Source organism: Blautia sp. HCP3S3_H10_2 (assembly GCF_052122375.1).
Lineage (GTDB): Bacteria > Bacillota > Clostridia > Lachnospirales > Lachnospiraceae > Blautia_A.
The window spans coordinates 1-57,671 of sequence record NZ_JBQKCL010000010.1 but is presented as its reverse complement, the minus strand read 5'-3'; the positions used below and the strand labels follow the sequence as shown (position 1 = coordinate 57,671).

51 protein-coding genes and 4 pseudogenes (1 of these 55 running past the window's edge) are annotated in these 57,671 nt (G+C 38.2%); 47 read left to right on the top strand and 8 right to left on the bottom strand.

The features are described from left to right. From ACTQWB_RS12135 to ACTQWB_RS12115, 5 genes are all read left to right on the top strand, one after another. Positions 1-314, top strand: partial view of a TniQ family protein gene (locus ACTQWB_RS12135; RefSeq protein ID WP_441501908.1) — the final stretch only. 1,096 nt of this gene lie to the left of the window's left edge; 314 of the gene's 1,410 nt are visible here — the last part of the coding sequence; its start codon lies off the left edge, out of view; its stop codon occupies positions 312-314. Between the two features lie 32 nt (positions 315-346). Then, positions 347-670: a hypothetical protein gene (locus ACTQWB_RS12130; protein WP_441501907.1), complete on the top strand. Its 324-nt coding sequence runs from the start codon at positions 347-349 to the stop codon at positions 668-670. A gap of 66 nt (positions 671-736) precedes the next feature. Continuing rightward, entirely contained in the window at positions 737-907 is a 171-nt protein-coding gene (locus ACTQWB_RS12125) for a hypothetical protein (RefSeq protein ID WP_441501906.1), read from the top strand. Positions 908-1,443: 536 nt separating this feature from the next. Next, positions 1,444-2,367 (top strand): response regulator, encoded by a 924-nt coding sequence (locus ACTQWB_RS12120; RefSeq protein WP_441501905.1) that lies wholly within the window; start codon positions 1,444-1,446, stop codon positions 2,365-2,367. A 225-nt stretch (positions 2,368-2,592) separates the two neighbouring features. Further along, complete coding sequence (locus ACTQWB_RS12115) at positions 2,593-3,489, top strand: helix-turn-helix domain-containing protein (RefSeq protein WP_441501904.1); 897 nt, start codon at positions 2,593-2,595, stop codon at positions 3,487-3,489. Between the two features lie 71 nt (positions 3,490-3,560). Here ACTQWB_RS12115 and ACTQWB_RS12110 read toward each other — a convergent pair whose 3' ends face one another. Beyond that, positions 3,561-4,424, bottom strand: a complete 864-nt coding sequence (locus tag ACTQWB_RS12110; protein WP_441501903.1) for a helix-turn-helix domain-containing protein — start codon at positions 4,422-4,424, stop codon at positions 3,561-3,563. Between the two features lie 202 nt (positions 4,425-4,626). Between ACTQWB_RS12110 and ACTQWB_RS12105 the strand changes: the two genes are divergently transcribed. The 7 genes from ACTQWB_RS12105 (at position 4,627) to ACTQWB_RS12075 (ending at position 15,184) form a co-directional block, all read left to right on the top strand. Beyond that, positions 4,627-7,665 (top strand): glycoside hydrolase family 2 TIM barrel-domain containing protein, encoded by a 3,039-nt coding sequence (locus ACTQWB_RS12105; protein WP_441501902.1) that lies wholly within the window; start codon positions 4,627-4,629, stop codon positions 7,663-7,665. A gap of 171 nt (positions 7,666-7,836) precedes the next feature. Continuing rightward, the gene (locus ACTQWB_RS12100; protein WP_441501901.1) at positions 7,837-9,234 is read left to right on the top strand and encodes an MFS transporter; all 1,398 of its coding nucleotides are present in this window, start codon (positions 7,837-7,839) and stop codon (positions 9,232-9,234) included. Between the two features lie 127 nt (positions 9,235-9,361). Further along, positions 9,362-10,618 carry a galactokinase gene (locus tag ACTQWB_RS12095; RefSeq protein WP_441501964.1) on the top strand — a complete coding sequence of 419 codons (1,257 nt, stop codon included), beginning with the start codon at positions 9,362-9,364 and terminating at the stop codon, positions 10,616-10,618. Between the two features lie 31 nt (positions 10,619-10,649). After that, positions 10,650-11,642, top strand: a complete 993-nt coding sequence (galE, locus tag ACTQWB_RS12090) for a UDP-glucose 4-epimerase GalE (RefSeq protein WP_441501900.1) — start codon at positions 10,650-10,652, stop codon at positions 11,640-11,642. A gap of 20 nt (positions 11,643-11,662) precedes the next feature. After that, positions 11,663-13,153: a UDP-glucose--hexose-1-phosphate uridylyltransferase gene (gene galT / locus ACTQWB_RS12085; RefSeq protein WP_441501899.1), complete on the top strand. Its 1,491-nt coding sequence runs from the start codon at positions 11,663-11,665 to the stop codon at positions 13,151-13,153. Positions 13,154-13,415: 262 nt separating this feature from the next. Continuing rightward, the gene (locus tag ACTQWB_RS12080) at positions 13,416-14,216 is read left to right on the top strand and encodes an AraC family transcriptional regulator (protein WP_441501898.1); all 801 of its coding nucleotides are present in this window, start codon (positions 13,416-13,418) and stop codon (positions 14,214-14,216) included. Positions 14,217-14,371: 155 nt separating this feature from the next. After that, complete coding sequence (locus ACTQWB_RS12075; protein ID WP_441501897.1) at positions 14,372-15,184, top strand: HAD-IIA family hydrolase; 813 nt, start codon at positions 14,372-14,374, stop codon at positions 15,182-15,184. 47 nt (positions 15,185-15,231) lie between these two features. On the opposite strand, the gene ACTQWB_RS12070 is transcribed toward ACTQWB_RS12075, so the two are convergent. Both ACTQWB_RS12070 and ACTQWB_RS12065 read right to left on the bottom strand, forming a co-directional pair. Continuing rightward, positions 15,232-16,584, bottom strand: a complete 1,353-nt coding sequence (locus ACTQWB_RS12070; protein WP_441501896.1) for a relaxase/mobilization nuclease domain-containing protein — start codon at positions 16,582-16,584, stop codon at positions 15,232-15,234. Continuing rightward, positions 16,551-16,874, bottom strand: coding sequence for a MobC family plasmid mobilization relaxosome protein (locus tag ACTQWB_RS12065; RefSeq protein WP_177296849.1), 324 nt, complete (start codon positions 16,872-16,874; stop codon positions 16,551-16,553). Before ACTQWB_RS12065 ends, ACTQWB_RS12070 begins: the two co-directional genes overlap by 34 nt. A 336-nt stretch (positions 16,875-17,210) precedes the next feature. On the opposite strand from ACTQWB_RS12065, the gene ACTQWB_RS12060 reads away from it, so the two are divergent. From ACTQWB_RS12060 to ACTQWB_RS12015, 10 genes and pseudogenes are all read left to right on the top strand, one after another. Beyond that, complete coding sequence (locus ACTQWB_RS12060; RefSeq protein WP_441501895.1) at positions 17,211-18,488, top strand: SIR2 family protein; 1,278 nt, start codon at positions 17,211-17,213, stop codon at positions 18,486-18,488. A gap of 113 nt (positions 18,489-18,601) precedes the next feature. Beyond that, positions 18,602-18,880: a hypothetical protein gene (locus ACTQWB_RS12055; RefSeq protein ID WP_441501894.1), complete on the top strand. Its 279-nt coding sequence runs from the start codon at positions 18,602-18,604 to the stop codon at positions 18,878-18,880. 50 nt (positions 18,881-18,930) lie between these two features. Continuing rightward, positions 18,931-19,746, top strand: coding sequence for a PD-(D/E)XK nuclease family transposase (locus ACTQWB_RS12050; RefSeq protein WP_441501893.1), 816 nt, complete (start codon positions 18,931-18,933; stop codon positions 19,744-19,746). Between the two features lie 316 nt (positions 19,747-20,062). After that, positions 20,063-20,992 carry a HEPN domain-containing protein gene (locus tag ACTQWB_RS12045; RefSeq protein ID WP_441501892.1) on the top strand — a complete coding sequence of 310 codons (930 nt, stop codon included), beginning with the start codon at positions 20,063-20,065 and terminating at the stop codon, positions 20,990-20,992. Positions 20,993-22,205: 1,213 nt separating this feature from the next. Further along, positions 22,206-22,710 (top strand): annotated as a pseudogene (tnpA, locus tag ACTQWB_RS12040) (IS200/IS605 family transposase). 236 nt (positions 22,711-22,946) lie between these two features. After that, positions 22,947-23,873 carry a nucleoside 2-deoxyribosyltransferase gene (locus ACTQWB_RS12035; protein WP_441501891.1) on the top strand — a complete coding sequence of 309 codons (927 nt, stop codon included), beginning with the start codon at positions 22,947-22,949 and terminating at the stop codon, positions 23,871-23,873. 61 nt (positions 23,874-23,934) lie between these two features. Continuing rightward, positions 23,935-24,804 carry a KilA-N domain-containing protein gene (locus ACTQWB_RS12030; protein ID WP_441501890.1) on the top strand — a complete coding sequence of 290 codons (870 nt, stop codon included), beginning with the start codon at positions 23,935-23,937 and terminating at the stop codon, positions 24,802-24,804. 149 nt (positions 24,805-24,953) lie between these two features. Continuing rightward, positions 24,954-25,694, top strand: coding sequence for a hypothetical protein (locus ACTQWB_RS12025; protein WP_441501889.1), 741 nt, complete (start codon positions 24,954-24,956; stop codon positions 25,692-25,694). Continuing rightward, the gene (locus tag ACTQWB_RS12020) at positions 25,694-26,671 is read left to right on the top strand and encodes a hypothetical protein (protein ID WP_441501888.1); all 978 of its coding nucleotides are present in this window, start codon (positions 25,694-25,696) and stop codon (positions 26,669-26,671) included. The genes ACTQWB_RS12025 and ACTQWB_RS12020 overlap by 1 nt, the downstream gene beginning before the upstream one ends. 287 nt (positions 26,672-26,958) lie before the next feature. Then, positions 26,959-28,203, top strand: coding sequence for an IS256 family transposase (locus ACTQWB_RS12015; RefSeq protein WP_441501887.1), 1,245 nt, complete (start codon positions 26,959-26,961; stop codon positions 28,201-28,203). Between the two features lie 180 nt (positions 28,204-28,383). Here the strand turns inward: ACTQWB_RS12015 and ACTQWB_RS12010 are convergent, their stop codons facing one another. Continuing rightward, positions 28,384-28,716 (bottom strand): helix-turn-helix domain-containing protein, encoded by a 333-nt coding sequence (locus tag ACTQWB_RS12010; protein ID WP_441501886.1) that lies wholly within the window; start codon positions 28,714-28,716, stop codon positions 28,384-28,386. 363 nt (positions 28,717-29,079) lie between these two features. Here ACTQWB_RS12010 and ACTQWB_RS12005 point away from each other — a divergent pair. After that, positions 29,080-29,160: pseudogene (locus ACTQWB_RS12005) on the top strand (DUF6783 domain-containing protein); the annotation flags it as partial. Here ACTQWB_RS12005 and ACTQWB_RS12000 read toward each other — a convergent pair. After that, positions 29,140-29,205, bottom strand: a complete 66-nt coding sequence (locus ACTQWB_RS12000) for a hypothetical protein (protein ID WP_441501963.1) — start codon at positions 29,203-29,205, stop codon at positions 29,140-29,142. The pseudogene ACTQWB_RS12005 and the gene ACTQWB_RS12000 sit on opposite strands and share 21 nt — an antisense overlap. Positions 29,206-29,446: 241 nt before the next feature. Between ACTQWB_RS12000 and ACTQWB_RS11995 the strand changes: the two genes are divergently transcribed. After that, a complete protein-coding gene (locus ACTQWB_RS11995) occupies positions 29,447-30,415 on the top strand; it encodes a DUF3878 family protein (protein WP_441501885.1) in 969 nt (322 codons plus the stop codon). 33 nt (positions 30,416-30,448) lie between these two features. Here ACTQWB_RS11995 and ACTQWB_RS11990 read toward each other — a convergent pair. Beyond that, a pseudogene (locus ACTQWB_RS11990) lies at positions 30,449-30,643 on the bottom strand (DUF6783 domain-containing protein). Here ACTQWB_RS11990 and ACTQWB_RS11985 point away from each other — a divergent pair. The 8 genes and pseudogenes from ACTQWB_RS11985 to ACTQWB_RS11950 all read left to right on the top strand — a co-directional run. After that, positions 30,584-30,760: pseudogene (locus tag ACTQWB_RS11985) on the top strand (DUF6783 domain-containing protein); the annotation flags it as partial. The pseudogenes ACTQWB_RS11990 and ACTQWB_RS11985 sit on opposite strands and share 60 nt — an antisense overlap. Beyond that, positions 30,739-32,259: a C69 family dipeptidase gene (locus tag ACTQWB_RS11980; protein ID WP_441501884.1), complete on the top strand. Its 1,521-nt coding sequence runs from the start codon at positions 30,739-30,741 to the stop codon at positions 32,257-32,259. The pseudogene ACTQWB_RS11985 and the gene ACTQWB_RS11980, both read left to right, overlap by 22 nt. 113 nt (positions 32,260-32,372) lie before the next feature. Then, a complete protein-coding gene (locus ACTQWB_RS11975) occupies positions 32,373-32,729 on the top strand; it encodes an Hpt domain-containing protein (RefSeq protein WP_441501883.1) in 357 nt (118 codons plus the stop codon). A gap of 43 nt (positions 32,730-32,772) precedes the next feature. After that, positions 32,773-33,471, top strand: a complete 699-nt coding sequence (locus tag ACTQWB_RS11970) for an AzlC family ABC transporter permease (protein ID WP_441501882.1) — start codon at positions 32,773-32,775, stop codon at positions 33,469-33,471. A 2-nt stretch (positions 33,472-33,473) separates the two neighbouring features. Beyond that, on the top strand, positions 33,474-33,797 hold the full coding sequence (locus ACTQWB_RS11965; RefSeq protein ID WP_441501962.1) for a branched-chain amino acid transporter permease: 324 nt from the start codon (positions 33,474-33,476) through the stop codon (positions 33,795-33,797). A gap of 559 nt (positions 33,798-34,356) precedes the next feature. Next, the gene (locus ACTQWB_RS11960; RefSeq protein WP_441501881.1) at positions 34,357-35,535 is read left to right on the top strand and encodes a trans-sulfuration enzyme family protein; all 1,179 of its coding nucleotides are present in this window, start codon (positions 34,357-34,359) and stop codon (positions 35,533-35,535) included. Then, complete coding sequence (locus ACTQWB_RS11955; protein ID WP_441501880.1) at positions 35,516-36,691, top strand: MalY/PatB family protein; 1,176 nt, start codon at positions 35,516-35,518, stop codon at positions 36,689-36,691. Before ACTQWB_RS11960 ends, ACTQWB_RS11955 begins: the two co-directional genes overlap by 20 nt. Positions 36,692-36,714: 23 nt before the next feature. Next, positions 36,715-37,323 (top strand): DUF4317 family protein, encoded by a 609-nt coding sequence (locus ACTQWB_RS11950; RefSeq protein ID WP_441501961.1) that lies wholly within the window; start codon positions 36,715-36,717, stop codon positions 37,321-37,323. A 191-nt stretch (positions 37,324-37,514) separates the two neighbouring features. Here ACTQWB_RS11950 and ACTQWB_RS11945 read toward each other — a convergent pair whose 3' ends face one another. Further along, positions 37,515-37,961 carry an HD domain-containing protein gene (locus ACTQWB_RS11945; protein ID WP_441501879.1) on the bottom strand — a complete coding sequence of 149 codons (447 nt, stop codon included), beginning with the start codon at positions 37,959-37,961 and terminating at the stop codon, positions 37,515-37,517. Between the two features lie 3 nt (positions 37,962-37,964). Beyond that, positions 37,965-38,729 (bottom strand): hypothetical protein, encoded by a 765-nt coding sequence (locus ACTQWB_RS11940; protein WP_441501878.1) that lies wholly within the window; start codon positions 38,727-38,729, stop codon positions 37,965-37,967. A gap of 505 nt (positions 38,730-39,234) precedes the next feature. Between ACTQWB_RS11940 and ACTQWB_RS11935 the strand changes: the two genes are divergently transcribed. The 15 genes from ACTQWB_RS11935 (at position 39,235) to ACTQWB_RS11865 (ending at position 57,605) form a co-directional block, all read left to right on the top strand. Further along, positions 39,235-40,404: a glycosyltransferase family protein gene (locus ACTQWB_RS11935; RefSeq protein WP_441501877.1), complete on the top strand. Its 1,170-nt coding sequence runs from the start codon at positions 39,235-39,237 to the stop codon at positions 40,402-40,404. After that, positions 40,392-41,120 (top strand): glycosyltransferase family 2 protein, encoded by a 729-nt coding sequence (locus tag ACTQWB_RS11930; RefSeq protein ID WP_441501876.1) that lies wholly within the window; start codon positions 40,392-40,394, stop codon positions 41,118-41,120. Before ACTQWB_RS11935 ends, ACTQWB_RS11930 begins: the two co-directional genes overlap by 13 nt. Continuing rightward, on the top strand, positions 41,117-41,551 hold the full coding sequence (locus ACTQWB_RS11925) for a DUF2304 domain-containing protein (protein ID WP_441501875.1): 435 nt from the start codon (positions 41,117-41,119) through the stop codon (positions 41,549-41,551). Before ACTQWB_RS11930 ends, ACTQWB_RS11925 begins: the two co-directional genes overlap by 4 nt. Positions 41,552-41,605: 54 nt before the next feature. After that, complete coding sequence (locus tag ACTQWB_RS11920) at positions 41,606-42,436, top strand: glycosyltransferase family A protein (RefSeq protein ID WP_441501874.1); 831 nt, start codon at positions 41,606-41,608, stop codon at positions 42,434-42,436. Between the two features lie 121 nt (positions 42,437-42,557). Then, positions 42,558-43,535 carry a glycosyltransferase family 8 protein gene (locus ACTQWB_RS11915; protein WP_441501873.1) on the top strand — a complete coding sequence of 326 codons (978 nt, stop codon included), beginning with the start codon at positions 42,558-42,560 and terminating at the stop codon, positions 43,533-43,535. A gap of 45 nt (positions 43,536-43,580) precedes the next feature. Then, positions 43,581-44,534 carry a glycosyltransferase family 2 protein gene (locus ACTQWB_RS11910; protein WP_441501872.1) on the top strand — a complete coding sequence of 318 codons (954 nt, stop codon included), beginning with the start codon at positions 43,581-43,583 and terminating at the stop codon, positions 44,532-44,534. A gap of 168 nt (positions 44,535-44,702) precedes the next feature. Further along, positions 44,703-46,067 (top strand): glycosyltransferase, encoded by a 1,365-nt coding sequence (locus tag ACTQWB_RS11905; RefSeq protein ID WP_441501871.1) that lies wholly within the window; start codon positions 44,703-44,705, stop codon positions 46,065-46,067. After that, positions 46,060-48,720, top strand: coding sequence for a glycosyltransferase (locus tag ACTQWB_RS11900; protein WP_441501870.1), 2,661 nt, complete (start codon positions 46,060-46,062; stop codon positions 48,718-48,720). The genes ACTQWB_RS11905 and ACTQWB_RS11900 overlap by 8 nt, the downstream gene beginning before the upstream one ends. A 24-nt stretch (positions 48,721-48,744) precedes the next feature. Further along, entirely contained in the window at positions 48,745-49,521 is a 777-nt protein-coding gene (locus ACTQWB_RS11895; protein ID WP_441501869.1) for an ABC transporter permease, read from the top strand. A gap of 1 nt (position 49,522) precedes the next feature. Further along, entirely contained in the window at positions 49,523-50,773 is a 1,251-nt protein-coding gene (locus ACTQWB_RS11890; RefSeq protein WP_441501868.1) for an ABC transporter ATP-binding protein, read from the top strand. 4 nt (positions 50,774-50,777) lie between these two features. After that, positions 50,778-52,532 (top strand): GT99 family glycosyltransferase N-terminal domain-containing protein, encoded by a 1,755-nt coding sequence (locus ACTQWB_RS11885; RefSeq protein WP_441501867.1) that lies wholly within the window; start codon positions 50,778-50,780, stop codon positions 52,530-52,532. 51 nt (positions 52,533-52,583) lie between these two features. Beyond that, entirely contained in the window at positions 52,584-55,250 is a 2,667-nt protein-coding gene (locus ACTQWB_RS11880; protein WP_441514610.1) for an LTA synthase family protein, read from the top strand. A 14-nt stretch (positions 55,251-55,264) separates the two neighbouring features. Continuing rightward, positions 55,265-56,344, top strand: a complete 1,080-nt coding sequence (locus tag ACTQWB_RS11875; protein ID WP_441502887.1) for an acyltransferase family protein — start codon at positions 55,265-55,267, stop codon at positions 56,342-56,344. Between the two features lie 15 nt (positions 56,345-56,359). Continuing rightward, positions 56,360-57,031 (top strand): acylneuraminate cytidylyltransferase family protein, encoded by a 672-nt coding sequence (locus ACTQWB_RS11870; RefSeq protein ID WP_441502888.1) that lies wholly within the window; start codon positions 56,360-56,362, stop codon positions 57,029-57,031. Beyond that, positions 57,024-57,605, top strand: coding sequence for a hypothetical protein (locus ACTQWB_RS11865; RefSeq protein WP_441502889.1), 582 nt, complete (start codon positions 57,024-57,026; stop codon positions 57,603-57,605). Before ACTQWB_RS11870 ends, ACTQWB_RS11865 begins: the two co-directional genes overlap by 8 nt. Positions 57,606-57,671 lie beyond the last annotated feature (66 nt).

Genomic DNA, 57,671 nt, shown 5'->3' with positions numbered 1-57,671 from the left:
GAGACGGAATCAAGAGGCCGGTACGGATAACGATTTCCTCTGTGACAAAGGCGATGAACCTGCCGGATAAACGTTTTGAGAAACTCCCCCGGTGCAGGGAGGAAATCCAGCGTCATGGAGAAACACAAAAGGAATACTGGGCGCGGGAAGTTGTGTGGGCGTTTCAAAAGTTGGTCAGGGAAGGTCAGCCTGTGAACTGGAGAGGGATTAGAAGACTGACAAATATGAGAAACGTGGATTTTCAGGGGTGTAAGCCTTTTCTGAATCAGTATACAGATAGTGAAACGGCAGACAGAATTCGGGGACTGTTGTAAGCAGGAGCGCAGGGGTTACGGAGGTGCAGGATATGAAGAGAAACCAAATAATAAGAATAAGGGATTTTATCAATCATGACTTGATTCCATGTATGAACATGATGCTTCCGGTTCTGTATCTGACAATCATGTTGTCGGATAAGAACCATCGTGATATTGTGGGGATTTTCTTTACTATGGTTGGAACCGTGTTTCTGTATCATGTGTCATGTCTTTTAGGGGAAATCCTTAAGTGTATAGTCTCTCTTGTGGCAAGGGCGATTCTGATTGTATTGGAAATCATAGAGCGGATTCATATAGGGACAGGACGGAACAAAAATACGGAATATCAAAAAGGGAATCAGTATAAGGAGTAGGGGTGTCAAGATGGCAAGAACTGGAATCAGAATAAATGCCATGGCGGTCAGGCAGAATCGGATGATTTGAGAAGAGCAAGAAAGATATTTGGTATGTATGGGGTGGTGTATAAAGAAGTGCTTCGGGCAAGAAGAAAGGAACTGATGAAACAATATCATCCGGATTCAGGAGGGGATTTGGAGAAAACAAAGGAGATAAACGAGGCTTTTGATATCCTCTGGAAGATAGCAGTATGAGTATCTTACAATCCTACAAAACGGGTCTGTAAGGTGAAAGGGAGAAATAAGGAGGATTTATTGTTGAAAATAAACAATTATCAATGCTTATTGTTATAAAATATAGATAGAATATATAGATATAATAGAGTACTTACAACTTACAGAAAATAAAGTGTATTTTTCATATAATCATGACGATATATCTATGCATCCCGTTGGGATAATTTTTTTCTTAATATATGTAAAATTACAAAGTGTAATTTCTGTAAGTTGTAAGTTTGGGAATCAGGATTCCATGAAGAGAGGAACAGATTAGGGCGTATGGCGGCGAGAATCATTGTTTGCCTCTTCCAGTGTTTTTTGGAACCGTTCCAGTAACTGTCCGGTTCTGCCAGCCATATAGAGCGTATGTCCGAGTGAATAATCAACCTTATGAATTGCGGATTTGAATTTCTGCGGCTGAAAATGCCCAGTCTTGTTTTTTATATGCTGTTCTGCCTGCTTTTCATAAATTAGAATCCGGCACAACTACGCTTGAGCATACACCTTTCGACTTGATTACCGTACTGCAGGAAGTAAATGGTGTTGCCAGAATGAATGCGGACTTAAGAGGACTGAAAATTTCTGTGGATCATAGTAAAATCAAGCATCGCAAATTACTTGGAAGCCCACTTCATCTAAAACAGATTCTGCAGAACATTGATGGAAACGCAATCAAGTATAATCGGGTAGGTGGTTCTATCTCTTTTTCAACAGAGGAAGTTGCATGTGAAGATGGAAAGGCAACCTATAAGTTTAGATGTTCAGATACAGGACGTGGTATGAGTAAAAGTTTTCTTTCTCATGTGTTTGAACCGTTTGCACAAGAAGATTCCAGTGCAAGGACCAGTTATATGGGAACAGGACTTGGAATGCCAATTGCCAAACATCTCACAGAAATGATGGGTGGAAACATTGCGGTGGAAAGCGAATTGAATGTTGGTACAACCTTCACAGTTACAATTTCATTTGAACTTGATTCAGACTATAAAGAAGAATACACGCTGGAAGAGGAAAATTTATCGAAAAATCTTTCAGGATTGACAGCACTTTTGGTAGAAGATAATGAGTTGAATATGGAGATTGCTAAGTTTATTCTGGAAAATGCCGGAATCAATGTCATCACTGCAAAAGATGGAAAAGAAGCAGTCGATGTTTTTGCAAAATCAGATGAGCATTACTTTGATGTGATTCTCATGGATATTATGATGCCGGTGATGGATGGACTGACTGCTACAAAAACAATCAGATCACTGGAACGGCAAGAAGCAAAAACAATTCCTATTTTTGCAATGACTGCAAATGCGTTTCTGGATGATAAAAAACAAAGCAAAGAAGCCGGAATGAATGAACACTTATCGAAGCCGTTGGATGAAAAGAAACTGATGAATACGATTTGGAAATATACAATCGGGAAAAATTCCAACAGCAAAGAATAGTGTGTGATTGTTGGTAGAGGTATATTCGTTTTTGGGTAAATAACAATTCTAAGCGGTTGATCTTTATGGTTGACCGCTTTTTCCGTCTTCAAAAAATCAGAAGATTCTATTCCTGCAATTTCTGGTAATTCAATGAAATTCTGTTGAATACAGCATGATTCTACCATTAAGGGGTGTACTTTTGGGGGCAAAATAGATACTATAATCCCAAAAGGGGGAATGGCTATGGATCTTGTGAAAATTGGAAGCTATATTGCAGAAAAACGAAAAAGCCTTGGTATGACTCAAAAACAGCTCGCTGAGAAACTGGGGAAGAGTGACAAGTCAGTTTCTAAGTGGGAACGTGGAATTTGTTTGCCAGATGTATCAGTATATTTAGAACTATGTGAAATATTAGGCATTAGTCTTAATGAATTTTTGGCTGGTGAAGATATCGAGATACCAGATGTTGAAAAAAAATCTGAAGATACCTTAATACAGATAACTAAAGATAGTAATTATAAGCAGTGTTATTTAAAGAGGATTATTGCGGCACTTCTTATTGCAGTGGGAGCATTTGTTATTGCTTTTGGAATTATAGTATGTAAAAAATTGCAGCAACCACAAAATTATATAGAAGCAGTAGATCCAGATAGCGTAGAAATGAAAACCGCAGAATTGTTGTCTGGAATTGATGGAACTATGATGTTTCGATACAATTCAAAAGATACATTTAAAGCATTATACGTTTACTTGTCAGAATATCATTCTGGAAAACGAGTTTCTCATAAACGAGTTTTGGAACTTTCCTATGAAGACGTGAAATCTGCAAAAAATGGATTGATTGTCATAACTCCGGATTTTGATAATTTTACTGCAAAGCTTATTGCGGCAGATGAATATTCAAAATATATGACAGAAACGTCAATCTTGGAAAGTGTTGCAAACAGAGAATATTATGGAAGATCTGCAACATCGATAGAGAACAAAAGCACAATAGAGTACGGAACAGAGCAAGGATTGGCAGCACTGATCTATGGCGAACAAGGAGTGAGTTCGTTGCCGATACAGGACATTACAGGAGAATACATAGATACAGATAATGAATACATGTATTATTATTCGGCTGAGTTTGTAAAATAAGAATAGCAAAAGTGAGAAGAGGATATCACAAATCATTTTTTGATGATTCGGTGGTATCCTCTTTGTGGATTTCAGAATTTGTTTCTTAGCTTTCGGTATTCTCTCGGTGAATATCCTTTCAGCTTGTGGAAAAGTCGACTGAAATACAGCTGATTATCATATCCGACGATTTTGGATATTTCATTGATGGAATAGGTTGTTGTTTCAAGTAACATCTGAGCATTGTTAATCCGGATTCCTACGATAAACTGCATTGGTGTAGAACCAGTGAACTTTTTGAAATTCCGGATAAACCAGCTGACACTCATCCCTCGTGAGGCTGCGTAATCATCTATGTTGATGTTCTGGTTATAATTTTCGCTGAAATAGGTAACTGCAGTATTCATTTCCTGATCCAGGTATTCGTCTTTCAGGATATGTTCTCGTGTCAGTTCTCGGTGGAAAGTGATTAGTAGATGACGAAGCAGAAGAACAAGCATTTCCTCATAATCATCCTGACAGCGTTGGAGTTCGATGATAATACGCTTGAAAACCCGTTCATATTCCATAGATGTGCCGACTTGGAAAACCCGTTCTTTATCCGGGAATCCATACTGACGCAAGATATTTTTAACATTGCTGCCTGTAAAATGAATCCAGTATACTTCTGTCTTATCTTCCCCATAATATTCATATTTCTGAAGTTCTTTCGGCCTGTACAGTACAATATTACCGGCGGGAACAATCGTTTCGCTATCTACATTGTCAAAATGAAAATGCCCACAACCAGCGGTGATATAGATGATCTGATAATCCAGGCGTCCCCTTGGACGGTAGGTTGGTAATTTTGGATGGCTGGAAAGGCGATAAGTGCCACAGCTTCCTACAATCAGTGGGCGACTTTTGTCTTTGAAATCCATATGGGAGTGGTTCAGATAACCAGTATTCATATACATAGGGCAGCACCTCTTTTCCTACTTTTTACCATTGTATCATTTAGTGCATATTTTGTCTAATCCAATTCATAGACATATTTTGCGGATTAGGATAAGCTATGTATAGCAAAACAAAGAAACGTAAACAAAAAAGTAAAGAACAAGACTTGCTGTGGGAGAACAACGTATAAAAAAATGTATATGTATTGAAGGAGAGTTATTTATGATTGTACCGCGTTATTATGAGGATTTAAGCGTACTGCATGAAAACACAATGCCAGCCAGAGCCTATTATATTCCGGCATCCAAAAGGATGGATAATCTGGTGGAGCACAGGGAAGAATCTGATCGTATGCAGTTACTGAATGGAAATTGGAAGTTTCAGTATTTTAACAGTATCTATGATGTTCAGGAATCTTTCTTTGAGAAGGATTATAATACAGAAAACTTTGATGAGATTCGGGTTCCGAGTGTATGGCAGATGGCGGAATATGACACACACCAGTATACAAACATCCGGTATCCGTTCCCATTTGATCCGCCGTATGTACCACAGGATATTCCATGTGGAGCATATGCACATACCTTTGTTTATCACAAAGATGAAAATGCACCAAAAACTTTCTTGAATTTTGAAGGAGTAGACAGTTGCTTTTATGTATGGCTCAATGGTTCTTATGTAGGATACAGCCAGGTTTCCCATATGACCAGTGAGTTTGATATTACCGATCTTCTTCAGGATGGAGAGAATAGCATAGCAGTACTGGTAATGAAGTGGTGTGATGGCTCTTACTTAGAAGATCAGGACAAATTCCGTATGAGTGGAATTTTCCGGGATGTGTACATTTTGAAACGTCCAGAGCAGGCAATCAGCGATTATCATATAAAAACAAAGATTGAGGATATGCTTGCAAAGGTAGAACTTAATGTGAAATTCTACTCTCCGGCAAATGTAAAAATTACGATTGAAGATAAAAATGGAGCAGTTGTCGCAGTAGGAAGCATTGCCGAAGAAGGAACAGCGGTGTTAGAGATTGCAAGTCCGGAGCTTTGGAACACAGAAAATCCATACCTGTATAAACTGATCCTTGAAACAGAAAATGAAGTAATTGTAGATCATATCGCACTCAGAAAGATAGAAATCAAAGATCAGGTTATTTACTTAAATGGACAGAAGATTAAATTCCGTGGTGTCAATCGACATGATTCCGATCCGGTTACTGGATTTACAATTAGTGTGGAACAGATTACAACAGATCTTACACTAATGAAGCAGCATAACTTTAACGCAATCCGTTCCAGTCATTATCCGAACGCACCATTCTTCTATGAAATGTGTGATAAATACGGATTTATGGTGATTGACGAAGCTGACATTGAGGCACATGGACCGTTTATGCTTTATAGAGAGGAAGACACAGATTACAATCGGTTCAAGAGATGGAATGAAAAGATTGCCGATGATCCTGCATGGGAAGCAGCCATCGTTGATCGTGTAAAACTCATGGTGGAACGTGACAAAAACCGTTTTTGCATTGTTATGTGGTCAATGGGAAATGAGAGTGCTTATGGATGCAATTTTGAAAAAGCACTGGCATGGACAAAGAAATTCGATCCAGATCGCATTACACAGTATGAAAGTGCAAGATACCGTAATTATGATGAGACATATGATTACGGCAATCTGGATGTGTACAGCCGTATGTACCCGGCACTTTCCGAGATTCAGGAATATCTGGACAAGGACGGAAGTAAGCCATTCCTTTTGGTAGAGTATTGCCACAGCATGGGAAATGGACCTGGGGATTTTGAAGATTACTTCCAGATGATTCAGGATAACGATAAAATGTGTGGTGGCTTTGTTTGGGAATGGTGTGATCATGCGATTGCTCATGGAACTGCTGAGAATGGAAAGACAATCTATGCTTACGGAGGAGATCATGGCGAAGATATCCATGATGGCAATTTCTGCATGGATGGATTAGTATATCCGGACAGAACTGTACACACAGGACTTTTGGAATATAAGAATGTTTATCGCCCGGCAAGGGTTGTTTCCTATAATAAAGAAAGCGGAGAATTGGTGCTTCATAACTATATGGATTTTGATGATCTGAAGGATTATGTAAAAATCAGCTATGAACTGACACAGGAGGGACTCGTGATCAGTAAAGGAAAACTTGCAGAAGTTTCTGTGGCACCACATAGTGAGGGAAAAACAAGCCTGAATATCAAGGTTCCGGAGAATGGAAAATGTTATTTGAAACTCATTTACCAGCTGAAAAAAGAAATACCATTGTTGGAGAAAGACCACATTCTGGGATTTGATGAAATCGAGGTAAGTCAGAAAGCCGTAAAATGCCAGCTGGCAGAAAAATGGATAGAAAAAACAGCAACGAACTCTGAATTACAGGTGAATGAAAATGATACACAGATTCACATCAAAGGTCGTGAATTTGTTTATACCATAGATCGACGTACTGCACTCTTTACGGAGATGAAATTTGCAGGACGGGAATATCTGAACCATCCGATGGAGTTAAACATTTGGAGAGCTCCAACAGATAACGATATGTACATCAAGTCTGAATGGAAGAAAGCTCACTATGATAAGGCTTACACAAGAGCCTATACGACAGAGGTTGTGCAGGGAAAACATGGTGTGAAGATTACAAGCCATGCTTCCGTTGTGGCAGAGACGGTACAGAAGATTCTTGATGTGACGATTACATGGAAAATAGATGCTGCAGGAAAGATTGATGCAGATATTGAGGCAAAAAAAGATGGAGAGTTCCCGGATCTTCCGAGATTTGGTGTGAGAATGTTCCTGGATAAGAAACTTGCAGATGTCAGATACTTTGGAATGGGACCGCAGGAGAGCTATCGTGACAAGCATCAGGCAGCGAGTCACGGTCTGTACCGGGCAAATGTAGGGGATTTGCATGAGGACTATATCCGTCCACAGGAAAATGGAAGCCATTATGATTGTGAATATGTAGAGCTTAACAACAGCCGATATGGAATTGTGGCATCCGCAGAAAAGGCATTTTCATTCAATGCTTCTTATTATACACAGGAAGAACTTGAGAAGAAAACGCATAATTATGAATTGACAGAATCAGACAGCGTAGTATTTTGTGTTGACTATGCATTAAATGGTATAGGTTCTAACAGTTGTGGTCCGGTTGTCTTGGATCAGTATCGATTTAATGATGTATTATTCCGGTTCCAGTTTACTCTGGTTCCGTATGTAAAGGGATAATAAAGTTTTAAGTAACCCGTTAACAAGGAAGGAGAGTCTGAGAGTTTTGTAAAGTCCGGATATACAGAACAATCAGACAAAAACAAAGCGAAAAAATTTAGAATTAGGCATCATACTGTTAGGCATCTTGAGATTCTAAGTGCGATGAATATGAGGAGCAAAAAGAATTCTATGGAAGAAAAAAAGTATTTAAAATGGTATAACAAAATAGGATATGGTTCAGGTGATATCGCAGGTAATGTAGTTTATGCGTTCCTGACATCTTTTATGATGGTCTATCTGACAGACTCAGTAGGACTTGCTGCTGGTGTCGTAGGTACCCTGATTGCCGTATCAAAATTATTTGATGGTTTTACAGATATATTCTTTGGATCAATGATCGACAAAACACACAGCAAAATGGGAAAAGCAAAGCCTTGGATGTTGTATGGCTATATTGGATGTGCCATTACATTAGTCTGCTGTTTTGCAGTACCAGTCAGCTGGGGAACAACCGCTAAATATGCATGGTTCTTTATCTCTTATACACTGTTAAATGGTGTGTTTTATACCGCAAACAATATTGCATACTCAGCACTTACATCACTCATTACTAAGAATAGTAAAGAACGTGTGCAGATGGGATCTTACCGTTTCATCTTTGCATTTTCAACAAGCCTTCTGATTCAGGCAATTACAGTTGGATTTGTAGATAAGTGTGGTGGAGATGCAGCTGCATGGAGAACTGTAGCAATTATTTATGCAATCATTGGTCTTATTGTAAATACGATTTCTGCTCTTTCTGTTAAGGAGCTTCCGGAAGAGGAACTTAACGAAGGAGAAGTAAAAAATGAAGATGAGAAGTACGGAATGGTACAGGCATTTAAGCTTCTTATCAAAAATAAATATTATATGATGATCTGTGGAACTTACATTTTACAGCAGTTATACAGTGCTATGATCGGAGCAGGTATTTATTATATGACATGGGTACTGAAGAATAAGAATCTGTTCGGACAGTTTGCGTGGGCAGTTAATATTCCACTGATCATTGCCTTGATCTTTACACCAACCTTAGTTGGCAAGTGGAAAGGCATGTATAAGCTGAATTTAAGAGGTTATATCTTAGCAGTCATCGGTAGAGCACTTGTTGTTGTTGCCGGATATATGGGTAGCGTTCCGCTTATGATGGCATTTACAGCTCTTGCAGCATTAGGACAGGGACCATGGCAGGGAGATATGAATGCAGTTATCGCATCCTGCTCTGAATACACTTATCTTACACAGGGAAAGAGAATCGACGGAACCATGTACTCTTGTACATCTCTTGGTGTAAAGATCGGTGGAGGTATTGGAACAGCTGTTGTTGGATGGATGCTCGAGTTCAGCGGCTATGTAGGAACAAATGCAACTCAGCCACAATCAGCACTTGATATGATGCAGTTTATGTATCTGTGGCTTCCATTAATCTTTGATGTATTGATTATGTTTGTACTTTCAAGAATGAATGTAGAAGGTGCAAATAAGAAACTGAAAGCAGAAAAAGGGATTACTGCAGATGAAGTAACAGATGCATCAGACATGGAGTAAGATTTGAAGGAAAAAGCATTGTCTGATTGAATCTTCAATTAGGCAATGCTTTTTACATATTATGAAACAATGAAACAGGCAAAAGAGCGGGGGGGACAGTATTTTGAATATAGAAGAAGCAATTGGAATGCTTAACGGGAAGAGCATTGATGAAAAATTGACAGATATCTATGTTGATAAGAGTAAGATACCGTATGAGAAGGAACGGTATGAGAAAGCAATCAACAAATATCGGACATACTTTAATGGTGATGAGATTGAATTGTTCAGTGCACCTGGAAGAAGTGAGATAGGAGGAAATCATACGGATCATCAGCATGGGGAAGTGCTGGCAGCGTCTATTAACAAGGATGCAATCGCAGTCGCAAGTAAACTTGATGAGCCGCTTGTAAAAGTGATGTCAGATGGTTATAGGGAACGGATTACAATTTCCCTGAATGATCTGGAGAAAAAAGTGGAAGAAGAGGGTACCACGAACGCTTTGATCCGTGGTGTACTTGCTAAGATGAGAATGAATGGCCATAGCATAGGAGGATTCCAGGCATATGTGACCAGCGATGTGCTGATAGGTGCGGGACTGTCTTCTTCAGCTGCTTTTGAAACACTGATAGGAACGATACTTTCTTATATGTATAATGATGGCAAGGTTGATCCGATTGAAATTGCTAAGATTGGACAATATGCGGAAAATGAATACTTTGGTAAACCATGCGGTTTAATGGATCAGATGGCTTGTTCGGTTGGAAGCCTCGTCCATATTGATTTTGAAGATCCAGAAAATCCAATCGTGGAACAGGTGAAGTTTGACCTGAACGCTTATGGATGTAGTCTGTGTATTACAGATACAAAAGGTTCGCATGCAGATCTGACACCGGATTATGCAGCGATACCAAAGGAAATGAAGCTGGTAGCGGAATGCTTTGGGAAAAAAGCTCTTCGTGAGGTATCCAAAAGGGAGATCATGAACAATATCACATTGATACGTGAACAGGCAGGTGATCGTGCCGCACTTAGGGCGATCCACTTTGTGTGTGAAAATGAACGTGTGCAAAAAGAAGTGAACGCATTAAAACAGGATAATTTTCCAGAATTTCTTGCCACGGTAAAGGAATCAGGCAATTCTTCTTTTAAATATTTACAGAATGTATATACATGCCATGATGTGCAGCATCAGAACGTGTCTATTGCGTTGGCACTGAGTGATGTTGTGTTCGGAGAAAAAGGTGTTTGCAGAGTTCATGGTGGAGGATTTGCAGGAACCATACAGGCATTTGTTCCGAATTATTTGGTTCCAAACTATCGAAAAGAGATGGATAAGGTCTTTGGGGAAGGCTCCTGTGAAGTATTAAAGATCCGTAAGTATGGTGGCATAAAGGTATTATAATCACGAAAATAAAGAAAAGGAGAAATGATCTATGAGTAGCATTTTAGTATTAGGCGGGGCTGGTTATATTGGCTCTCATACCGTGTATGAGCTGATTGCGGCAGGAGAAAATGTAGTAGTTGTTGACAATCTCGAAACAGGCTTTCGTAAGGCTGTTCACCCGGATGCAAAATTTTATCAGGGAGATATCCGGGACAGGGCATTTATAGATTCTGTATTTGAAAAAGAGGATATAGATGGAGTCATTCACTTTGCAGCCAATTCACAGGTTGGAGAGAGCATGGTAAATCCACTCAAATATTACAATAACAATCTGTGTGGAACAGAAGTATTGCTGGAAAGCATGGTGGCACATGGCATTAACAAGATTGTATTTTCATCAACAGCAGCCACATATGGAGAACCAGAACGTATTCCAATTCTTGAAACAGACCGTACAGTTCCAACAAATTGTTATGGAGAAACGAAACTTTCTATGGAAAAGATGTTTAAATGGACAGCCAATGCCCATGATTTACGTTTTGTATCCTTACGTTATTTTAATGCTTGTGGAGCACATCCAAATGGAAAAATCGGAGAAGCCCATAATCCGGAAACGCATCTGATTCCACTGATCTTACAGGTACCGAATGGAAAAAGAGAGTATATTTCCATCTTTGGAAATGACTATGAGACAAAAGATGGCACATGCGTAAGAGATTACATCCATGTGAACGACCTTGCACAGGCTCATATCCTTGCCATGGAATATTTAAGAAAAGGGAATGAAAGTAATATTTTCAATCTTGGTAATGGTGTCGGATTTACGGTAAAAGAAGTGGTAGAGACAGCCAGAAAAGTAACTGGACATCCGATTCCGGCAAAGGAAGAACCTAGACGAGCAGGAGATCCGTCAACTCTGATCGCATCCAGTGAGAAAGCAAAAGAAATTCTTGGATGGAAACCTCAATTTGATGATCTGGAGACGATTATCACAACAGCATGGAACTGGCACAAAAATCATCCAAATGGTTATGAAGCATAGTAGGAGGAGAGAAAGATAAAATGATTGATCAGCTGATTTCAGAACTGGTGGCTTATGGACTGCAAAACGGACTGATAGATGATGCGGATAAAGTGTATGTGACAAATGGTTTATTGGAACTGTTTCAAAAACAGGATTATCAGGAGACGAAAGCATCTGTAGAGCCGAGAGATTTACACTTTATTTTAGAGGATATGCTTGCATTTGCACTGTCAGAGGGAATCTTAGAGGATGATACAGTGACGATGAAGGATCTTTTCGATACAAAAATCATGGGGATTCTGACACCGGCTCCGTCTGTGGTAAGAAAAGCTTTTGAAGAAAAATATCAGGTATCTCCAAAGACTGCAACCGACTTTTATTATCATTTCAGTCAGGCAACAAACTATATCCGCACAGATCGGATTGTAAAGGATGAAAAGTGGACAACAGATACAGAATTTGGTCAGATGGATATCACGATTAACTTGTCAAAACCGGAAAAAGATCCACGGGATATTGCAAAAGCAGGAGCAGCGAAGAAATCTGGATATCCGGCATGTCTGCTCTGCAGGGAAAATGAAGGGTATGCAGGTCATTTCTCTCATCCGGCAAGACAGAACCATAGGATCATACCAATCACTCTGTGTGGAGAGCAGTATTATTTACAGTATTCGCCATATGTATATTACAATGAACATTGCATTATTTTTAATGAGAAGCATATTCCGATGGCGATTAACCGTATGACTTTTGATAAGCTACTTGATTTTGTTAAGCAGTTTCCACATTATACGGCAGGTTCCAATGCAGACTTGCCAATCGTAGGAGGCTCTATTTTAAGCCATGATCATTTCCAGGGCGGCGGGTATGTCTTTGCTATGGCAAAAGCACCTTACGAACTGGAATTTGAATTAGAGGGATATCCAGATGTACATGCAGGAATTGTAAAGTGGCCGATGTCAGTGATCCGTCTGCAGGGGAGAACAACGGAGAGCATTGTAGAGGCTGCAGATCATATCCTTACAAAATGGCGTAGCTATTCAGATTCGGAAGTTTCTATTTTTAGTGAGACAGATGGGATTCCGCATAATACGATTACGCCGATTGCAAGGATGTATGGAGATCTGTATGAACTGGATCTGGTTTTGCGTAATAATATCACAACAGAGGATTGCCCGCTTGGACTTTTCCATCCACACGCAGAATATCACCATATCAAGAAAGAAAACATTGGATTGATTGAAGTTATGGGACTGGCTGTATTACCAGCCAGATTGAAAAAAGAGATGGCAGAACTGGAGCTGGCAATTCTGAATCATGAAGACTTAAGACAGAATGAAACGATGGCGGCCCATGCTGACTGGGCAGAGGAATGGATGCCAAAATACGAGATTACAGACAGCAACATTCATTCTATCGTACAGAAAGAAATTGGAATTGTATTTACGAAAGTCCTGGAGGATGCAGGAGTTTATAAGAGAACAGAAGAAGGGAAAGCTGCATTCAAAAGATTTATTGAAAGTTTATAAAAAAGGACCACTTCATTTTTGTGAAATGGTCTTAAGAAAAAATATTCAGTTTTCACAAAATAGTCCTTTTAGTATTTATACATGGTATGGATGCTCAAAATATTCAGCGTAGAATACTAAAAGGTCGTTCAGATATTTTTTAAGATTGCTCATTTGCGATTCCTCCTTTCCTTGTTTACAAGTTGATTATAGGATAGATGAAAAAGGATTGCTTGCCAAATCGAAAGAAGATATAGACAAATGTTGCAAAGGGGAGTATTTCATGCAGTTAAAATATGTTGACACAAAAGAGGAGATTATAGCGGTAAATAAAAAGTCAAAACATATTGAACCACATCTTCATAATGCACTGGAGATTGTTTGTGTAACAAATGGAACATTAGAGCTTGGTGTCGGACAGGAACTTTACCATATGGAAAAAGGAGATATAGGCTTTGTATTTCCGGATGTTATTCATCACTATCAGGTACTGACACCCGGTGTAAATAAAGCGACTTATCTGATCGCATCGCCATTTACGATTGGTAAATTTGCGGATATCATGCAGTCCATGGCTCCTGAATACCCAGTCATCAAAGCGGAAAAGATTGAGCCAGAGGTATATAGGGTTATCAATGCGATTTTAGAGACAGAGCAGTCGGATATTACTGTTGCACAGGCTTATCTTCAAATTGTGTTGGCACGCTGCATAGGAAAACTGAATCTGGTAGAAAAGAGTCAAGTGGGGAGCAATGACCTTATTTACCAGACGGTTTCCTATATATCAGCAAATTTCAAAAAGAAGGTTTCGCTGGAAGAAATGGCAAAAGATCTTGGCGTGAGCAAATATGTCTTATCCAGACTTTTCTCCAAAACCTTTCATAGAAATTTCAATCAGTATCTGAATGATGCAAGGCTGAACTATGCATGTCATCGTTTGGAAAATACGAGTGATTCTATTACAAATATTTGCCTGGATAGTGGATTTGAAAGCCAGAGAACATTTAACAGGGTATTTAAGGAAAGATACAAAATATCGCCGAGTGACTACCGGAACACATATGTGAAAGATATGCTGTCATAAATGTTCTGCAGATAGGAAAATTTACTTCAATTTCACGCTGTTCTGTATTTGATTTTATGTGTGTATGATACGATATTAAAATGGTCGTGGAAAATAGATTTTTCAGAAGGAAAAGAACAAGGCGTACTCTAAAGAAAAAGAAAGGCAGGGCATATATGAATATGGGAAATTCCATAATTGATTTTAACGAGAAAAAAGGTTTCATCTGTGATATGGATGGTGTGATTTATCATGGCAATCAGATATTGCCAGGTGTTCCAGAATTTATTCAGTGGTTACATGATGAAAAGAAGGAATACTTATTTTTGACAAACAATAGCGGGTATACACCACGGGAATTAAATCAGAAATTGGCAAGGATGGGACTTGATGTGCCAGAAGAACATTTTTATACCAGTGCATTGGCAACAGCTGCATTTTTAAAAGAACAGGCGGCAGGCTGTTCGGCATTTGTGATAGGAGAAGCCGGTCTGTTAAATGCACTTTATGATGTAGGTATCACAATGAATGATGTGAATCCGGATTATGTTGTTGTGGGAGAGGGACGATCCTATTCTTTAGATACATTAACGAAAGCAACGAATTTGGTTCTGAAAGGTGCAAAACTGATCGGAGCAAACTCAGATGTTTCTGGACCGATTGAGAACGGCATTGCACCAGCTTGTCGGGCGTTAGTTGCACCAATCGAAATGGCAACAGGTACACAGGCGTATTTCTGCGGAAAACCTAATCCACTGATGATGCGAACCGGTTTAAACATGCTCGGATGTCACTCAGCAGAAGCAGTAATGGTTGGGGATCGCATGGATACAGATGTGATTTCAGGTATGGAAAGTGGTATGTCTACCGTACTGGTTCTCTCAGGATGTTCAACGAAGGATACACTTAAAACTTATGCGTATCGTCCAACTATGGTTTTGAACGGTGTGGGGGATATTGCTGCGATGGCGAATTCAAAGGAGAAATAAGTACAAGATAACTGGAAATGTTGTAGGTAAGATGTCACATATCTTACCTACAACGTATGAGTATGTTCGTGAGAAGCTAAGTGTGAAAAATCAAGTAATGAAGTAAAAATCTGTTGAATTATATTCAGTGTTTTTTGCTTCTTCTGCAATTCCTGTTTTTCTTTAATAGTGGCGGCATGTTCAGTTTCCAGATTTTTGATTTTCTTCTGAATTTTCTCAGAGCTTGGGATTTTGGTAACACCGAGATCCTGAAGCTCTTTTTTTAATGAATCATGGAGCTGGTATTCTGCCTGGTGTCTGCTTCGATAGGCTTTCTGGTTTGGTGCTGATTTTCCAGCTTCGATAACTTTACGACAGAGTCGGTAAGAATCGCAATGCTTTTGGATGACTTTCTGTGTGTTTATTTCATTTCCGATTTCTTCAATTCGATGTTCAGTTGCTTTAATTGAATTTTCAACATCAGAAATATGCTGTTGGAAGTCTTCATAGTTCAGCAGATTATTTTCAGAGAGGTAATTAAATGTCTTGGCAGCTTCTTTCAGATTATTCAGTTTTGCCCAACGTTCAAATCCTTCTCGATTGCCTGTGGTGACATAGGTGGAAATATTGATATACAGGCGAGCTTCTCTGGAAAGATGCTTCGGAGCTTTTGCCTTATAGCGATTTTTCTCTAATCGGAGCCGGACATTTTCTTCTGTGTAGTAACTCCCCAGTGATTTCATATAAGTGAAATTTTTCTGCTCTGGTGCCCGGAAAGATAAATTCTTTCCCTGCCGGATTTCATATCCAGCCAACTGCATTTTCTGTAAAAATTCATCATAGTTGATAGAAGACCAGATCGCCTTATCAATCGAAACACGCAGTTTGGCTTTCCAGCTGGTTCCACGATGATATTCCATATTTTCCTTATAGCTTTTTCCTTTTTCACCGGTTGGCATACTGGTGGCAAGCCCGTTTTCCTGACAGATGCGGTTGCTGATCCGGCAGATTTTATGATAGCTGCGTTTGTTGGAAACATACTTATGATTGGTGACGAAGCTGGCAGCATTGAAGATGATATGGTTGTGGATGTGGTCTTTATCAACATGAGTACTGATTACATATTCATATTTCCCTTTTAGCACTTCATCCGCAAATTGCCGTCCCAGACGATGTGCGGTTTCTGCGTCGATTTCTCCAGGCTTAAATGACTGAATTAAGTGAAATGCAAGATTATCGCCTTTATCCATTCCATTTTTTTGGGAATTTTCTCTTGTGAGAGCAAATTCCAGATCTGCAGTTTCCGGTGAGCAACCAAAACTGGAAACCAGTATTTTTTCATCTGTCTTATCTGGATTTGTGATATAGTCCAGAGCTTTTTTGTCGGTTACTTTAATGGGGAAGATCTTAATATACGCCATATTTCTTTTACCATCTCTTTCAGTTCTTTCATTTCTTCCGGATACAGGTCTCCGGTGGTATTTACTTTCTTTGCAATCTGATTGATATTAACGCCAATCTTGTGCATTTCCTCATATTGTTTTTTTAGAGGGGTGGTATCAGTGTTGACGATGTATCCGTCGATTGCCATCTTACGCAGATAAGCTCCCATGTTTTTTGTCTTAGATTGGATCATTTTCCTACGAATCAGTTTCTTTTCTTCCGGGGTTACACAAAATAAGATTTGGATATTTCTTTTTCTATTTGACATGTACAGTTTCTCCTTTCTCTGAGCTTTGCATATATCAGATTTTATGGTTTTCAATTTAGGGCAGGGTTCCCTAAATTGCTGGTTTTGCGGAAGTGTATATACACTTCCTGTCCTTGCTGTTCTACCCTCTAATAGATAAATTCAGGGAGAGAAGAAAATTGCAAAAGAATTTGAGAGATATTGGGAATATTGCAATTATGAGTTTGTGATTACTGTTTCAGATTTCGTTTAGGTTTTAGGTGGCTTTTTGAGTGGTAAGAAGAGTGCAGATATGTTAAAATAATGAAAAAGATTTTTACACTATACTGTTAATTTAAATATGAATGGAGAATTGATATGGAAATACTGTCGCAAGTAGATGGAATAAATATATTGGCTAGGTTTATCTCTGAGAGGAATATAATTCCAGTCTTTGGAGCGGGTTTTACAATGAAAAGTAGTGCATATAAAGGTTCTGTTCCTGATGGAAGCGTTGCTACTAGTATGATGAAAAAAATGTTAGTGGATCACTGTACTAAAATGAATGAAGATGATGTAAAAGATATGGATTTTAATGAAACATCAGAATTATTTATTGATTTGGTACCTAAAGATATAAGAACAGATTTTTTTAAAAATTATTTTACAGAAGTACAATTGGGAACGCAGCAAAAAGAATTATTACAGTTTAATTGGCCATATGCTTATACATTAAATATAGATGATGGGATTGAAAATACTTCATTTTTTAAGCCTGTTTTACCATATAAAAATCTTAATGCGCCAAACACATCTATTAAATTATTGTATAAGTTACATGGTGATGCATTTTCTGAAGTAACTTATCAAACAGAAGAAAATATTGTGTTTAGTCATAAACAGTATATGAAATCGATTAACGCCAGAGAAAATCAAGATTTTCTACATAATTTAAAAGCGGATTTTTCCACCAGTAATATGGTGTTCATCGGATGTAGCTTGGCAAATGAACCAGATTTAAAGTATGTTTATTCTATGTCTGATCATTCAACACATACATTGAAAGTATTATTGAGAAGTGAGCCACCTACGTTTCATGAAGAAATCAGATTAACTGCCGATTATGGAATCAATACAATTATATTAGTAGAAGATTATTCATATTTTTATCAAGAGCTGATTAAAGAAGTACGTAGAGTAGTTGCAGAAGATAATTTGGTAAATTATAAGTTTAAAAATCCACAAGTAGTAGCCAAAGATTCAAAAGAGGATACTATTAATTTATTATCGGGCAATCCTATTTTTGATGAACTCAACAATCGATTTTACAAAGGTGGTATGCACGTTTTACGAAACTGTGTTGAGGAAATAGAAAATCGACTGAAAGATAATAATTGTGTAATTGTGAAAGGAAGAAGGTTTAGTGGAAAAACTTTTGTAATGTTGAGTTTGTGCGAAAGACAAAAGAAAAATTCTATTTATTTTTTTCCATCGACAACTTATGTTGATGAACAATTGGTATATTTGCTCTTAAATAATGAGCATGATGCCTGGTTTGTCTTTGATAGCAATTCTATTTCAAATGGATGCTATAAACTATTAGCTAATAGTTATGATCTATTGCAGAAAAAGTTTAATAGATTGAGGAAAGGGTAAGAGCCAGTGGGCTGTACAAGAAGGATTTTATAGCAAGAAGCTGTATCTATTCCAATATTGTTGTGGTGGGGAAAAGACAACGGATACAGTATCTTATTGAAGAATTAAGAGAAATGCAGATTGTGATGAAGGAGATCGCTGAACAGATGCTGTTCGGCGATTTTTCTATGACTGAGGATAGTTATAAAGAGATGAAAGCAGATTATCTTGCGTTTATCATTACAATGGTAGATATTCTTAATGGAGCAGCTTATCTGTTTGAGCAGGTGCCAAGGACAGACAACAGATACTGGAAGGAACAGCAGGAAATTCAGGAGTACAGTGAAGCACTTAAAAAGGAAATTGCAAATAACATGGATAAAAATGATGAGAAAGGACGTATGAAAAATTAGTTGTAGAAAGCAAAAATAATAGCTATAATAAAGAAAAGAAGGTGAGAAAAATGCAGGTATTAAATCTGGAAGAAAAGAATACGGAACGTATGGATGCTATTAACAAGTTTACATTGATGGATGATACGTTTATGACGCAGGTTTTTTCAGGCGATTTAGAGTGTACAGAAGAACTTTTGAGAATAATATTAAAGAGAAATGATTTGTCTGTGACAAAATCGGTTACACAGCTGACAATAGGAAATCTATTTGGACGGTCTGTGAGACTGGATATTTATGCCAATGATGCAACTGGAAAACAATATGATATTGAAGTACAGCAGGATGATAGTGGAGCAGTTCCAGAACGAGCCAGACTTAACAGTGCATTATTTGATTCAAGACTTACCACATCAGGAGAAAAATATAAAGAAATGCCGGAGACATACATTATATTTATTACATCTAATGATGTTTTGAAGGGAGGACTTCCGGTATATACAATAGAGAGAACGATACAAGAAACAGGAGAACTGTTTGAGGATAAGGCACATATTGTTTATGTGAATGGTTCTTACAGAGGAAATGATGAAGTTGGATGGCTGATGCATGATTTCAACTGTAAAGATTATCGTAAAATGCACAATCCTAAGATCGCAGAGAGAGTTCGATATTTTAAGGAAGAGCCGAAAGGAGTGACTGAAATGTGTGAAACAATGCAGAAAATTGTAGACAGAGAGCGTGATGACGCTGATGTTAAAGCAAGGATGGATATAGCACTGACATTATGGTCAGACGGCGAGCATGATCTTGATAAAATCTCAAGAACTACAAAATTGTCAATAGAGCAGGTTAGAAGAGCGATAACGGTTGTTCAGCCGGCTTAAGGATAAGATATAGTAAAATTGTCATGGTTAGGATTGTTAATTGGAGCTTTAGCATGTTGCTCTGTCATATATTCTCAAAAGATTAATGGTAACGTTCAACTGAAATTTACATTATCTGGAGGTGCAATTATGGCAATGATTACAACTATAAAAAGCATTATGGTGGGCAACAGAGATTTCGGGAATTTAGCAAGCATATGCAGGAGCAGTGTGAAAAACGAAGATTAACAAGACATGAGAACTCTGGAAGGTTCGACTCCTTCAATTCCCATGGGGCTGTTAAACAGCCCCTTTTTGAATGATATGAGGATAATATATGGAAAAATTAGCAAAGTGTAAAAATGTAACAGGTACATATAGAAATGATAGTATAATCTTGGGTGGTCCACATGTAATTGAATTTAAAACGAGTGACAATAGATTTTCTATTACAATAGAACAATTTGGCTATCGAAAGATTGTAATTAAGGCCTTGGAGGATATTTCTATATTCGAGTTGTATGGGGAACTTTCAAAAATCGAAAGATTGCTAATGATATTTGATGGTCAGTTTATAAATTTGGAAAGCTTAGACTTTACAGATTCATCAGATACAGAGGAAAATACATTGAAAAGCAGCAGTATCAATTTAATGAATCAAAGATTGACGTATTTTAAATCTGCTGATATGGTAAGCTACAAGTCTGATAAATTACTTGAATTTGATGAAGTGCTTAATGCAGAAGTGTATGAAAAATGGAAACAGTTACTTGGAGAACTGGATATAGCACATCAAATATATTTGTATGCTATGGGAGATACCAAAATGCCAGTGGATGTTAAATGTGCTTTTTTAACTGAATTGACTGAACCGTTAGTAGAAGTATTAAAGGTTTATACGGAGTTGTTTTCTGATTTGAATCCGGGAGAACGGGGAACAAATTTACGGAAATGCTTAGAGGCGTTGATTGAAGAATACGGTATAGATATTTTTGAAAAAGAGATAAAAACAAATAAAGATAAATTTTTATCTGTAATGATAGATAGTCGTGTCCGAATAATGCACATAAAAAGAAATCGAAAAAATTTGTATTTCAATGGTAATGAATCTATTCTCTACATATTGAAGTTGAGCTTATTGTATCGCAAGATTTTGTTAGATATTATAGGTGTTGAGAAGCAGATATATACGGATAAATTACAAAAGTGCGTATCAAGGCTTAATGGGTGGAATGATACATTAGATAAATTACTTCTAAAGTTATAAGAGCTGGGATCCTCTGGTTCTACAACAGCATCGTGGTTCTGCATTGGTTCTAAAAAATTTTGAAACGAGATGTAGAGCAGAACAAAATTAAAAATAGTAGTAAATCTGACGTCCGCATGCAATCAATTTTACACCATGTAACAGAGAATGGAGTAGAGTTTGAATAATCCACATGTTAATCAGCACCCACCATTAGCGTGTAATTAGTAAAAATAAGTACTCTGAGAAACATTGGAGTCCTGAATTTACATAGTAGATTCAGGGCTCTTTTTTTGTTGCCTGAACCCCGGTTATCTCAGATTGACAAGGTTGCTGCATATAGCCAGACAAGGAGATCTCGGAGCTATTCCAGAGCTACCCGGAATCACCCCGGGACACCCCGAAATCCCAGCAAATATGCGGGTTTCAACGGACTTCCGGCAGATCTTAAAGGGGCTAAAAGGGGGATCAAAAGGAGAGGAAAACGAGGCGAGAAGCTGAGGGGAAAAGAGCTGAATCAGACATAGTAGGTAGGAAAAATTGAATACGAAAATATACCAACAAAGCATCCGTCTGTTGAGAAGGAACAGGATAACGGGTTTTACAAAAAAGACGCTAATGCTGTTTGCTGATTAACACCACATATCACAGGGCAAAGGCTTTTATTCAGTTTCAGGGCAAAAGTATCATCCTGTGAAAACATGAAAAATAAGTTAGAATAAAGAATGACCTTGATGGTCTGGAGTTTCCAGACTGTCAGGGTCTTTTTTCTTATCAAAAGTCTGTTTGTAGCCGATTGGCAGCAGTTTTTGAAGATTCTGAAAGTAGAGAAAAGCCTTATTTTAAGGGCTTTTAGAGGTGCTAAAAGCGACATAAAATTTGAATTTTATGAGGAAACCTGAAATCAGAGAAAAACAAAATCTGAGGAAAGGAGAAGTCAAAGGGTATTGGTTTCAGGAAGGAAAGTTTCATGATTTTTGATGAAGATTTGTACATCAAGAGAATGGAAACTTTGCCCAAAAACAGGATAAAATAGATTGCCCTTTGATACTATGTTAATCAGCCCCCACCATTAGCGTGCATTTAGCAAAAATAAGTACTCTGAGAAACAAATAAACCACCTGCTGTGCGGGGGGGGGGGTGAAATTGCTTTAGCGTTGCGTGAAAAACCTCCAATGGTACAATAAGAACAGGTTCGCCAACCGTTTTTATTAACCGAAGGAGGCAGTTCAAAATGAACAATCATAGTTTATCACATACAACGTGGAATTGTAAGTATCATATAGTATTTGCACCAAAATATAGAAGAAAAATTATATTCGAAGAATTGAAGCAGGATATAGCAAATATTTTAAGCATGCTGTGCAAACGTAAAGAAGTTCATATTATCGAAGCAGAAATTTGTCCAGATCATGTTCATATGCTGGTTGAAATTCCACCGAAAATGAGTGTATCGGATTTTGTAGGATATTTAAAAGGAAAAAGTATACTTATGATATTTGAAAGACATGCAAATCTAGGATATAAGTATGGAAATCGCCATTTTGGTGTAGAGGATTCTATGTAGATACAGTGGGTAAAATGCAAAGAAGATTGAAGAATATATTCGAAATCAATTACAGAAAGATTTGGAATATGATCAGATGTCTTTAAAAGAGTACATTGACCCGTTTGCGGGTGAGCCAGTAAACAAAAGCAACAAGAAAAAAGTAAGTCCAAGGGACTTTGCAAGTAACTGATGTTGCGGCTGGCGAGCCTTTTCGATGAGTCTTTAGACTCTAGCGCCGGAAACGAGCCCTTATAGGGCGGAGAACAAACCACCAGCTTAGCCGGTGGTTATGATTTACTTTTTTTAATAGTATAGATTTTTAACAATATACAAGAATGACAAGAATTTGAACAAGAATACAAGAAAATGCTTGACTCTAAGATATTGCAGAGGTATTATTAAAGCAAATTAGGAGGGGGCAAAGATATGACAATGAGTTCGACAATACAAGAAGTTGTATTAGATTTTTTATCAGATAAACAAGAACATAGCGTGCAGGACATTAAGCATTATCTTCAAGAACAAGGAGTTTGTGATTATACAGAGGGGCAATTTGCAGGCTCTTTGAATACTTTAATGAGAAATGGATCAATAAAAAAAGTGGACAGAGGTGTATATTCTATAAAATTAAGGAGTGAGGATATGAAAAAATGTTTTGTAGTATCACCAATAGGTGATGAAGGGAGTGAAATAAGAAAACGGGCGAATCAAATGTTCAAATATATTATCGCACCTGTATGTGAGGAAACTGGATTTGAACCTATAAGAGTGGACAAGTTAAATCAACCAGATTCAATAACCCAAACTATTATAGATTACTTATTACAATCAGAACTTGTAATTGCGGATATTACAGGACATAATCCGAACGCTTTTTATGAGATGGGTTACAGAGCTTCAACTGGAAAACCAATTATCCATTTGAAATGTAAAAATGAAAGGATTCCCTTTGATATAGCTGGAATCAGAGCATTTGATTATGATCTTAGTGACTTGGATTCGGTTGAAGAGATTAAATCTAGGTTAATTAAGACAATAGGAGCATTATCATTTGATATGCAATCAGAACAAAATAATGAAGAAGGTTTAAATACTAAGGAGATGAATGGGGATATATCCCGATTGATTCCAATTTTATATGAAATTCAGGACGATATATCCCAATTAAAAAAGGAAATTCATAATAAGGATACAGAAACAATACAAGCGGTTGTTAAGGCTGCAACGCCACCTGTGCCTATGGAGGATTCCAATACGGCAATAATGAAAGCAGTTCTTCCCGAGCTGTTAAGAAATCCCAATTCAATGAAAACATTGATAGAATTAAGTGAGTTAGGGAATAAAAAGAAGTAAGAGATAATAGAAACATGATATATTGGCATTTTTAAAGATGATACCAATAAAGGGGAGCTATATGAAAAACATGAAAATAGATGCCAATGGAACAGAGATCAGAGTAATGGGCGATGTTGTTAATGAAGATGCTTATATTTCGCTCACAGATATTGCAAAATATAAAAATCCGGACAATGCTTTTATCGTGGTGGCAAACTGGATGCGTAATCATTCTACAATTTCGTTTCTGGGCTTGTGGGAACAAATCCATAATCCCAATTTTAAACCTATCGAATTCGATAGGTTTAAAGCAGAGTCAGGAGATAATGCATTTACACTGACACCGCAGCAGTGGATAAAAGCAACGAATGCAATCGGTATCATATCAAAATCAGGTCGATATGGTGGTACTTATGCTCATACGGACATTGCTTTTGAATTTGCTTCTTGGATTTCACCAGAATTTAAGCTGTATATTATCAAGGATTATCAGCGATTAAAGAAAAATGAAGCAGAACGTTTAGCGATTGGATGGGATGTAAAGAGAGAACTTTCAAAAATAAACTATCGTATTCATACGGATGCGGTGAAGGAATTTTTGATTACACCAACATTATCCCCTCAGGAAATGGCATATACATATGCTTCTGAAGCGGACATTTTAAATATGGCTTTGTTTGGAAAAACAGCATCACAATGGAGAAGCGAAAAAGGAATAAAGGGGAAGATTCCAAATATCAGAGATTTTGCTTCAGCGGAAGAATTGGTTGTTCTTATCAATCTGGAAGATACGAATGCAGATTTGATAAGACAAGAAGTGCCTAAAATTGAAAGATTAAAAATATTAAGAGAAAAAGCGTACAGGCAATTAGAACTTTTAAGAAAGAACCAAGATACAATTGAGATATTAAAGAAAAATCTTATTGAAGATGTAGAAACCAATAGTTGATTTCCTAAGCAAAGTTGCCTATAATTTGAATCGAAACATATTGCTATTATCCGCAGATACAGAGATTACGGATATGCCTGACCATATGATTCATTTGAATACGAATAAGCTTTTGGAATTGAGAAAGTGATGTAAAGGACTTTTGGGAAATGAAGATACTCGATTTTATCGAAAAAACGGAATTAAGTGAAAAAAATGAATGTGAAAAAGCAAAACTTCTTTGTTATTTTTATTATAAAGAGAATTCGGAAACACTGTTTTCTATGTCATTAATTTCTGATTTGTTTGTACAGTGTGGATTCAATGTCCCCAACAGTTCAAGATTAAAAAACAAATTAATTAAGGGAAAAGAGAAAGCATTTTCTATTTCTAAAGAAAAAACTACTACAATAGAATTTGTTCCCGCAATTTTGCAAAGCATAGAAAGGGATTACGCAAGGTTATGGCAAGATGATATTACTATAGAATCAAGTAGTGAAATAATTGATGAACAGAAATTTGTAGGGAAGCGAGGATATTTAGATCAGTTAATTCGTCAGATAAATCATTCCTACGCAAATAATTGCTATGACGCTACAGCAGTTTTGATGCGAAGATTGTTTGAAGTTTTGCTTGTTTTGTCATATCAAAATTTCGGGATAGATGCTCAGATTAAAGATTCCACTGGGAATGGATATCTTATGCTTGATGGCATAGTTAAGAACGCTAAAAATAATCAAACATTAAAACTTTCACGAATAAAAAACGAATTCGATACATTTCGTATGGTCGGCAATTTTTCCGCACACAATATTACATATACTGCGGGAAAGAAAGACATAGATGATATCAGACTAAACTATCGGGTTATGCTCGAGGAGTTATATAGTAAGGCGGGGTTAACAACATAATGGGAGAAAAATCAGAAATTCGTGTAAAATTTGAAATTGGTGAAATCAAATTCGAAGCAGAAGGATCTGCAGATTTAGTTGAAAGGGAAAGAAGTATTTTTAATAATACTCTTTTGCCAGCCGCAATTGACGCAATAGTACGCACACGTAGTGCGACACAAAATGAATATATAGAAGCTCAAGCTCCACAGCCGCGGGCTATTTTGACAACGACTAATACAGATGCTTTGCCAGAGCAAGCTGAGGTAAATTCAACGACAGATTTTTCAAGAATAAGCCTTGCTTCTTTTGCAAAGTCAAAAGGAGCAGATGCACACTATGATTTTATTATCTGTGCTGTTTATTTTAATGAGAAGCGAAGTGGTATTTCATCATTTTCCTCTGCTACTCTTAAAGACCTGTATTCCGAAGCCAAAAGGCCTTTGCCAAATAATCTAAGTATGTCATTAAGCGAGTTGGTCAAAAAAGGGTTAATTATGGAAGACATATCTGCGAAAGGTCTAACTCCCAGAATGTATGTTTTAACATTAAAGGGCGAAGAATTTATTAAAAATATGCATCCAACAGAAACTAAAGAAAAGAAAATGTCATCTAAACCTCGGAAACAGCGTCAAAAGGTAGAATCTCCATATTCTACAATCAATTGTGACGATTTGCACTTAGATCAGTATCCAGAAGTAAAATCGTTTAAAGACTTTAAAGAAAAGATGATGCTTATTCTTTATATCATCACTAATGAGGGAAAAGGTGAATGGTTTACAACGATAGATGTTCTTTGCCTTATGACGGATATTTTTGGCGAATCAGCGACCAAGAATCAGGTTGAAGGTGTCTTTAAACGAGAAAAAAGATGGTTTAAGTGTGAAAATATTGAAGGAGGCAATAAATTGGTACATAGAAGGCTACTTAACGAAGCAAAATCTTTTGCACAATCGTTAGGAATGGACATGGAATTAGAAAAGAGGATTATTGAGTAGCCTGATTTGGATAAAAGCTGCTTATAATTTAAGTCAGAGTATATAGCTATTATCCACAGTTACGGAGCGAGTGTTATCAATACCGATAACAAAATGATAACATCAGCCCATATAGGCAGGATAATATGGATAAATCAAATAATTGAAGGAAAAGTGAACAAGGCAACAAATAATCTCTAAACAAAATTGATTAGTGATTGCCGAGAGCCTGTGAAAAAAACTCTGTAAATTCAACACAACAAAGGTCTTCTATGATAAAATATTAAAATCATAGGAGGCCTTTTATTATGGCAAACAGAAAGAAAGAAGTTTACAAACCAAAACCAATGACGGAAGGAAAGCGAAATCTTATTCAAGGATTACTTCAGGAGTATGATATCCAATCTGCGGAGGATATTCAGGATGCATTAAAAGATCTTCTTTCTGGAACAATTCAAGATATGCTTGAAACAGAAATGGATAACCATCTTGGCTATGAGCGTTATGAAAGATCCGGTGAGCCTAATTACCGTAATGGTAAAAAGTCTAAGACTGTTCGGAGTAAATATGGTGAATTTGAAGTAGATGTTCCGCAGGATCGTCAAAGCTCCTTTGAACCGCAGGTACTTCCTAAGCGCCAGAAAGACATTTCTTCGATTGATGACAAGATCATTGCCATGTATGCAAAGGGAATGACTACCAGGCAGATTTCAGAGACTATAGAGGATATCTATGGATTTGAAGTCAGTGAGGGTATGATATCTGATATCACAGATAAACTTCTCCCACGAATTGAAGAATGGCAAAACCGCCCGTTATCACCCGTATATCCAATCGTTTTCATTGATGCAGTACATTTTTCTGTACGTGATGACGGTGTGATCAGAAAGCTTGCCGCATATGTTGTCCTTGGAATTAATGAAGATGGCAAGAAAGAAGTCCTGAGCATTGTTGTCGGGGAAAATGAAAGCAGTAAGTATTGGCTGTCTGTGCTGAATAGTTTAAAGAATCGAGGTGTCCAGGACATCCTCATTCTCTGTTCTGATGGATTGACTGGAATTAAAGATGCAATCTCTGCTGCATTCCCAAAAACAGAACAGCAGAGATGCATTGTGCATATGGTAAGAAATACCCTTAAATATGTCGCTAACAAAGATATGAAAGCTTTTGCGAAAGATCTGAAAACAATTTATACTGCGGCAAACGAAGAAGCAGCCAGAAAGCAGTTAGAGACTGTAACCAAGAAATGGTCTGTACAATATCCAAGTGCCATGAACCGCTGGCATGATAACTGGGATGCAGTCTCTCCAATCTTCAAATTTTCCAAGGACGTGCGTACGGCCTTTTATATCACGAATGCCATTGAATCACTGAATTCCTGCTATCGTAGATTAAACAAGCAAAGAAGCGTATTTCCGAGTTCACAAGCACTGATGAAAGCGTTATACCTAGGAACTTTTGAGATCGCAAAAAAATGGACAATGCCGATCCGCAACTGGGGTAAAGTACGTGGTGAACTGGAAATCATGTATCCTGATCGGATGATAATATAGTTCAAAATAGAATGTCAAGAATAAATATACATCCAGATTTTGCTGGGTGCTCTTGACATACCAGCTTATTTTTGCTATTAAATAGACAACGGCTTAACAGCAGAAAGTGCCGTCAAGCCGTCTAAATTATCATAGAAGATCTCAATTTACAGAAAAAATTTCACACCGTCATCTCAAAAATCAATCCTCATCCATCCAGACCTTCATAGTCTTCAGAAGCTTCTGTTTCTCAGGAACTTCCATTTTATGTACCTGTTCGGAAATCTCGCGGTCAAGGGCGGTTTCGCGGTATTCGGAATCAATTCTGCCGATCAGGGAATCAAGGGAGATGTTCAGCAGCCGTGCGTAATAGATCAGGATACGCAGGGACATGGCGGTACGGTTGTTCTCCACGTTACTGATGTAACCAGGAGTTACATTCAGGGCCTTGGCAACTTCAGCCTGGGTCAGTTTCATTTTGATTCGCAATTCTTTCATTCTGGATCCTAAGTTCTCGTAATCAATCTGGTTCATAATTCTTTCTCCAATCTTTCTAACAGGAGCCAGCAGATGGCTAATCCTGTATATTCACGTGACATGTCCTGTACAATAGCCATAAACGTGCAGCCAGCATGCGCGGATTTATTGGTTATCGGCAGGTTAGATTTAGAGCTTTTACGTGCCCTAAATAGTTCAGCAACTGCTTTATGCCAGAGCTTGTTGCTACAGTCTCTGCAACAGCCATTTCCCTGTTCAGAGTATTCTTTATTCATAGTATAAAGTATATAGAAAATATATGAAAAATGTAAGCTGTAAATTGTATGCTATCTATTTTATTGCTATATAGTTGCTGCGTAGTGATATCATTATTTTGAGGTAACTGTTTAGAGCTAGAGCGTGCCCCAAAATCATTTCTGCAATCTGCACGTCCCACTTTGCGGTATATTTTGCCTTCTTTCAGTGGTTGTAGCCCGCTACGCCTTCCTCAATCGGACAAAATCTCCCACAAATTGTGACGTACATCTTGCAGAAAGCCTTTTGGGGGGCACGCTCTAATCTCCAAAATGCATTGTATTTCGGTCTTGAACAGTTACATTTTGACAATTTTTCCAGATACTCATATAATAATTTACTATGACAGCCAGCGATTGCGGGATCACCAAAGGCGCGTAGCAATCGATTTTCATTCATGGTAATGTCTGCGTGCGCGGACATATCTGTTTAAAAAAAGGCTATTGATGTCAGATGAAAAAGGAGGTGCTTTATGCTGGATACATTTGAAATGCTGGAGGAGCTTCTGGAGCAAGAACAGTTCGAACTTCTCGATTTTTCATCAAAAGAAGCTTCCGGAGATATCCGTCTTGTATATCTGATGAATGATGCAGTGGAAAGCTTTCTCATTTTCCAGAATGCAAGTCTTACAGGCAATTATCTGGAGAATTATGAAGGCTCGCTGAAAGCCTCCTTAAGCCAGGAAGAAGAGAAATATATACTGGTGGTCTGGCAGGGAGACAACGTAGTCACCCTGTTCTTTGAAGACCTGGATCTGGAAATCCATCTTTACAATTATGGGGAAATCGGGCATTTCTGGGTGCCGGGATATGAGTATCTCAGACAGCTGGAATACCGGATTGCCATAGCCAGGGATAAGCTGGAGTATCTGGGGAAAGAAGCTTGCACCCAGGAAGAGCAGGAACTGGTGCAGCTGGCAGATTTTCCACCGCTGAATTATTGCTGCTATCCGGCGGTGCCCCAGAAATATATTGTACCAAAGGAAGAGCCCTGGGTGCCTTCCGCCGCAGCATTTCAGGTTATGGAAAAACTGATAGAAGAAGCCGGGGACCGTTCCCTGGCCCGCTTGTTGCATATTTATAAAAAGTTTCCATATCCTCTGGCTGCTCAGGTTTTTGCATGGGCGCTGCACAGAAACCGCCATGCCCGGGTAATCGATCTTCTTACGGAAAAAATCAAAAATGTGGCAGCTACATATCCAAACCGTTCTTTCGGCGAAGAAAAAGACAGGCAGTTGAACCACCTGTTGTCAAAAGCCGGAAAATTGCAGGAAAAACTGGCTCAGGATGGAGTACATGCAGAAGTATTAAGGGAAGAACCCTTTACAATAGCCAGGGACAGTCTGGATTTCCAGGTGTTCCTCATGATCTGGAAAAAAGGCTGGATCAACCGGAAAGTAGAAATAAAACGGCTGGAAGAAAAATGTGTGGAAGAAAAATAGAAGATCCTGTATTCCATAATTGGATAGTTTGTGCTAACATAAATCTGAGCATATTGGAAAACGATTCCTGTGGAAAAACGTTTTCCAACATGTGCTAGAGCGTGCCCCAAAAATCATTCCTGCAATCTGCACGCCCCACTTTGCGGTATATTTTGCCCTCTTTCAGTCAGCGTAGCCCGCTACGCTTCCCTCAATCGGACAAAATCTCCCACAAATTGTGACGCACATCTTGCAGAAAGCCTTTTGGGGGCACACTCTAGAGCGTGTCTGAAAATTCAGTCGGCTATTCATGTATTGCAGCAGAACTTTAGGAGGAAATTAAAATGCCTTGTACAACAATTTTAGTAGGAAAAAAAGCATCTTATGACGGATCCACCATGATCGCAAGAAATGACGATTCAGGCTCCGGACACTATACACCAAAGAAATTCGTGGTGGTTCACCCGGATGAGCAGCCGCGCAAATATAAATCTGTAATCTCACATGTGGAGATAGAACTTCCGGATGATCCGATGCGTTACACTTCTGTACCCAATGCGGTAGAGGGTGAGGGAATCTGGGCTGCAAGTGGTGTGAATGCGGCAAATGTAGGAATGACTGCTACAGAGACGATCACATCTAATCCCCGTGTGCTTGGTGCAGATCCGCTGGTAGTTTACCAGCCGGCAGAAGATGGCAGGGAAGAGATACCGGGAGGAATCGGAGAAGAGGATATCGTATCCATCGTCCTTCCTTATATTCACAGCGCCCGTGAGGGAGTGGTCCGCCTTGGCAGCCTTCTGGAAAAATATGGAACTTATGAGATGAATGGAATTGCCTTTCAGGATCAGGATGAAATCTGGTGGCTGGAGACCATTGGCGGACATCACTGGATTGCCAGAAAAGTGCCGGATGATGTTTATGTGGTAATGCCGAACCAGCTTGGAATTGATCAGTTTGATCTGGAAAAAGCCCTTGCAGATCAGGACAAATACCAGTGCACACAGCAGGAATATGCAGATCTGGAATACATGTGCTCAGCTGATATGAAGGAATTTATTACCAGAAACCATCTGGATCTTTCCCAGAATGGTGTGCTGAATCCAAGAGATGCCTTCGGAAGTCATGACGATGCAGATCATGTTTATAATACCCCACGTGCCTGGTTCATGCTGCGCACCCTGAATCCGAAGACAAAAATCTGGGACGGTGCAAATGCAGAGTTCACCCCGTATTCCGACGACCTTCCATGGTGCATGGTTCCGGAAAAGAAGGTGACAGTGGAAGATGTGAAATACGTGCTGTCCTCCCATTATCAGGGAACACCTTATGATCCATATGCTTCTTATGGTGACAAATCCAGAAATGGAGCATTCCGTTCCATCGGTGTAAACCGTACGGATTTCCTGTCCGTGATCCAGATGCGGCCTGGCATGGAAAGTGACTGTGGCATTCTGGAATGGGTAGCGTTTGCTTCCAATGCATTTAACGTGCTGGTACCATTTTATGCAACTGTCGATACCACCCCAGATTATCTTTCTGGCACGGACAAAGAAGTCAGCACAGATAATTTCTACTGGGTAAGCCGTATGATCGGTGCCATGGCAGATGCCTCTTACAGAAGTTCTGTTTTCCATATTGAGCGCTATCAGGAGAGCGTAATGGCAAAAGGCCACCAGCTGATCAACAAGTATGATGCACTTCTGGAGAAAGAGGAAGACGGAACTAAGAGAATGGCACTTCGCCAGGAAGCAAACCAGGTAATTGCCGATATGCTGAAAAAAGAAGCCTCAGACACACTGGGAAAAGTGCTCTATGAGCTTAGTAACCAGATGAAAAATTCATATTCCAGATCAGACGCATAAATATAGATCAGACGCATAAATGTGTGGACAAATCCCTTTTGATTTACTATAATAAAGTGCATAAAATAAGTGCATGAAAAAGTGATGCGGAACAAAGGATTAAGGAGGCTGGAATGACAGTTAAAGAATGCTATGAGAAAGTCGGTTCAGACTATGATGGAGTTCTGAAAAGACTGGGAAGCGAAGCTCTTGTGAAGAGATTTGCAGTGAAATTCCTGAACGATCCGAGTTTTCAGGATCTGACAGACGGGCTTGCAGCACAGGATGGAGAGAAAGCATTCCGTGCAGCACATACACTGAAAGGTGTCTGCCTGAATCTTGGATTTACCGGACTGTATAAGGTAAGCGCAGAGCTGACCGAGGTGCTCAGAGGAAGAGAGACTGCAGGGAGCGACGAGCTTTACCAGCAGGTGAAAGAGCAGTACATCATCCTGACAGATGCAATTAAAGAATTAGCTTCAGAGAGCTGAGGGGAAAACCTTCAGCTCTTTGCTGTGAGAGGGAAATACCGACATGAAGAAAAAAGCATTTAAAGCAGCATTACCCTACACACTTCCAATCTGTGTTGGATTTTTATTTCTTGGAATGTCCTACGGCTTCATGATGAGAAGCAAGGGCTTTTCTTTTTTATACCCATTGTTTATGAGTATGTTTATCTTTGCGGGCTCCATGGAATTTGTTACGGCGAACCTGCTATTATCTGCATTTAATCCGCTGTATGCCTTTTTGCTGGCACTGATGGTAAATGCCAGGCATTTGTTCTATGGGATTTCCATGCTGGAGAAATACAAAAATACAGGAATTAAGAAACTGTATCTGATCTATGGAATGTGCGACGAGACATTCTCTGTAAACTGTACAGTAGATCCTCCGGAAGACGTTGACAAGGGATGGTTTATGTTTTTCGTAACCCTGCTGAATCAGATCTACTGGGTTGGCGGGGCAACAGCCGGAGCGCTTCTGGGCTACGTGATTCATTTTGATACCACAGGAATTGAATTTGTTATGACTGCACTTTTCGTGGTAATGTTTCTGAACCAGTGGGAAGAGGCGAAGGACCACAGGCCTGCCCTGGTAGGACTTGGCTGTTCCACTCTTTGCCTGCTCCTTTTTGGAAGCAGTTATTTCATCATTCCGGCAATGGTTTCCATCATTGTATGCTTTGAAATCCAGCGCAGAATGGAAATGAAAAAGGAGGCGGAAAAATCATGACAATGACAACAGCACAAAGTATTATTATCATTGCCTGTGTGGTTCTGGGAACAATGGTAACCCGTTTTCTGCCTTTTCTTATATTTCCAGAGGGAAAAGAACCGCTGGAGTTTATCTGTCATCTGGGAAAAGTGCTGCCTTATGCAGTGATCGGGCTTCTGATCGTATATTGCCTGAAGGATGTGCCTGGAAGTGGGACTTACGGACTTCCGGAGGCGATTGCGATTCTGTTTATTGTGCTTTTACATAAGTGGAAAAAGAATACGTTGCTGAGTATTGGCGGGGGAACGGTTCTGTATATGATTCTGGTGCAGATGGTGTTCTAGAATTGCTATTTTGTGTGTTAAAAGTCCTTCAGTAGGGACGCATTCGGACAATGGAGATTGCTCACTCGCTGGCGCAACGCTACAATGAACTGATCGCTAACTACGACTAATGCGTTCGGGAGAGCCCTCACGCATAAGTCTTCGTAAGCGCTGGATTTCATCTACGCTAAGAACGCGCCTGAAATGGCTCGCTAGAGCAATCTCCATTGCCCGAACGCTGTGTACTGGCTAAAACTGGTATATAGGAACTTTTATCTGGAGGGGGCTTCGTGTGTTGGTTTCCCTATAATTTGTTGGCAACGATAGTTTTTGAAATTTCCCCTTGCCAGACCGCGTCCGGGAATCGACACTCAGCACATTAAATTGCAATAACTCAAATCTAACATATCCAATCAGATATAGCAAAATCCTATAACGAACTCTAGGTAAAATGAATTATACAAAATTAACATGTCTTGTTATGATATACCCAGACGAAAAAACTGCAGGGTACGCTTAGACGGAGACCAGAGTGTGCATCCCGCAGCTGAATATGTGAGACATATCTGGAGGAAAAATCATGGCAAGAGGAATCAATACAAAGTGTTTACATTTAGAAGAAGAGGAAGGCTGTTGTAACAATTACGGATCTATCAGTTTTCCTATTTATCAGACTGCGACATATGAGCATCCGGCTGTCGGACAGAGCACAGGGTTTGACTACAGCAGACTGCAGAATCCCACAAGGGAGCATCTGGAAAAAATCGTAGCTACCCTGGAAAACGGAATTGATGCGCTGGCATTTTCCACAGGAATGGCAGCGATTACCCTGGCAATGGAGTTGTTTAAACCAGGAGACCACCTGATCGTTGATGCAGACCTGTACGGTGGAAGCATCCGCCTTTTTGACAACGTTTCCACGAAAAACGGGCTTCAGTTTTCCCGCATTGACTGCTGGAAAGAGGATGTGGAAAGCTATGTAAATGAAAACACAAAAGCAATTTATATTGAGACTCCTACCAATCCCATGATGAATGTTACTGATATAGCAGCACTTGCAGAAATTGCAAAGCGGCATAACCTCCTTCTTATTGTAGATAATACATTTTTATCTCCTTATTTCCAGAATCCACTGGATCTGGGAGCGGATATTGTAGTTCACAGCGGAACGAAATTCCTGGGTGGACATAACGACACCCTGGCTGGGTTCCTGGTAACGAACCGGGAAGATATTAGTGGGAAACTTCGTTTCCTTATCAAGACCACCGGTTCCGGCCTGGCTCCTTTTGACAGCTGGCTGATCCTGCGTGGAATCAAAACCCTTGGTATCCGCATGGAGCGGGCTCAGAAGAATGCGTTCCAGATTGCGGAATGGCTGAAAAAGCAGAAAGCAGTGACCAGGGTGATCTATCCGGGACTTCCGGAACATCCAGGTCATGAAATTATGAAAAAACAGGCCAGAGGCTTCGGCTCCATGCTTACTTTCCAGCTGGAGAGCAAGGAATTTGCCCTTTCCATTCTGGAAAAAGTAAGAATGATCAAGTTTGCAGAAAGTCTTGGCGGTGTGGAAACTTTGATTACTTATCCGACGACACAGACACATGCAGATGTGCCGAAGGAAATCCGGGAGCGCAATGGAATCACAGAAGCGACTCTACGCCTTTCTGTAGGAATTGAGGATGCGCAGGATCTTCTGGATGAATTTGAAAAAGTATTTGCAGAAACAGAGGAAGAATTACATGGCAGAAAGAAATCTTGATTTTGACAAAGTAATAAATAGAAGAAACACCCGGTGCCTGAAATATGATTTTGCGGTAAAAAGGGGAAAACCGGCAGATGTACTGCCGCTCTGGGTTGCAGACATGGATTTTGAGACCTCATCCTATATTGAAGATGCTCTGGTCGAACGTGCCAAAGAGGGAATCTTCGGATACAGTGAAGTGCAGACCCCTTATTTCGATATTGTGGCAAACTGGATGAAAAATCACCACGACTGGGATATCCAGGAGGACTGGCTGATCAAAACACCAGGAGTTGTTTTTGCATTAGCTATGGCGGTAAAAGCCTATACACAGCCAGGCGACAGTGTGCTGATCCAGCTTCCGGTCTATTATCCTTTTTCAGAGGTAATCCAGGACAATGGCAGGAAAGTAGTGAGCAGCAATCTTTACCAGGGTGAGGACAACCGGTACCATATTGACTTCCAGGATTTTGAGAAGAAGATCACAGAGGAAAATGTGAAGCTGTTTTTCCTGTGCAATCCTCATAATCCTGTGGGAAGAGTGTGGAGCAAAGAAGAACTGGAGAAGCTGGGCGACATCTGTGTGAAGCATGGCGTGACCGTGGTAAGCGATGAGATTCACCAGGATTTTGTTTTCAAGGGAAAACATCAGGTCTTTGCCGGAATTAAAAAGGAGTTTCAGGATAATTCCATTACCTGTACCTCTCCAAGCAAGACCTTTAATCTTGCCAGCATGATGATCTCCAATATTTTTATTCCCAATCCGCAGCTTCGTGAGAAATTCCAGAAGCAGCTGGATGCGGCTGGAATCAGTCAGCTTGGTGTCCTTGGCCTGGTGGCAACAGAGGCTGCCTATTCCAAGGGAGAAGAATGGTATCAGGCAATGCATGCCTATGTAGAGGCGAATATTGAGTATACCAAAGAATATGTGGAGAAAAATCTTCCGGGAGTGACGATGACAGATCTGGAAGGTACTTATCTGGTATGGCTGGATTTTCGTGGAACCGGGCTTGATGTAGAAGAATTGGAAGATCTGATCATTAATAAAGCTGGTCTCTGGCTGGACAGCGGTAAGATTTTCGGAAAAGCCGGGGAAGGCTTCCAGAGAATCAATGTGGCATGTCCACGGGCGACTTTGACAGAGGCATTGGAGAGGATCCGTAAGGCTTTATGACAAACAAAATAAATCGAGAAGATATGCTGGCACTGACCAGAAGAATGAATGTTTCCCGGAATTCCTTTACCCGGATCGCCGGGTGCTACGTGGATAAAGATGGAGATTTTGATGGCAGCTTTAACGTGAACTTTCTGAAGCTTTCAAATGGGGAAAAAAAGAAAAACATTGAGCTTGCCAAGGCAGTGCCCTTTGCAAAGACCAATGTAAATCTGAAGCGATATGAATTTGCTGACGAAGACAGAAGACCGGGAACCATCTGGCAGCTTCTTATGGCAATCCGGGAATGTGGATTAAAGAACGATGCGTTAATGGACAGTTTCTACGACCTTGTAATGGAGCATTATAAAAGCCGGCGTCCATACGCTGTTTATGTTTTTCACGACCGTTATGACATCCCTGCCAAGGCAGCAGATAAAGAAAGGTTGTGGGAATCAGAAGCGGTTTTCGAATATCTGATCTGTGTGATCTGTCCTCTTGCAGAAGAATATGAACCCGGGGCTCCAGAGTGTGGATTTCTTTTCCCGGCATACACAGACGGCGGGGCGGACCTGAATCATGTAGCCGTGTTCCAGGCAGATGCAGACAGACCCCATCTGGAGATGGTGAGAGATATTCTGCGGGTGAAGTAGGCGCGAATAGAGCGTAACCAGAGCTAAACTTCAAAATGACAAGTACGAAATGTCAATGAATACTGTAAACAAAAGACATAAAGAAAAATATAAAGAAAAACCATAATATATCGATTGAAATGAAATACCAAGGATACATTATGGTTTTTACTTATTTGTGGCAACTCATATTTTCGCAGGTTTGCTACAACTCATATTTCTTCATACTCCCGTATGATCTCTTTTGCAGCGGCATATTTCGCTCGCCAATGCTCCAACTGTGCCGGGTCCGGAGTCGTAGAAGAAAGCCGTGTTTCATCCGTATTATGCGCAATATCTGCAATCTTTACCCTCCGTGCCAGTGGGTTTTCGCAAAGCCGGCGGACATACGCCAGATAATCTTCTGCCGGATCGTGGGTCAGTAAAAGAACTGCCCGGGTGATCTCTTCTGGAAATTCTTTCTCCAGTTCCTGAATGGTAAGAGAAGTATCCTCCAAAACATCATGAAGCAGGGCGATACAGGTAGTGACTTCATCCGTCATCTGTTCCGCAAGGTGAACCGGGTGGAAGATATAAGGAACCCCACTCTGGTCACATTGCCCCATATGTGCTTCATATGCTATTTTCATCGCTTTTATGGTTAAAGGAGTATAGACCATGGTTTATTCTGCAGGTGCAGCCTCCGTGTCGGTGTTTAATGGGGTAAAAGCCGCCAGGATTTCATCTGCTTCTGTAGTCGTATCTGTGGTGTAGGATAAAATAATGGAGACAAACTTTCCTCCCTGTTTACGAGTGCAGTATTTCTGAAGAACTTCATAGTCATTGACTGTCACACTTGTTTCCATAACCTGGAAGTCCTGTCCGCCAATCTGGGCCTCTGTAATATCGGAATACGAATAACCCATTCCAGTAGCGTCCAGCATCTGCTGTGCAGCCAGAAAATATTGATCGACAGTCATATTCTCCATAGCAGCGTCCTCAACTACCAGGGAGACATTGGGAAAACCAGAGATAGAGGATGCCATCATCTCATAAACCGTACCGGACAAAGCGTCTTCGCCAAGCTCCACCCCAGAGGATTCCTCAAGGGTACTCTGCCCCTGCTGCATAACAGACTGAAGCTCTTCCTCAGTGTTCATGACAACTGTTTCCGGTGGAGTGAATTTCAGATTCAGCCATTCACTCTGGAAATCAGTGTCTGAGATGGTGCCTTTTTCGTAAGGGGTATCAGCAGCGGACTCGGTGGCAGTATCTGAACTCTCGGCAGCGGATTCGCTGGCAGCACCTGAATTCCCGGCTGCGTTATCAGAAGCAGCATCTGCCTGGGCGGTCTGCTCAGTACTTTCTGCAAGAGCTGGAACAACGGAAATGCTGCAAAGGGAAAGCGCCAGGGCTGCTGGTATTAATAAACTATTTTTTCTTCGCATGAATTGGTATCCTCCTGGAAAGTTATATGTTCAGAGAAAAGAACTCTGACATTTCTGATGAAAGGAACATAGAAGTAAATTATTTTACTGATATGAGTTGATTATAGCAAATTCCTCTTTCTTTTCCTAGTGATAAAAGTGAGAAAAAACAGAAAAATATTTGTAACTGTTCAGAGCCAACCTCCAAAATGCTTTGCATTTCGTCGGTGTGACGTATCCGCCAAATGGATTTTGGTACAAAAGTGTTCGTTCATGCAAGCATGACTCACACTTTTGTACCAAAATCCGCTTGGCTCTGAACAGTTACAAATATGGTGAAAAAGCTTGAATTATGATTTGTAAATGGGACGGTTGCGTTTCATGAATGATTTCGCTATAATAATAGAAGCAATTATTGCAGCGATTCAGAGCCAGCCTTCCAAATGTTACGCATTTCATCGACGTGCATATCTGCCGGATGGGCCGCATGGTTCTGAAGCGTTACTATTATATGAGGAGTAAGCACATGGGCTTTTTTCATACATTGAAACAAAAGATACGCAGTCTGGTTCCTGTAAGCCGCACCTATATGGATAATAAGCTCCGGGAATTGGAGAAAGCGAATAAACAGCAGGTGAAAATTCTTACAGAATTACAGAAGAATACGGCGCAGGAACTGAAGGATTACATTGCGAATGAATTCAGCCGCCGTGAGGATTGGGCGAAACGGGCAGTTCAGATCCAGCAGGATGCGAAAGATCGCCCGATCTGGGTGATCAAGTGTCCGGCACCAGAAGGAGAGAAGAAGGTACGATGGGGCGATTATGCCTATGCCGTAGCTTTGAAGCGTTATCTTGACCGCATGGGGAAATACGCCATAATCGATCTGCATGAGGACTGGGACTGTGAAGTAAATGCAGATGTGGTTCTGGTGCTTCGGGGCAGGGAATTTTACCGGCCAGACCGGCGGAATACCAAGTGCCTTTACATTATGTGGAACATCAGCCATCCGGAGATGGTTACGGAAGAAGAATATAAACTTTATGATATTATCTGCGTAGGTTCTCTTCATTATGCAAAGGAGCTGCAGCAGAAACTGGATATTCCGGTGTATCCCCTTCTTCAATGTACTGATACCGAGTTATTTTACCCTGATAAAGAAGCGGAAGTGAATCGTGGGAAAGATTATCTGTTTATCGGAAATTCCCGGGGTGTGGCGCGCCCCTGTGTTTTGTGGGCTGCCAAGGACAAGCTTCCTCTGAAAATCTGGGGAGCAGGCTGGAAAGCCATGCTAGGACCGGATAAGAGTATGGTGCAGGATGTTTTTATCGAAAACAGCGAAATTCCTGCACTATATAGAAGTGCTAAGGTGACCTTGAACGATCACTGGAAAGATATGCTGGACTACCAGTTTGTAAATAACCGTATTTTTGATGCCCTGGCATGTGGCTTGCCGGTGATTTCCGACTGCTGTGATGAACTGCGGGAAATTTTTCCGGATGCAGTGCTGTATTACAGCAACAAAGAAGAATTTGAAGACTGCGTGAAAAGAATCGAGACGGATTATGACGCAGTGAAAGCAAAAGTAGATGCCCAGTGGCCGATGATAAAGGAAAAGTATTCCTTTGAGGCGAGAGCGAAGGAACTGGTGGAGATTGTGGAGAAATACAGAACGGAGAATTCATGGCTTCAATAAAAACAATATCGAAAATTTTGATCATAATTCCAGCCTATAATGAAGCTGGCTGTATCGAGCAGGTGGTAGATAACCTGGAAAAAAATTATCCACAGTATGATTATGTGGTGATTAACGATGGCTCTACTGATGATACTCGTAAGATCTGCGCCCGCCGTGGCTATAACTTTATGGATCTGCCTGTAAACACCGGTCTTTCCGGTGCAATCAAAAGCGGCATGCGTTATGCCAATTACTATGGCTATGATTATGTATTACAGCTGGATGGTGATGGCCAGCATGATCCCAAATACATAGAAGATATGATCACCGAGATGGAAAGAACCGGCTGTGATATTGTGATCGGTTCCAGATTTAAGACCCAGAGGAAACCGTTTAATTCCAGGATGATCGGGAGCCAGCTGCTTACATATGCAATTATGGTAACGACTGGTGGAAAATATATTGGAGATGTAACCTCTGGAATGCGCCTTTTTAATAAGCGTATGATTAAGCGGTTCGGTTATGATATCAATTACAGTCCGGAACCGGATACTCTGGCATACCTGTTAAATTGTGGTGTGAAAATAGAGGAAGTGCAGGTGGAAATGCACGAACGGATTGCGGGAACCAGTTATCTGGACTTTAAGAATTCCATCTGGTATATGATGAAAATGTTTTTTTCTATTTTTATCTTCCAGTGGGTGCGCAAACGTGAGAAAGGAGACCAGAAATGAGTGATACACTGAAAGCCTTACTTGTTGTTGCCTCTATTTTGACGGTAGCCTGGATCCTTCGTAAGATACGAAAAAATAAGGTTAAAATGGAAGATGCTATTTTCTGGATTTTCTTTGCGGGTATTTTACTGATACTGGCTATTTTTCCAGAAATATCATATAAATTGTGTCAGATATTCGGAATTATGTCACCGAGTAACCTGGTATTTCTGGTAATCATATTCCTTTTGGTAGAGAAAATATTTACTTTATCTATTATTGTTTCCCAGCTGGAAGATAAGATTGGTGTATTGTCTGCTGAAGTGGCGCTCCGCTCTAAGGCTGAAAATAGAAAAATAGATAAAGTGGATGAAAAGGAAAACCTGCTGGAGCAGGGGGAAATAGAAAAACAGGAAATTCAGGAAGAAATTGGAATGAGAGAAAGCCGGTAGCTTTCTATATGCTTTAAAGTCTTTTAAAACATGCTTTAATGGAAATGAGAGAATATGAAGCAGGAATTTATCAATAATAAAATAAATAAAAAAGTGGAGAACACGGTTCATACATTTGTTGTCTGTGCTTATGGCGAGAGCCCCTACCTGGAAGACTGCATACAGTCTCTTTGTAATCAGAGAACAATCAGTAAAATACTGATCGCAACATCGACTCCAAATGAGTATATACTTGGCATTGGTGAAAAATATGGAATCCAGGTTCTGGTAAATCATGGAGAAAAGGGGCTGGCAGGAGACTGGAATTTCGCATACCGCTGTGCCAATACGCCTCTGGTAACCCTTGCCCATCAGGATGACAGATATTACGAAAACTATACAGAGGATGTTCTGGCAGCAGCAAAAAAATGCCGTTATCCTCTTATTATATTTACAGATTATAATGAACTTCGAAATGGAAGGACCGTAACTACGAATCAGCTTTTGAGGGTAAAACGTCTCATGCTGAGTCCTTTGAAGCTGTCTGTATTCTGGAAAAACAGATTTGTGAGACGGAGAATCCTTTCCATGGGATCTGCGATCTGTTGTCCGGCAGTAACCCTTGCAAAGGAGAATCTGGGCGATTTTTGCTTTAAAAATAATATGAAGAGTAATATTGACTGGCAGGCATGGGAGGAGCTTTCCAGAAAAAAAGGAGAATTTGCTTATACTGCAAAAGCCGGAATGGAGCACAGAATCCATCAGGAGTCTACCACTTCGGAGCTGATTGAGAAGAAGGGAAGAAAAGAAGAGGATCTGTACATGTTCCGGAAATTCTGGCCGGGATGGGCGGCAGCTCTGATTGAGAAGGCATATCAGAGAAGTGAGAAATCGAATGAAGTATGAGTGGTAAAAGTAATCAAGGGCTTTAGCTTTCGCTAAGGCTTTTTTCTATGGAAATGAGGCTTTTATAATTACATATTCTGCGGTATAATAAAATGGAATATACATTCGAAAGAGGAACTCTATGAATATCGTATACATAGCAACAGATTCCTATATTTCATTACTTGGAATTTCCATTAATTCCATTTTGATGAATCGTAAAAACGGGGAAAAAGTAAATTTATATATTTGTTCGCCAGATTTGACCAGTGAGCATAAGACACAGCTGTCTGATCTGGTGACTGTCTGTGGTGGAAATATTCATTATATTGATATTTCAGATTACGCAGAACATTTTCATTTTCAATTTGATACTTCCGGATTTCATCCTATTGTTTTGGCACGGCTTTTTCTGACATCTTATCTGCCAGAGGATGTGGACAAGGTTTTATATCTGGATTGCGATGTGATTGTAAATGGAAACATCTGGGAGCTGGAAAAGGTGAATCTTCAGGATAAGGCATTTGGGGCAGTACCAGAGCTATGCATGCCCAAGAAGCAGAAAGCAGAGATTGGTCTCGGGGAAAAGGACACATATTTTAACTGCGGCGTTATGCTGATCAATCTGGATTACTGGCGGGAAAAAAGACTTTCGGAAAGTTTCCTGGAGTATTTTATAAAGCAGAATGGTATGCTTCTTTATAATGACCAGGATATTTTGAATCATTGCTGCAAAGACAGAATTCAGAAACTATCACATACTTACAACTATAATCCGGCCCTGTATTATTTTCCGCGTTATTTTATCCGAAGTTATCAGCCAGAGTATTATTGCGCGAGTGCAAAGGAGTACGAAGACATACGCCAGAAACCGGTTCTGATACATTTCATGGGGGAAGAACGTCCTTGGGTTCATGGAAACTACAGTCCGTATAGAACAGTATATGAAAAATATAAATTGAATTCGCCCTGGAAGGATATGCCACTGATCTATGGAAAAGAAAAGGTACTTTTCTGCTACCATATACTAAATTGCATAACAAAAATCTTTCCCTGGTTCCGCAAATGGTTCACCCGGTTAATTGGGATATATTATTATCAGCTGGTGAAAAAATCATAGTGACTTATAGAGAATGAACGCAAAAGACAAGAGAACAGGTGCAAAATGGTACATATATTATTATCTACGTATAATGGAGAAAAATATATTATAGAGCAGCTGGAGAGTATTTTCAGCCAGACTTACCAGGAAATCCGGCTTTTCATACGGGATGATGGCTCTACGGATGCAACCGTTGAAAAAATACAACAATACTTTAGGCAATTCCCGGAGTATGCATCCAGAACAAACTGGGTTCCTAATGAAAAAAAAGAGAATCTTGGTTACATGCAAAGCTTTTGGAAATTATTAGAATCAGCTGGTGGGGCAGACTACTATGCCTTTTGTGATCAGGACGATGTCTGGCTTTCTCAAAAGGTTGAGAGAGGGGTTCTGGCATTGCAAAAAGAATGCGAAAATACCAGGGAGACTCCTGAAATTGCGGCAGAACTGCCACTGTTATATTTCTCCAATTTTTATCAGTGCAATGAAGACCTCAGTATAAAAAAAGAAGGAATGGTGTATCCGGGTCCTGTCAAATTCGAAAATGTTCTTTTTTATACACCAGCTTTTGGCTTTAGTATTCTGATCAATGAGAAATTGAGACAACTTGTCCTTGGTCCCTTTGATCATACCGGCCTGCCCCACGATGGATGGGTACAGAAAACAGCGGCAGCATTCGGCAGAATTGTTTATGACCCTGTGTGCACAGCATATTACAGAAGACATGAAAGTGCCGTCACTGCCAGCAATGCAAGTAAAACGTCTCTTATAAGAAACTGGCTGAAAAACGAGATCTTTGGGGAGTCAATGAAAGAGACACATGATGTATTGGAACGCTTTTATCAGATATATGGTAGTAAGATGAATGAAGCGGACAGGAAACTGTTGGAAGTATATGCGACAAGGAAGAAAAGTCTAAATATTTGGTGTCGAAGAGTTTGTTATAGAGAAGAGTTGCGCCCTTCTATTGGAGGACGGATGGCTCTTAGAGTATGTTTTTGGCTGAATCGGTATTAAAACCGTAGTTTTGGGAAATCTGGAATTCTTGCTTTTTAAATATAGATATGATAGTATTGCAGTTGATTTTTGATATGTTGTATTCATTACGGATTACGTTGTTTGTGCAAGCAATAACGCTTTGGAAACGGCAATCGGATATATCAAGGTAGGAGTATATAATTCTATATGGGGAAGATATTACACTATATACATGGACTTCCGCCAGTACGTGTTGGCGGACTGGTTGATTATGCCCTTGATCTGGCAGAAGTTCAGACAGAGCAGGGGCATACTGTAGAACTTTTAACGCCAGGGGCAATTTGGGGAAGAAATAGACATCACATTTGGTTTCGGAAAAAAAAGTTTAGAAATTTAGATTGGTATTGTATTGAAAATCCATTGCCGGTTCCTATGGCGTGTGGAATAAAAGATATTAAGTGGTATAGTAGTGATGCTGGATTTGATGAATATAAAAAATTTCTTGAAAAGATAAAACCAGATGTTATTCATGTCCATAGTTTGATGGGAATCCATAAAAGTTTTTTTAAGGCAGCAAAGGAGTTGCATGTACGGATTGTATATACGTCCCATGATTATTTTGGTATTTGTCCTAGGACGGATTTGTTAAGAGATGGGCACATTTGCGAGAATAAGGATTGGACCAAATGTGCATCTTGCTGTCGTAATAGTTTTGGCACTTGGCATTTAATATTTGATCAGTCAATTTTTTTGAGGATTTTTATGAGTCAAAACTATGCATTAAAAATTTTACAAAAATTGATGAAAATGAAAGCAAATGTTTTAAATAAAGATAAAACAGAAGCAGAAAAAAGTATTGATAGTTCATATAATTTGGAATATGAGAAGCTTAGAAAATACTATTGTGATATTTGGAAAATGATTGATTTTTTTCATTTTAATAGTGATGTAGCGCTGGAGGAGTATATAAAGAGAATTGGTGATGTTCCTCATGCAGTAGTGCCAATTTGTAATCGCTATTGTGGTGATCATAGAAGATTAAGAAAATATGGTAAAAAAATTCGTATCGGTTTTTTTGCTAATAATAGTGTGCATAAAGGTTTTTACAATTTATTAGAGGTTTTAAATTTACTATATAAAGAAGGATATGATTTCTGTTTAAATATTTATTTTCCGGAACCAGGTGATAAACCAGAGTATCTGGAAGAACATCCGCCTTATAAGCGAGATGAATTAGAGAAAATTTATGAACAAAATGATCTGGTGGTTGTTCCGAGTATGTGGAAAGAAACGTATGGACTTATTGTTCCGGAAGCCTTGAGCTATGGGGTACCGGTTGTTATATCAGAAAATGTGGGAGCTAAAATTTTATTGGAACATGGCACAAGACCCTTTGGAAAAATATATGGAACTGAAAATAAACAGTTATATTTGACGCTAAAACAAATATTAACTGATCATGGGATTTTATCTGAATGGAATACTAATATATGCAATGCAAAATTGGAGTTTTCCATGTTAAAGCATGTGAGTGAAATGATGATTAAATGTTATGGAGGAAAGTATGAATAGCAACAATTTAATTAAACCTGTAGATATTATAATACCGGTATATAATGCATTAGACGATTTAAAAATTTGTTTGGACAGTTTAAAAAAGCATACCGATTTGGATTTGAACAGGGTAATTATTATTAACGACAATAGTCCGGATCCTAACGTTAAGCTTTTTTTGGATAGTTTAGATTATTCATGGCTGAAGGTAATTCATAACGATACAAATAAGGGATTTTCAGCGAATATCAATTTAGGTATGTCACAATCTGAAGAAAGAGATGTAGTGTTATTAAATTCAGATACCGTATTAACGTCTAACTGGCTTCCCAAAATTGTCAGATGTGCGTATAGTTCATCTGAAATTGGAACCGTAACTCCAGTTTCCAATAATGCGACCTTATGTTCGGTTCCAAATTTCTGTGAAGAAAATGTATTACCGGAAAATATAAGTATAGACAAGGCGGCCGAGATTGTTGAACGGTGTAGTTTCCATGAATATCCGCAGATTACAGTTGCTATAGGTTTCTGTATGTTTGTTAAACGTGAAGTGATTAAATGCATTGGCGGTTTTGATGCAGAAACATTTCAGAGAGGGTATGGAGAAGAGAATGATTTTTGTAATCGTGCAGAACAGATGGGGTATATCCATGTAATGTGCGATGATACATATATATACCATAGTGGAACTAAATCTTTCGTATCGAAAGAGAAAGAACAGTATATTAGAGAACATGATAAAATTCTGCAAAAAAGGTATCCTGTACAAATGCATCGGAATGCAGTTCATTGTGCAACAAATCCTAATGCACATATCGGAAAAAATGTAGGATTATATTTCGGATTAGAAAACGGAAAGAAAAATTTATTATATTATTTACATTCGGATTTTTGTGTGGGAAAGAATGATAGTATAGGTGGCACTCAGTTTCATGTAAGAGATTTGAAAAACGGAATGCTGGAAGAATACAATATATATGTAGTTGCCCGTAATGGCGAATACATTACAGTAACGGGGTATGTTGGTGAACAGATTCACCATTTTGATTTCTGGGTGGGAGAGGCTGTCCCGTTTATTCCAGAGAAAGACCGCAAAATACGAAAAGTTCTGAATGATATCATTGAAGCGTTTGATATTCAGTTAATACATGTTCATCATGTAATTGATACGTCTTTAGATATTTTTTCATTAGCTAAGGAAAAAAATATTCCAGTTGTTTTAACTGCTCACGATTTTTATTATATATGTCCAACCACAAAATTGCTGAATAGTGAAGGCAAGTTTTGTTCCAAATGTAAAGTAGATCAGGAATGTATTACTTGTTTGAGAAAAACAATAGGGACAATAGATACAATTGACTATCTTAGCTTATGGCAGAAAAAAAGTACTAAAATTTTTGAAATCTGCGAAAAGATCGTTTTTCCATCAGAAAGCGCAAAGCAAATTTATGCGCAGGTATATCCTCAGTTTTCAGATAAGTATGTAGTAATAGAACATGGTGTTAATAGACAATTGGGGGAAGCTATTTCATATAATGAGGAAAAACTTGTAAGAGAAGAGTTTATCTTTGGCATTGAATCAACTAAGATATCATCTGGACAGATGATAGTTGATGGTTGGATAAATGCATATCAAATGGACCCAGAGAATGAAAGACTTTTATTAGAGATAGATACTTCAGAAGAAAAATATTATATTCCGTTGACTCTTTCCCTTATAGACTATACAAGGGGGATTGTTTCCCGGTTTATTGCATGTGTACCTGGCAAATTGTGTGAAAAGGAGACTCTGAAAGCGCAAATTGTTATAGCATCAGAAAGTCAACTGTTCACGGGGCAGACAGAGCCTGTGCAGATAAAGGGGAATCGAAAACTGAAAAAGAAAAAACTCAGAGTTGCATTTATTGGTGGTCTTGACGTATCTAAAGGTAGCGGTGTTGTCTATGACATTGTGAAAAAAGGTTCTAAGGATGTTCAGTGGTACACTTTTGGAACAATTGGAGATGAAAAACTGGAAAATCTGAAGCAGGATAATTATGTTTCGCTTGGAACTTATAATCAAAAAGACCTGCCTGCATTACTTAAAATGCATGAAATAGATGTTATTGGTATTTTATCAATCTGGCCTGAGACATATTCTTATACAATGTCTGAAGCTATTCTCAATGGAATCCCAGTAATTGTTTCTGATATTGGGGCTTTAGGGGAAAGACAAAAAAAGCTGAATGCAGGATGGACTGTAAGTGTTGATAATATTGTAGAGGATTTTGTTAAAGTTACAAACAATATATTAAACGATATGCAGGGACTGGAAGAAATAAAGAAGCGTGTTTGTAATATTAATCTGAAAACTCTTACACAGATGAATAAAGACTACAGTATTTTATATAAAGAATGTCAGGAAAAGAGACCGAATCGTCATATGAGTTGGGAATATGACAAACAAAAAATATATAATACATACTATTATAGAAATGATCTACAGACAAAATCAACAGGTGATAATGTAATCGGGGATGAACAAAAACAGCAGTATATGAGAGATGCTGAGGAACTGCGTATTTTGAAAACCACTTTAACATATCAGCTTATGATTAAAATAATTCATATGCGTATGCCATTTAAGCAGCAAATCATGAAAGTGGTTTATAAGATATGGAAACGCAATTAATTAACGGAGGATATAACAATAATAATGAAGTTAATTAAAGAACTTTGGAACTATCGTGAAATGATAATAAGTTTGGTAAAAAGAGATTTAAAGGGACGTTATAAAGGTTCTGTTATGGGATTTTTGTGGACAATGATCAATCCATTGTTACAGTTGGCTGTGTATACATTTGTGTTTTCGGTTATTATGCCAAGTGGGGTAGATCGTTTCTATTTATTCTTGTTTGTGGCGTTGGTTCCATGGCTGTTTTTCTCGACTTGTCTGTCAACAGGAACAACAGTTATCTTTGCCCAGCAGGAAATGGTAAAAAAGATTTATTTTCCCAGACAGATATTGCCGATATCTTTCACTATAAGCCAGTTTGTGAATATGTTGCTGAGCTTTGTTGTTATTTTTATTGTACTCATTTTTAGTGGAATTAAATTTAATTTTAAAGCCCTTGCATGTTTACCCATTATTATGCTGGTACAGTTTATATTATGTCTAGGAATCACTTTTGTGGTTTCTGCACTGACTGTTTACCTTCGGGATTTGGAATATATTTTAAGCATTATTTCAATGGCTTGGATGTATTTAACACCAATTTTGTATCCGATCGAAAATGTTCCAGAGGCATATAGAGGAATCTGTTACATAAATCCGATGACATCAATTATAGTTGCATATAGAGATATTTTATATAGCAGTAAAGTGCCTGAAATGGGTACTTTGATGATTGCAGTATTTATGGGGATCCTGTTATTAGTAATTGGACTTGTCTCTTTTGAACGTTTGCAGAGACATTTTGCAGAGGAGTTATAGAATGAAACCGGAAAATGCAATAGAAGTATGTGATTTAAAAAAGAAATTTAAGGTTTATTATGATAAGGGCCGCTCGCTTCAAGAAAAGATTATGTTTAAAAATCGTAATTATTATGAAGAACGCTGGGTGTTAAAAGGGATTTCTTTTGATATTAAAAAAGGTGAAGCAGTAGGTTTAATTGGACATAATGGATGTGGAAAAAGTACAACATTAAAATTGTTAGCTGGAATACTATATCCCGATGGTGGAAGTGTGGAACTGGCAGGAAGAGTTTCTAGTTTATTGGAACTTGGAGCTGGTTTTCACCCAGATATGAGTGGTAGAGAAAATATTTACATAAATGCTTCCATATTTGGTTTAACGAAAAAAGAAATTGATAAAAGATTGGATGAAATCATTGAATTTTCAGAATTGGAAGAATTTATTGATAACCCGGTTAGAACATATTCGTCTGGAATGTATATGAGACTGGCTTTTTCTGTAGCAATTAATGTTAATGCTGATATATTGTTAATTGATGAGATTTTGGCAGTTGGTGATGTGAATTTTCAGACAAAATGCTTTAATAAGCTTATGGAAATTAAGGCTAAGGGAACTACTATTGTTTTAGTGTCTCATTCTCCAGAGCAAATTGAAAGAATTTGTACAAGATCTATCTGGCTTCAGGACGGAGAAATCCGAATGGAGGGAAATGCAAGAAAAGTTCATAAGGCATATTTGGAATTTATGAACGAAGAAAGAAAAAAAATAGAGGAAAAAGAGAAGAAAGAAAAGAGTAATATCAATCCAGCAGAAGAGAGGAAAGAAAATGCAAGTGTGGATGATATTAAGCGAAGAGGAACTGGGGAGGCTCGTATTACTTCAGTAAAATGTTTGAATGAAGATGAAAAAGAGGAACATTTTTTCTTAAAAGGTGATACGATTCAATTTGAGATTGAATATAAGGTGAATAAAAAAATTCCAAAAGCGTATTTTGGATTGTGTATCCTACGAAACGACGGAGTTAGATGCTATGGTATTAATACTAGGGCAGAAGGCCTAGAATATAAAGAATTGAACCAGAATGGAAAAGTTACACTTGTCTTTCCTAAAATTCCGTTAATGAAAGGTGTATTTATAGTCGATGCTACGATCGAAGATCAGGTAGGAAATACCATTGATTATTATGATAATGCAGTATCTTTCGATATATCGGTAAATGAGCCGGGAAGTGGTGTAGCCTATTTAGAACATAAATGGAATTTGGAGTGAGCGTATGATAATACCTGTTGTTTTTTCATTGGATCCAGTAAATAATTTGCCATGTTTATGGAGTTTTTATAAAGGAGTATCTTTTGCAAAACGTTTTGCGTGGCCAGTTATTTCGCAGGAGCGTTATTTCGAATGCTTTGGCAGGCATCCTAAGGGGTTCGAATTTTTTGAAGAAGATGCAGTATGTGCCAAATTTGAATATGATAAGCCAGAAGTAGAAGATTTAAATAAAATAACGCAGGTGAAATTTCCTGAGAAAATTGAAAGGGAATATATTCGTGGATTTGCATCACAGACAGATGCATATATGACTTGTCTCATAAAATCATGGCCGGAAATGGAAGCGTTTTTAAGAAATGCAATTAAAATAATAGAGGCACAGTATACAGAGAAAATAGAAGCTTTCATTGTATTTCAGTCCTATAAGTTCATTGACAATGTAGCAGATGAGGTGAAAATCCCGGTGTTCCATTACGAATGGGGACCTATGAGATATGATTTTTATAGAAATACTTCATATTTTGATAGAAAAGGAATTTACGGAGACAGTGACTTTCAACAGCGTTTGGAGAAATTTAATGAAGAATGGGATGACTCACTTCCGATATTTTCAAAAAGAGAATTATTGGCACTTCTTTTAGAAAAAGAATACTTACATTACGCAACAGACATGTATCCAAATCCAAAGTATGAAGTTGGGCTTGCGTTTGGCTACAGTAATGCGACAGCTGTAACAGCGAGAAATCGTATTTCTGCTGTTGAATTATATTCAAAGGTACAAAGGATATTTTCAGAAGACGAAATTGGGGTTCGATATCATCCCGGGGATCCCTTGCATGCAAATTTGAGAAAAGGTCAGGAAAGTTCAGGAAAACTGATTGATTTTATTCTTAATTGTAAAAGAATTGCATGTGCATGTTCAAATGTTGCGTTCGAGGCTATGTTGTTTGGAAGAATAGTATATGAAGAGAAATGGTCTCAGTACGGATGTATAGCAAACAATTTAGATGAGGGATTAACAGAACGCATGCCAGATGATCATATTATGAATTTTGTGGTATTTAATTTGTTGATTCCCTTTGAGTTGCTTAACAATGTGGAATATATAAGATTTAGATTAAAAGAAAAAAGCGAGAAAAGGATTTTCTTATATCATTTAAATTACTATTTATCAACATTAAATATAAGTAAGAGGATTTTGAAACTGGATTCGGATGCGAGACTGAAAGTGATTATAGCTATTCGAGAGGGAAAAATGGAAGCAAAAGAAATAGATGTAAAAGAATATGTTGATTTTAATATAGAAGAAGGATTTGGAGCAGAGGTTACAAATCAAATAAAGGAAGAACGCACTAAAAATTTAATTAAGGAAAAAGAGTCATATATAAATTCTCTTGTATCTAAATGCCAAGAAGAATATGAAGAACTGGTGAAAACAAACGAACTTTTAAAAAAAGAGCAGGAGTACAGTAAGTCACTTTTGGAGGGAATTAAGTTTAGGGATGATAGAATTAATGAACTTGATAGTCTTCTTTCGAAGGAACAAGCATACAGCAAGTCTTTAATAGATGGCATTATATTTAGAGATTCAGAAATTAAACGAATTACGGAAGATGCTGGTAATGTTCATGAAATGATGGAATATCTGGGAGAAAAAATGAAATCTGTTGAATCTGAGGTTAAGGGATGCAAGAGTTCTATCGAATCCGAAATTGAGGCTAAAAAAAATAGATGGAAGATATTTGGAAAAAAGAAATAAAAAGCTAAGGGGATATTAGATTATGGATATCACAGAAATGAGAAAAAAGAAATGAGAATAAATAAAAAAAACTGGAAGAATATATTCCTGATTGGGCTTTTATTGTTGCTGACGGTAGTAGCAATTGCGACCACCACATACACGATAACATTTAATTATGATACAGATGAATTATCAGGAGATGTAGCGACATTATATTTTGATTATGGAAATGGCTATTCGGAAAATCTATCATCGTATGTAACAATAGATGGAGATAAGGTTACATTTCCATTGAAAAAATATAGGGAGATAAGAAAATTACGTTTTGTGCCTGTACGTGAAGCTGGAAAGAAAAGTGAAATTGTTTCAGCTGAAATAAAAACAGGGAATTTTTCTATAAAAAAGTTATCTGAGGATAATTTAGTAAACTTGCTAACAGAAAATTCAAATGTATTAGTACAAAATAGCGGTATTTATGTAGAAAAAAAGGAGGGGGAAGATTATAATCAACTGGAATTTCCCAGTACCTTGATTAGATATAAAAAAAGAATTATTCCCCTTATGATGGAAGCTATAAGAAAACTATTATGTTTTGGGGCTTTGATTATTATAGGCATTGTAGCATATTATGTGGGAAGCAGTAGGCCGTTATTTCCTAAAAGTCCAATATATTCAAGATGTATTATTGGGCTTATTCTTGTTGCTGAATATTTTATAACGCAAAATTCAAAGTGGCTTATTGCGGGAGTTGGATTTTTTATAGTATTTTTACTGATTGGAAAATTGGGTCTTATTTGGAACTCAACACAAAAAAGAAGCGCTTACTTTAATTTGGTTGTTTTGAGTGGGTACAGTTTTTTGATTTCACGCATAGCGTTAGATGATGGCATTCTTTTCTTTGGATATCTTGTTTTATTGTTTCTAGTGACAGGACTTTTGATTGGCATATTTAATGAAAAAACAGAAAGTACTGACAAAGATTCAAAAGGGAATATTGATATTGTTCAAATTTCTGGATTATATGTGCGCGTTATGATTGTCTATATTCTTTTCTATATTATGAAGAATATATTAATAAATAGCAATTATGATGTGATGACAGCTGTGTATAATTGCGATACGCAAATTGCATTGATGAATATAACTTGGATGTTTATTTTTATTTCCGTCTTGTATTTTTTTCTGGGAAATGGAATTGCTAACGTGCTTTTTGCAATTTTGTCTCTTGTATTGTTAATCGGAAATTATATAAAGATTTCTTACCATGATACATATTTGACGCCAATGGATTTTTGGCAGATCGGAGATATGATAAGAATATCAGGTAGTATTGTAGATAAACGTTTATTGATTGGGATTGTTGTCTTATGTGTAGGATTTGTAATACTGCTTATTAAGTTTAGAAAACAAGTTGCAAAATATTTAATTCCTCATATAAATGTTGTTGCAGGAATTGTAACATGTATAGTCTGTGTTTTTTGCACTAAAGATTTTCTGGATGATAAATATATGGAAGCATATAATGTGGGCTATAAATGGTATGTAACTGCTTATATCGGTGAAGAGACTAGTGGGATGTATTTATATAATATGTTTAACGTTGCACATATGGGGGATAATGCAGTTACAAAACCGGAGGATTATACGGAAGCTCATGCATTAGAGCTAAAAAAAGAGTTTGAAGAATATAAAACAGGAGAAAGTACAGATACATTCCCTAATATTATATGTATAATGGCTGAATCATTGTTCGATATCGAGAATATTGATTCTTTGACGTTTAATCAGGAAATTGAACCGACAATACATAAATATATGAAGAGTACATTAATTTCACCGAGGTTTGGTGGCTACACTGCTGCTGTGGAATACGAAGCATTAACTGGACACAGTCTGTATTTTTATAAAGATGGAACAATGCCGTATACAACATATTATTCAGGAAAGACAGTCAATTCGGTTGCAAGTGAATTAAAAAAAGATGGATATGCAACGATAGCGTGCCATCCTAATACAGGGGATTTTTATTCTCGTGAAAAAGCATATTCTAAAATGGATTTTGATAAGATGTATACGATTGCTGATTTCGATTTGTCAGATTCGGATTATACAGTTGCTGGTTATTGTAGAGATATTCCTTTTGCAGATAAGGTAATTGATATTATGGATTCCCAGACTTCTCCAACTTTCTTGTTTGGAGTTAGTATTGCAGGACATTATACTAGTGAAGATCATTATGCCAAGACGGATATTACAGTTGAGGGAAATGACTTAACAGATGATGATAAACATATTTTAGAACAGACCGCTGCGGCATATCAGGAATCAGATGAAATGCTTCGTAAGCTGATTGAATATGTAGACGAATGCGAAAAACCTACAATTCTTTATGTATTCGGAGATCATTTGCCTCCATTACCGATGTATGAAAAATTGAATTATATTGAGAATCCAGTAAATAAATATGGTACTGTCTTAGTTGGATACAGTAATTACAAGGATATTGAATTTCCACAGTATATGACTCCTAATCAGTTGGGGCCACAGATGTTGATTGATGCCGAAGTAGAACATAACAGTTATTGGGATTATATATATTCATTGAGAGAAAAATATCCCGTGATTCAAAAAGAATTTATTTCAACTGATGCTGCGGAAAATCTTGAAACATATAGATTTATACAATATGATCTGATGTTTGGAAAAAAATGGATGTTGGATGATGTTGGTGAATAATCGGAGGATAAGGTGTGACTGAACGTAATCGCAATATAGATGTTATCAGAGGCATTATGATGTTGCTTATTGTTTTATATCATGCATGGGTAATTTGTGATGCAGCTCCTATTGGAAGTAAAGTGCTGGGAACATTTATTAGTTTAGGCGGAGAAATTGGGGTAACCGGTTTTTTTATGCTTAGTGGATTTGGGATTTATTATGCTATATCAAAAACAGAAGATGCAGGATGTTTTAATTTTTGTAATTTTATGAAAAGACGCTTTCAAAGAATATTGCCACAGTATTATGTGGCTTTCTTTGTTATTCTCCTTTTTACAGATGGGGCCCAGTATCTTTCAGGAATACATATTTTAGATATTGTTTCACATATTTTCTTTATACATAATTTGTTCCCGTCTTATTTTGGGGCAATTAATGGGGTATTGTGGACAATGGGAGTTATTATGCAGTTTTATATCATTTCCATATTTTTATATAGAGGAATAAAAAAATGGAAGATGGTATTTGTTGCAGGAGCAATTATTTTAACTGTTTTATGCAAAATAATTGCCTTTAAATATGTACTTCCGATGGTAGGTGAACAGTATGTGCTATATGGAGGGCGGCAGTTGATAACAGCTCTGGATAATTTTGTACTGGGAATGTTTTCTGCATATGTTTTATCCAAAAAACACATTGAGAAAAAATGGTGCTATAGTTTAGTGTGTGCAGCTGCTTTGGTATTACTAGAAATCTGGGGAATAATAGGATTAAAAAATGGAATCCATGTAGCTCATCCGATTGGATATGTATGGCACAGTGTTACTGCATGTTTACTTTTGGTTATTTTTATTTCTTTTTCTTATCTGCCTTTATCTTATGAAAATGGGATTGTTAAAAGTTTATTATGGGTTTCAAAATATGAGTATGGAATATACTTATGGCATTTGGTAATGTTTAATAATTTGCGTACAAAAGCGCCTATTGTTCAGAATTTGATAGATAATAATTTACATTGGATTGCTATAGTATTTTTTATAATATTGGCAGTTATAGCAGGATGGCTTTTCTCTGTAATTATTGATGGACAAAAAATGAAAAAGATTAAGTAGAGCGTGGAGGGGAATATGAAAACAATAGCTGTTGTACCGATGAAACTAAAGAATAGACGATTGCCAGGAAAGAATACAAAATCTTTTACAAATGGTAAACCTCTTTGCTATTATATTCTTTCAACATTGTTGAAGGTGAAAGAAATTGATGAGGTATATGTATATTGCAGCAATCCTGATATTCAGAAATTCATTCCAGAAGGAGTAATATATTTGAAAAGAAGTGCGTTATTGGATCAGGATACTACCAGCATGACAGATGTTTTGGAATGCTTTGCAAAAGAGGTACCGGCAGACATTTATGTAATGACACATACTACAGCTCCTTTTATTTCAGAAAAATCAATTCACAAAGGGCTTGAAGCGGTATTGAGCGGAAAATATGATTCTTCATTTGCTGCTAAAAAACTACAGGATTTTTTATGGAAAGATGGAGTGCCATTTAATTATGATCTTACTAATATTCCAAGGACACAAGATTTGAAACCGTTGTATGAAGAAACAAGCGGTTTTTATATTTATAAACAAATAGTGATATCTGAATTACACAGAAGAATTGGGGAAAATCCTTTTATTGTAGAGGTTAATGAAATCGAAGCTGTTGATATTGATGAACCAGAAGATTTTATAATTGCAGATGCTATTTATAACTATTTGCTTCAGAAAGATGTGAAAGACAATGAGTAAAATCAGACTTTTGGATTGTACACTAAGAGATGGTGGCTACTGTAATGATTGGATATTTGGAAAAAACAACATTCACAAAATCATTAAAGGTTTATTGGAAGCGAATATAGATATTATTGAATGTGGATACATTAGTCAAAAAAAAGAATTTAATATTGATAGAACTCAATATACTTCCTTTAAGCAGATTGGAGAATATATTCCTCAAAATAGAGAAGGAAAAATTTTTGTTGGAATGATTAATTATGGGGAATATAAGAAAGCGTTAGATTTCTTTGTAAATACCCCAATGAATGATCTTGAAAAAGTAGAAGATATAGATCATTTGCGTTTCTTGGCAAATGGAATTGATCTTCACTTCAACTATGTTGATTCGGAATCTATTTCGGTAGATACTCCTAAAGATTTAGAAAAGGTTAGGAATATTATTATGAGCAAAATAAAAAATGGCGAAATAATCCTCTCAGAAATCGGGGGGGGTACTAAAGAGTATCTTAAATATGATTCTATTACGCAATTGCTCCTTAATAAAGGAGCTTCCTGTATAATAAAAAGCGTGGATGTTGAAAATTGAAAATACCTCAGAGTACAATAAGACTACTGACTGGCAGGTTAGTAAAAATCTTATTATACAGAGAGG

Excerpts from the sequence above, each read along its gene's own strand:
- ACTQWB_RS12130 (WP_441501907.1), top strand. The coding sequence starts at position 347 with ATGAAGAGAAACCAAATAATAAGAATAAGGGATTTTATCAATCATGAC.
- ACTQWB_RS12115 (WP_441501904.1), top strand. The coding sequence starts at position 2,593 with ATGGATCTTGTGAAAATTGGAAGCTATATTGCAGAAAAACGAAAAAGC.
- ACTQWB_RS12110 (WP_441501903.1), bottom strand. The coding sequence starts at position 4,424 with ATGTATATGAATACTGGTTATCTGAACCACTCCCATATGGATTTCAAA.
- ACTQWB_RS12105 (WP_441501902.1), top strand. The coding sequence starts at position 4,627 with ATGATTGTACCGCGTTATTATGAGGATTTAAGCGTACTGCATGAAAAC.
- ACTQWB_RS12100 (WP_441501901.1), top strand. The coding sequence starts at position 7,837 with ATGGAAGAAAAAAAGTATTTAAAATGGTATAACAAAATAGGATATGGT.
- ACTQWB_RS12095 (WP_441501964.1), top strand. The coding sequence starts at position 9,362 with ATGCTTAACGGGAAGAGCATTGATGAAAAATTGACAGATATCTATGTT.
- galE (WP_441501900.1), top strand. The coding sequence starts at position 10,650 with ATGAGTAGCATTTTAGTATTAGGCGGGGCTGGTTATATTGGCTCTCAT.
- galT (WP_441501899.1), top strand. The coding sequence starts at position 11,663 with ATGATTGATCAGCTGATTTCAGAACTGGTGGCTTATGGACTGCAAAAC.
- ACTQWB_RS12080 (WP_441501898.1), top strand. The coding sequence starts at position 13,416 with ATGCAGTTAAAATATGTTGACACAAAAGAGGAGATTATAGCGGTAAAT.
- ACTQWB_RS12075 (WP_441501897.1), top strand. The coding sequence starts at position 14,372 with ATGAATATGGGAAATTCCATAATTGATTTTAACGAGAAAAAAGGTTTC.
- ACTQWB_RS12070 (WP_441501896.1), bottom strand. The coding sequence starts at position 16,584 with ATGGCGTATATTAAGATCTTCCCCATTAAAGTAACCGACAAAAAAGCT.
- ACTQWB_RS12065 (WP_177296849.1), bottom strand. The coding sequence starts at position 16,874 with ATGTCAAATAGAAAAAGAAATATCCAAATCTTATTTTGTGTAACCCCG.
- ACTQWB_RS12060 (WP_441501895.1), top strand. The coding sequence starts at position 17,211 with ATGGAAATACTGTCGCAAGTAGATGGAATAAATATATTGGCTAGGTTT.
- ACTQWB_RS12055 (WP_441501894.1), top strand. The coding sequence starts at position 18,602 with ATGCAGATTGTGATGAAGGAGATCGCTGAACAGATGCTGTTCGGCGAT.
- ACTQWB_RS12050 (WP_441501893.1), top strand. The coding sequence starts at position 18,931 with ATGCAGGTATTAAATCTGGAAGAAAAGAATACGGAACGTATGGATGCT.
- ACTQWB_RS12045 (WP_441501892.1), top strand. The coding sequence starts at position 20,063 with ATGGAAAAATTAGCAAAGTGTAAAAATGTAACAGGTACATATAGAAAT.
- ACTQWB_RS12035 (WP_441501891.1), top strand. The coding sequence starts at position 22,947 with ATGACAATGAGTTCGACAATACAAGAAGTTGTATTAGATTTTTTATCA.
- ACTQWB_RS12030 (WP_441501890.1), top strand. The coding sequence starts at position 23,935 with ATGAAAAACATGAAAATAGATGCCAATGGAACAGAGATCAGAGTAATG.
- ACTQWB_RS12025 (WP_441501889.1), top strand. The coding sequence starts at position 24,954 with ATGAAGATACTCGATTTTATCGAAAAAACGGAATTAAGTGAAAAAAAT.
- ACTQWB_RS12020 (WP_441501888.1), top strand. The coding sequence starts at position 25,694 with ATGGGAGAAAAATCAGAAATTCGTGTAAAATTTGAAATTGGTGAAATC.
- ACTQWB_RS12015 (WP_441501887.1), top strand. The coding sequence starts at position 26,959 with ATGGCAAACAGAAAGAAAGAAGTTTACAAACCAAAACCAATGACGGAA.
- ACTQWB_RS12010 (WP_441501886.1), bottom strand. The coding sequence starts at position 28,716 with ATGAACCAGATTGATTACGAGAACTTAGGATCCAGAATGAAAGAATTG.
- ACTQWB_RS11995 (WP_441501885.1), top strand. The coding sequence starts at position 29,447 with ATGCTGGATACATTTGAAATGCTGGAGGAGCTTCTGGAGCAAGAACAG.
- ACTQWB_RS11980 (WP_441501884.1), top strand. The coding sequence starts at position 30,739 with ATGCCTTGTACAACAATTTTAGTAGGAAAAAAAGCATCTTATGACGGA.
- ACTQWB_RS11975 (WP_441501883.1), top strand. The coding sequence starts at position 32,373 with ATGACAGTTAAAGAATGCTATGAGAAAGTCGGTTCAGACTATGATGGA.
- ACTQWB_RS11970 (WP_441501882.1), top strand. The coding sequence starts at position 32,773 with ATGAAGAAAAAAGCATTTAAAGCAGCATTACCCTACACACTTCCAATC.
- ACTQWB_RS11965 (WP_441501962.1), top strand. The coding sequence starts at position 33,474 with ATGACAACAGCACAAAGTATTATTATCATTGCCTGTGTGGTTCTGGGA.
- ACTQWB_RS11960 (WP_441501881.1), top strand. The coding sequence starts at position 34,357 with ATGGCAAGAGGAATCAATACAAAGTGTTTACATTTAGAAGAAGAGGAA.
- ACTQWB_RS11955 (WP_441501880.1), top strand. The coding sequence starts at position 35,516 with ATGGCAGAAAGAAATCTTGATTTTGACAAAGTAATAAATAGAAGAAAC.
- ACTQWB_RS11950 (WP_441501961.1), top strand. The coding sequence starts at position 36,715 with ATGCTGGCACTGACCAGAAGAATGAATGTTTCCCGGAATTCCTTTACC.
- ACTQWB_RS11945 (WP_441501879.1), bottom strand. The coding sequence starts at position 37,961 with ATGGTCTATACTCCTTTAACCATAAAAGCGATGAAAATAGCATATGAA.
- ACTQWB_RS11940 (WP_441501878.1), bottom strand. The coding sequence starts at position 38,729 with ATGCGAAGAAAAAATAGTTTATTAATACCAGCAGCCCTGGCGCTTTCC.
- ACTQWB_RS11935 (WP_441501877.1), top strand. The coding sequence starts at position 39,235 with ATGGGCTTTTTTCATACATTGAAACAAAAGATACGCAGTCTGGTTCCT.
- ACTQWB_RS11930 (WP_441501876.1), top strand. The coding sequence starts at position 40,392 with ATGGCTTCAATAAAAACAATATCGAAAATTTTGATCATAATTCCAGCC.
- ACTQWB_RS11925 (WP_441501875.1), top strand. The coding sequence starts at position 41,117 with ATGAGTGATACACTGAAAGCCTTACTTGTTGTTGCCTCTATTTTGACG.
- ACTQWB_RS11920 (WP_441501874.1), top strand. The coding sequence starts at position 41,606 with ATGAAGCAGGAATTTATCAATAATAAAATAAATAAAAAAGTGGAGAAC.
- ACTQWB_RS11915 (WP_441501873.1), top strand. The coding sequence starts at position 42,558 with ATGAATATCGTATACATAGCAACAGATTCCTATATTTCATTACTTGGA.
- ACTQWB_RS11910 (WP_441501872.1), top strand. The coding sequence starts at position 43,581 with ATGGTACATATATTATTATCTACGTATAATGGAGAAAAATATATTATA.
- ACTQWB_RS11905 (WP_441501871.1), top strand. The coding sequence starts at position 44,703 with ATGGGGAAGATATTACACTATATACATGGACTTCCGCCAGTACGTGTT.
- ACTQWB_RS11900 (WP_441501870.1), top strand. The coding sequence starts at position 46,060 with ATGAATAGCAACAATTTAATTAAACCTGTAGATATTATAATACCGGTA.
- ACTQWB_RS11895 (WP_441501869.1), top strand. The coding sequence starts at position 48,745 with ATGAAGTTAATTAAAGAACTTTGGAACTATCGTGAAATGATAATAAGT.
- ACTQWB_RS11890 (WP_441501868.1), top strand. The coding sequence starts at position 49,523 with ATGAAACCGGAAAATGCAATAGAAGTATGTGATTTAAAAAAGAAATTT.
- ACTQWB_RS11885 (WP_441501867.1), top strand. The coding sequence starts at position 50,778 with ATGATAATACCTGTTGTTTTTTCATTGGATCCAGTAAATAATTTGCCA.
- ACTQWB_RS11880 (WP_441514610.1), top strand. The coding sequence starts at position 52,584 with ATGAGAATAAATAAAAAAAACTGGAAGAATATATTCCTGATTGGGCTT.
- ACTQWB_RS11870 (WP_441502888.1), top strand. The coding sequence starts at position 56,360 with ATGAAAACAATAGCTGTTGTACCGATGAAACTAAAGAATAGACGATTG.
- ACTQWB_RS11865 (WP_441502889.1), top strand. The coding sequence starts at position 57,024 with ATGAGTAAAATCAGACTTTTGGATTGTACACTAAGAGATGGTGGCTAC.